This is a genomic window from Oricola cellulosilytica (genome assembly GCF_019966575.1).
Taxonomy (GTDB): Bacteria; Pseudomonadota; Alphaproteobacteria; order Rhizobiales; family Rhizobiaceae; genus Oricola; species Oricola cellulosilytica.
This window is the reverse complement of the sequence record NZ_JAINFK010000009.1, coordinates 1-54,045: the sequence shown is the minus strand read 5'-3', so window position 1 is coordinate 54,045 and position 54,045 is coordinate 1. Positions and strand designations below refer to the sequence as shown.

At 60.9% G+C, this 54,045-nt stretch carries 66 protein-coding genes and 3 tRNA genes; 35 read left to right on the top strand and 34 right to left on the bottom strand.

Annotated elements, in window-relative coordinates:
- Positions 1-80: 80 nt before the first annotated feature.
- The 8 genes from LC298_RS17630 to LC298_RS17595 all read right to left on the bottom strand — a co-directional run bounded on the left by LC298_RS17630 (position 81) and on the right by LC298_RS17595 (position 8,782).
- Positions 81-1,322, bottom strand: a complete 1,242-nt coding sequence (locus LC298_RS17630) for a multidrug effflux MFS transporter (protein WP_131568652.1) — start codon at positions 1,320-1,322, stop codon at positions 81-83.
- Between the two features lie 73 nt (positions 1,323-1,395).
- On the bottom strand, positions 1,396-2,583 hold the full coding sequence (locus tag LC298_RS17625) for a PrnB family protein (protein ID WP_131568654.1): 1,188 nt from the start codon (positions 2,581-2,583) through the stop codon (positions 1,396-1,398).
- A gap of 130 nt (positions 2,584-2,713) precedes the next feature.
- Complete coding sequence (locus tag LC298_RS17620) at positions 2,714-3,178, bottom strand: YtoQ family protein (protein ID WP_131568656.1); 465 nt, start codon at positions 3,176-3,178, stop codon at positions 2,714-2,716.
- A 68-nt stretch (positions 3,179-3,246) separates the two neighbouring features.
- Positions 3,247-4,347 carry a DUF2332 domain-containing protein gene (locus LC298_RS17615; RefSeq protein ID WP_131568658.1) on the bottom strand — a complete coding sequence of 367 codons (1,101 nt, stop codon included), beginning with the start codon at positions 4,345-4,347 and terminating at the stop codon, positions 3,247-3,249.
- 3 nt (positions 4,348-4,350) lie between these two features.
- Positions 4,351-4,686 (bottom strand): Grx4 family monothiol glutaredoxin, encoded by a 336-nt coding sequence (gene grxD, locus LC298_RS17610; RefSeq protein WP_131568660.1) that lies wholly within the window; start codon positions 4,684-4,686, stop codon positions 4,351-4,353.
- Positions 4,687-4,747: 61 nt separating this feature from the next.
- Positions 4,748-4,981 carry a BolA family protein gene (locus tag LC298_RS17605; RefSeq protein WP_131568662.1) on the bottom strand — a complete coding sequence of 78 codons (234 nt, stop codon included), beginning with the start codon at positions 4,979-4,981 and terminating at the stop codon, positions 4,748-4,750.
- Between the two features lie 13 nt (positions 4,982-4,994).
- Complete coding sequence (gene purL / locus LC298_RS17600; RefSeq protein ID WP_131568664.1) at positions 4,995-7,232, bottom strand: phosphoribosylformylglycinamidine synthase subunit PurL; 2,238 nt, start codon at positions 7,230-7,232, stop codon at positions 4,995-4,997.
- A gap of 119 nt (positions 7,233-7,351) precedes the next feature.
- Positions 7,352-8,782, bottom strand: coding sequence for an aminotransferase-like domain-containing protein (locus LC298_RS17595; RefSeq protein WP_131568666.1), 1,431 nt, complete (start codon positions 8,780-8,782; stop codon positions 7,352-7,354).
- Positions 8,783-8,864: 82 nt separating this feature from the next.
- On the opposite strand from LC298_RS17595, the gene LC298_RS17590 reads away from it, so the two are divergent.
- Positions 8,865-9,119 (top strand): DUF1127 domain-containing protein, encoded by a 255-nt coding sequence (locus LC298_RS17590; protein WP_131568669.1) that lies wholly within the window; start codon positions 8,865-8,867, stop codon positions 9,117-9,119.
- A 2-nt stretch (positions 9,120-9,121) separates the two neighbouring features.
- Here LC298_RS17590 and LC298_RS17585 read toward each other — a convergent pair whose 3' ends face one another.
- Genes LC298_RS17585 through purC form a run of 4 tightly spaced genes read right to left on the bottom strand, consistent with a single transcriptional unit; the run spans position 9,122 to position 11,217 of the window.
- Entirely contained in the window at positions 9,122-9,523 is a 402-nt protein-coding gene (locus LC298_RS17585) for a hypothetical protein (RefSeq protein ID WP_131568671.1), read from the bottom strand.
- The gene (purQ, locus tag LC298_RS17580) at positions 9,520-10,203 is read right to left on the bottom strand and encodes a phosphoribosylformylglycinamidine synthase subunit PurQ (protein WP_131568673.1); all 684 of its coding nucleotides are present in this window, start codon (positions 10,201-10,203) and stop codon (positions 9,520-9,522) included. Before purQ ends, LC298_RS17585 begins: the two co-directional genes overlap by 4 nt.
- Complete coding sequence (gene purS, locus LC298_RS17575; protein ID WP_131568675.1) at positions 10,200-10,448, bottom strand: phosphoribosylformylglycinamidine synthase subunit PurS; 249 nt, start codon at positions 10,446-10,448, stop codon at positions 10,200-10,202. Before purS ends, purQ begins: the two co-directional genes overlap by 4 nt.
- A gap of 4 nt (positions 10,449-10,452) precedes the next feature.
- Positions 10,453-11,217, bottom strand: a complete 765-nt coding sequence (gene purC, locus LC298_RS17570) for a phosphoribosylaminoimidazolesuccinocarboxamide synthase (protein ID WP_131568677.1) — start codon at positions 11,215-11,217, stop codon at positions 10,453-10,455.
- Between the two features lie 243 nt (positions 11,218-11,460).
- Here purC and LC298_RS17565 point away from each other — a divergent pair, with 243 nt between their 5' ends.
- Together LC298_RS17565 and LC298_RS17560 are read left to right on the top strand one after the other, a co-directional pair.
- Entirely contained in the window at positions 11,461-11,778 is a 318-nt protein-coding gene (locus tag LC298_RS17565; RefSeq protein WP_131568679.1) for a DUF1476 domain-containing protein, read from the top strand.
- Positions 11,779-11,809: 31 nt separating this feature from the next.
- Positions 11,810-12,613, top strand: coding sequence for an HpcH/HpaI aldolase family protein (locus tag LC298_RS17560; protein ID WP_131568681.1), 804 nt, complete (start codon positions 11,810-11,812; stop codon positions 12,611-12,613).
- Positions 12,614-12,627: 14 nt separating this feature from the next.
- Here LC298_RS17560 and LC298_RS17555 read toward each other — a convergent pair whose 3' ends face one another.
- From LC298_RS17555 to LC298_RS17515, 9 genes are all read right to left on the bottom strand, one after another.
- Complete coding sequence (locus tag LC298_RS17555; RefSeq protein ID WP_131568683.1) at positions 12,628-13,176, bottom strand: RBBP9/YdeN family alpha/beta hydrolase; 549 nt, start codon at positions 13,174-13,176, stop codon at positions 12,628-12,630.
- An 85-nt stretch (positions 13,177-13,261) separates the two neighbouring features.
- A complete protein-coding gene (locus tag LC298_RS17550; RefSeq protein ID WP_223385728.1) occupies positions 13,262-13,534 on the bottom strand; it encodes a hypothetical protein in 273 nt (90 codons plus the stop codon).
- Between the two features lie 230 nt (positions 13,535-13,764).
- On the bottom strand, positions 13,765-14,643 hold the full coding sequence (locus LC298_RS17545; protein WP_131568685.1) for an EamA family transporter: 879 nt from the start codon (positions 14,641-14,643) through the stop codon (positions 13,765-13,767).
- Positions 14,644-14,697: 54 nt separating this feature from the next.
- Positions 14,698-16,005: an adenylosuccinate lyase gene (gene purB / locus LC298_RS17540; protein WP_131568687.1), complete on the bottom strand. Its 1,308-nt coding sequence runs from the start codon at positions 16,003-16,005 to the stop codon at positions 14,698-14,700.
- A 65-nt stretch (positions 16,006-16,070) separates the two neighbouring features.
- On the bottom strand, positions 16,071-16,580 hold the full coding sequence (locus tag LC298_RS17535) for a hypothetical protein (RefSeq protein WP_223385727.1): 510 nt from the start codon (positions 16,578-16,580) through the stop codon (positions 16,071-16,073).
- Positions 16,580-17,314 (bottom strand): DUF2259 domain-containing protein, encoded by a 735-nt coding sequence (locus LC298_RS17530; protein ID WP_131568691.1) that lies wholly within the window; start codon positions 17,312-17,314, stop codon positions 16,580-16,582. The genes LC298_RS17535 and LC298_RS17530 overlap by 1 nt, the downstream gene beginning before the upstream one ends.
- Before the next feature lie 11 nt (positions 17,315-17,325).
- Positions 17,326-18,006 carry a ribulose-phosphate 3-epimerase gene (gene rpe / locus LC298_RS17525; protein WP_131568693.1) on the bottom strand — a complete coding sequence of 227 codons (681 nt, stop codon included), beginning with the start codon at positions 18,004-18,006 and terminating at the stop codon, positions 17,326-17,328.
- Between the two features lie 48 nt (positions 18,007-18,054).
- Complete coding sequence (locus LC298_RS17520; RefSeq protein ID WP_131568861.1) at positions 18,055-19,068, bottom strand: P1 family peptidase; 1,014 nt, start codon at positions 19,066-19,068, stop codon at positions 18,055-18,057.
- Between the two features lie 2 nt (positions 19,069-19,070).
- Positions 19,071-20,207, bottom strand: a complete 1,137-nt coding sequence (locus tag LC298_RS17515) for an ABC transporter substrate-binding protein (protein ID WP_158284761.1) — start codon at positions 20,205-20,207, stop codon at positions 19,071-19,073.
- Between the two features lie 200 nt (positions 20,208-20,407).
- Between LC298_RS17515 and LC298_RS17510 the strand changes: the two genes are divergently transcribed.
- From LC298_RS17510 to LC298_RS17460, 11 genes are all read left to right on the top strand, one after another.
- Entirely contained in the window at positions 20,408-20,680 is a 273-nt protein-coding gene (locus LC298_RS17510; RefSeq protein WP_223385730.1) for a hypothetical protein, read from the top strand.
- Entirely contained in the window at positions 20,677-21,198 is a 522-nt protein-coding gene (locus tag LC298_RS17505; protein ID WP_131568698.1) for an ATP-dependent zinc protease family protein, read from the top strand. Before LC298_RS17510 ends, LC298_RS17505 begins: the two co-directional genes overlap by 4 nt.
- Positions 21,195-22,100 (top strand): 30S ribosomal protein S6--L-glutamate ligase, encoded by a 906-nt coding sequence (gene rimK, locus LC298_RS17500; RefSeq protein WP_131568700.1) that lies wholly within the window; start codon positions 21,195-21,197, stop codon positions 22,098-22,100. Before LC298_RS17505 ends, rimK begins: the two co-directional genes overlap by 4 nt.
- Positions 22,101-22,108: 8 nt before the next feature.
- On the top strand, positions 22,109-23,164 hold the full coding sequence (locus LC298_RS17495; RefSeq protein ID WP_131568702.1) for a succinylglutamate desuccinylase/aspartoacylase family protein: 1,056 nt from the start codon (positions 22,109-22,111) through the stop codon (positions 23,162-23,164).
- 117 nt (positions 23,165-23,281) lie between these two features.
- Positions 23,282-24,211: an AAA family ATPase gene (locus LC298_RS17490; protein ID WP_428977553.1), complete on the top strand. Its 930-nt coding sequence runs from the start codon at positions 23,282-23,284 to the stop codon at positions 24,209-24,211.
- 2 nt (positions 24,212-24,213) lie between these two features.
- The gene (locus LC298_RS17485) at positions 24,214-25,473 is read left to right on the top strand and encodes a vWA domain-containing protein (RefSeq protein WP_131568706.1); all 1,260 of its coding nucleotides are present in this window, start codon (positions 24,214-24,216) and stop codon (positions 25,471-25,473) included.
- Between the two features lie 27 nt (positions 25,474-25,500).
- Positions 25,501-25,833 (top strand): XdhC family protein, encoded by a 333-nt coding sequence (locus LC298_RS17480; protein WP_131568866.1) that lies wholly within the window; start codon positions 25,501-25,503, stop codon positions 25,831-25,833.
- A gap of 3 nt (positions 25,834-25,836) precedes the next feature.
- Complete coding sequence (locus LC298_RS17475) at positions 25,837-26,541, top strand: XdhC family protein (protein ID WP_131568708.1); 705 nt, start codon at positions 25,837-25,839, stop codon at positions 26,539-26,541.
- Positions 26,542-26,544: 3 nt separating this feature from the next.
- A complete protein-coding gene (locus tag LC298_RS17470; RefSeq protein ID WP_131568710.1) occupies positions 26,545-27,579 on the top strand; it encodes a molybdopterin-binding protein in 1,035 nt (344 codons plus the stop codon).
- On the top strand, positions 27,576-28,196 hold the full coding sequence (locus LC298_RS17465; RefSeq protein WP_131568711.1) for a nucleotidyltransferase family protein: 621 nt from the start codon (positions 27,576-27,578) through the stop codon (positions 28,194-28,196). The genes LC298_RS17470 and LC298_RS17465 overlap by 4 nt, the downstream gene beginning before the upstream one ends.
- Positions 28,197-28,386: 190 nt before the next feature.
- Positions 28,387-29,214 (top strand): alpha/beta hydrolase, encoded by an 828-nt coding sequence (locus LC298_RS17460; protein WP_131568712.1) that lies wholly within the window; start codon positions 28,387-28,389, stop codon positions 29,212-29,214.
- A 25-nt stretch (positions 29,215-29,239) separates the two neighbouring features.
- Here the strand turns inward: LC298_RS17460 and LC298_RS17455 are convergent.
- The 3 genes from LC298_RS17455 to gloA all read right to left on the bottom strand — a co-directional run bounded on the left by LC298_RS17455 (position 29,240) and on the right by gloA (position 31,323).
- Positions 29,240-29,314 (bottom strand) — tRNA-Glu (locus tag LC298_RS17455).
- Between the two features lie 171 nt (positions 29,315-29,485).
- Positions 29,486-30,673 (bottom strand): D-Ala-D-Ala carboxypeptidase family metallohydrolase, encoded by a 1,188-nt coding sequence (locus LC298_RS17450; RefSeq protein WP_223385726.1) that lies wholly within the window; start codon positions 30,671-30,673, stop codon positions 29,486-29,488.
- Positions 30,674-30,882: 209 nt separating this feature from the next.
- Positions 30,883-31,323 carry a lactoylglutathione lyase gene (gene gloA / locus LC298_RS17445; RefSeq protein ID WP_131568713.1) on the bottom strand — a complete coding sequence of 147 codons (441 nt, stop codon included), beginning with the start codon at positions 31,321-31,323 and terminating at the stop codon, positions 30,883-30,885.
- Positions 31,324-31,529: 206 nt separating this feature from the next.
- On the opposite strand from gloA, the gene LC298_RS17440 reads away from it, so the two are divergent.
- The 5 genes from LC298_RS17440 to LC298_RS17420 all read left to right on the top strand — a co-directional run bounded on the left by LC298_RS17440 (position 31,530) and on the right by LC298_RS17420 (position 33,256).
- Positions 31,530-32,108 carry a cold-shock protein gene (locus LC298_RS17440; RefSeq protein WP_131568714.1) on the top strand — a complete coding sequence of 193 codons (579 nt, stop codon included), beginning with the start codon at positions 31,530-31,532 and terminating at the stop codon, positions 32,106-32,108.
- 33 nt (positions 32,109-32,141) lie between these two features.
- Complete coding sequence (locus tag LC298_RS17435; protein ID WP_131568716.1) at positions 32,142-32,648, top strand: DUF192 domain-containing protein; 507 nt, start codon at positions 32,142-32,144, stop codon at positions 32,646-32,648.
- A 67-nt stretch (positions 32,649-32,715) separates the two neighbouring features.
- Positions 32,716-32,792: transfer RNA gene (locus LC298_RS17430), tRNA-Pro, on the top strand.
- A gap of 34 nt (positions 32,793-32,826) precedes the next feature.
- Complete coding sequence (locus LC298_RS17425; RefSeq protein WP_131568718.1) at positions 32,827-33,132, top strand: ETC complex I subunit; 306 nt, start codon at positions 32,827-32,829, stop codon at positions 33,130-33,132.
- 47 nt (positions 33,133-33,179) lie between these two features.
- Positions 33,180-33,256, top strand: a tRNA-Arg gene (locus LC298_RS17420).
- A 10-nt stretch (positions 33,257-33,266) separates the two neighbouring features.
- On the opposite strand, the gene LC298_RS17415 is transcribed toward LC298_RS17420, so the two are convergent.
- Positions 33,267-34,442, bottom strand: a complete 1,176-nt coding sequence (locus LC298_RS17415; RefSeq protein WP_131568720.1) for a cystathionine beta-lyase — start codon at positions 34,440-34,442, stop codon at positions 33,267-33,269.
- A 271-nt stretch (positions 34,443-34,713) separates the two neighbouring features.
- Between LC298_RS17415 and LC298_RS17410 the strand changes: the two genes are divergently transcribed.
- The 6 genes from LC298_RS17410 (at position 34,714) to LC298_RS17385 (ending at position 40,844) form a co-directional block, all read left to right on the top strand.
- Positions 34,714-35,370 (top strand): phosphatase PAP2 family protein, encoded by a 657-nt coding sequence (locus LC298_RS17410; protein ID WP_158284763.1) that lies wholly within the window; start codon positions 34,714-34,716, stop codon positions 35,368-35,370.
- A gap of 231 nt (positions 35,371-35,601) precedes the next feature.
- Complete coding sequence (locus tag LC298_RS17405; protein ID WP_131568724.1) at positions 35,602-36,621, top strand: amino acid ABC transporter substrate-binding protein; 1,020 nt, start codon at positions 35,602-35,604, stop codon at positions 36,619-36,621.
- 149 nt (positions 36,622-36,770) lie between these two features.
- On the top strand, positions 36,771-37,985 hold the full coding sequence (locus LC298_RS17400) for an amino acid ABC transporter permease (RefSeq protein WP_131568726.1): 1,215 nt from the start codon (positions 36,771-36,773) through the stop codon (positions 37,983-37,985).
- Between the two features lie 3 nt (positions 37,986-37,988).
- Complete coding sequence (locus LC298_RS17395) at positions 37,989-39,326, top strand: amino acid ABC transporter permease (RefSeq protein WP_131568728.1); 1,338 nt, start codon at positions 37,989-37,991, stop codon at positions 39,324-39,326.
- Positions 39,327-39,337: 11 nt separating this feature from the next.
- Positions 39,338-40,138 carry an amino acid ABC transporter ATP-binding protein gene (locus LC298_RS17390; RefSeq protein ID WP_280176620.1) on the top strand — a complete coding sequence of 267 codons (801 nt, stop codon included), beginning with the start codon at positions 39,338-39,340 and terminating at the stop codon, positions 40,136-40,138.
- A gap of 22 nt (positions 40,139-40,160) precedes the next feature.
- Positions 40,161-40,844, top strand: coding sequence for a DUF2459 domain-containing protein (locus LC298_RS17385; RefSeq protein WP_131568732.1), 684 nt, complete (start codon positions 40,161-40,163; stop codon positions 40,842-40,844).
- Here LC298_RS17385 and LC298_RS17380 read toward each other — a convergent pair.
- Positions 40,823-42,004 carry an FAD-dependent oxidoreductase gene (locus tag LC298_RS17380; RefSeq protein ID WP_131568734.1) on the bottom strand — a complete coding sequence of 394 codons (1,182 nt, stop codon included), beginning with the start codon at positions 42,002-42,004 and terminating at the stop codon, positions 40,823-40,825. The genes LC298_RS17385 and LC298_RS17380 overlap by 22 nt on opposite strands.
- 12 nt (positions 42,005-42,016) lie before the next feature.
- Entirely contained in the window at positions 42,017-42,268 is a 252-nt protein-coding gene (locus tag LC298_RS17375) for a zinc-finger domain-containing protein (RefSeq protein WP_131568736.1), read from the bottom strand.
- A 132-nt stretch (positions 42,269-42,400) separates the two neighbouring features.
- Between LC298_RS17375 and LC298_RS17370 the strand changes: the two genes are divergently transcribed.
- The 3 genes from LC298_RS17370 (at position 42,401) to LC298_RS17360 (ending at position 44,406) form a co-directional block, all read left to right on the top strand.
- Entirely contained in the window at positions 42,401-43,150 is a 750-nt protein-coding gene (locus LC298_RS17370; protein ID WP_131568738.1) for an alpha/beta fold hydrolase, read from the top strand.
- A gap of 102 nt (positions 43,151-43,252) precedes the next feature.
- The gene (cysE, locus tag LC298_RS17365) at positions 43,253-44,089 is read left to right on the top strand and encodes a serine O-acetyltransferase (protein ID WP_131568740.1); all 837 of its coding nucleotides are present in this window, start codon (positions 43,253-43,255) and stop codon (positions 44,087-44,089) included.
- A gap of 104 nt (positions 44,090-44,193) precedes the next feature.
- Complete coding sequence (locus LC298_RS17360; RefSeq protein WP_131568743.1) at positions 44,194-44,406, top strand: DUF3126 family protein; 213 nt, start codon at positions 44,194-44,196, stop codon at positions 44,404-44,406.
- On the opposite strand, the gene LC298_RS17355 is transcribed toward LC298_RS17360, so the two are convergent.
- A complete protein-coding gene (locus LC298_RS17355; protein WP_131568745.1) occupies positions 44,361-45,155 on the bottom strand; it encodes a hypothetical protein in 795 nt (264 codons plus the stop codon). The two genes, LC298_RS17360 and LC298_RS17355, sit on opposite strands and share 46 nt — an antisense overlap.
- Positions 45,156-45,267: 112 nt before the next feature.
- Here LC298_RS17355 and LC298_RS17350 point away from each other — a divergent pair, with 112 nt between their 5' ends.
- A complete protein-coding gene (locus tag LC298_RS17350) occupies positions 45,268-45,564 on the top strand; it encodes a hypothetical protein (RefSeq protein ID WP_131568747.1) in 297 nt (98 codons plus the stop codon).
- A 57-nt stretch (positions 45,565-45,621) separates the two neighbouring features.
- Positions 45,622-46,137: a gamma carbonic anhydrase family protein gene (locus tag LC298_RS17345; RefSeq protein ID WP_428977556.1), complete on the top strand. Its 516-nt coding sequence runs from the start codon at positions 45,622-45,624 to the stop codon at positions 46,135-46,137.
- Between the two features lie 113 nt (positions 46,138-46,250).
- Here the strand turns inward: LC298_RS17345 and LC298_RS17340 are convergent, their stop codons facing one another.
- From LC298_RS17340 to LC298_RS17330, 3 genes are all read right to left on the bottom strand, one after another.
- On the bottom strand, positions 46,251-46,850 hold the full coding sequence (locus LC298_RS17340) for a transglutaminase-like cysteine peptidase (protein ID WP_131568751.1): 600 nt from the start codon (positions 46,848-46,850) through the stop codon (positions 46,251-46,253).
- Positions 46,851-47,175: 325 nt separating this feature from the next.
- Entirely contained in the window at positions 47,176-47,775 is a 600-nt protein-coding gene (locus tag LC298_RS17335) for a PilZ domain-containing protein (RefSeq protein WP_131568753.1), read from the bottom strand.
- Between the two features lie 109 nt (positions 47,776-47,884).
- On the bottom strand, positions 47,885-48,532 hold the full coding sequence (locus tag LC298_RS17330; RefSeq protein ID WP_131568755.1) for a PAS domain-containing protein: 648 nt from the start codon (positions 48,530-48,532) through the stop codon (positions 47,885-47,887).
- Between the two features lie 326 nt (positions 48,533-48,858).
- Here LC298_RS17330 and LC298_RS17325 point away from each other — a divergent pair, with 326 nt between their 5' ends.
- Together LC298_RS17325 and LC298_RS17320 are read left to right on the top strand one after the other, a co-directional pair.
- Positions 48,859-49,620, top strand: a complete 762-nt coding sequence (locus tag LC298_RS17325) for a rhomboid family intramembrane serine protease (protein WP_131568757.1) — start codon at positions 48,859-48,861, stop codon at positions 49,618-49,620.
- A 53-nt stretch (positions 49,621-49,673) separates the two neighbouring features.
- Positions 49,674-50,105, top strand: coding sequence for a CBS domain-containing protein (locus tag LC298_RS17320; protein WP_131568759.1), 432 nt, complete (start codon positions 49,674-49,676; stop codon positions 50,103-50,105).
- Positions 50,106-50,120: 15 nt separating this feature from the next.
- Here LC298_RS17320 and LC298_RS17315 read toward each other — a convergent pair whose 3' ends face one another.
- From LC298_RS17315 to folE, 3 genes are all read right to left on the bottom strand, one after another.
- Positions 50,121-51,101: a patatin-like phospholipase family protein gene (locus tag LC298_RS17315; protein ID WP_131568761.1), complete on the bottom strand. Its 981-nt coding sequence runs from the start codon at positions 51,099-51,101 to the stop codon at positions 50,121-50,123.
- Positions 51,102-51,180: 79 nt separating this feature from the next.
- On the bottom strand, positions 51,181-51,651 hold the full coding sequence (hisI, locus tag LC298_RS17310; protein WP_131568763.1) for a phosphoribosyl-AMP cyclohydrolase: 471 nt from the start codon (positions 51,649-51,651) through the stop codon (positions 51,181-51,183).
- Between the two features lie 31 nt (positions 51,652-51,682).
- Positions 51,683-52,321: a GTP cyclohydrolase I FolE gene (gene folE, locus LC298_RS17305; RefSeq protein WP_131568765.1), complete on the bottom strand. Its 639-nt coding sequence runs from the start codon at positions 52,319-52,321 to the stop codon at positions 51,683-51,685.
- Positions 52,322-52,521: 200 nt separating this feature from the next.
- Between folE and LC298_RS17300 the strand changes: the two genes are divergently transcribed.
- From LC298_RS17300 to LC298_RS17290, 3 genes are all read left to right on the top strand, one after another.
- A complete protein-coding gene (locus tag LC298_RS17300) occupies positions 52,522-52,965 on the top strand; it encodes an iron-sulfur cluster assembly scaffold protein (RefSeq protein ID WP_131568767.1) in 444 nt (147 codons plus the stop codon).
- Between the two features lie 4 nt (positions 52,966-52,969).
- Positions 52,970-53,290 carry a membrane protein insertion efficiency factor YidD gene (gene yidD, locus LC298_RS17295; RefSeq protein WP_131568868.1) on the top strand — a complete coding sequence of 107 codons (321 nt, stop codon included), beginning with the start codon at positions 52,970-52,972 and terminating at the stop codon, positions 53,288-53,290.
- 121 nt (positions 53,291-53,411) lie between these two features.
- Complete coding sequence (locus tag LC298_RS17290) at positions 53,412-53,867, top strand: MaoC family dehydratase (protein ID WP_131568769.1); 456 nt, start codon at positions 53,412-53,414, stop codon at positions 53,865-53,867.
- Positions 53,868-54,045: the final 178 nt, after the last annotated feature.

The window sequence follows — 54,045 nt, the reverse complement described above, 5'->3', positions numbered from 1 at the left end:
TAGGCGAACTCTCGCCGGGTGACTTTAAGCGATCGTAAATCGGTCCTGCGAGATTTCGCAGTTTAAGCGGATCGGGCGCTTTATTCAGCCGCTTTCGTGGCCGCACCGTCCTGGGCGACGCCGAACAATCGACCATTTTCGGCGACGAACACCAGAGCGAGAGAGATGAAAGACACGGCAGTAATCCCGGCCATCAAGGGAAAGACCGTGCCGTTATACGCCTGTCCGATCACTGCGCCGATGATTCCGCCGCCGACGGTCTGCGTGAAACCGAGAACGGAGGATGCCGTTCCGGCGACTCGGCCGAGCGGCTCCATTGCGATGGAGTTAAAGTTCGCGCCCACCAGCCCGAATAGCGGCATGATCAGGGCGATCGTGGTGAGAAACAGCCATAGCGGAACGGGTCCGGTCGAAAAGATCAGCGTCGCCGCTACGCTCAGGACGAAATGCGCGACGAGCGCTGCGTGCGAGAGGCGGCGCATGCCGAATCGTCCGACAAAACGGGCATTGGAAAAGGATGTGATAGCCATCAGGACCGCGACCACCGCGAAGACGAACGGAAACCTCGCTCCGAGGTTGTAGATCTCGACGTAGATTGGCTGCGCGGTGTTGAGAAATGCGAACAGCGATCCGAAGAAGAAGGCGGTTGCGAGCGTGTAGAAAAGCGAAATGCGGTTCGACACGACGAGCATGAACCCCTGTAGCACGGTGCTGACTGTTAACTCCCGCCGGTTAGACGGGTTCAGCGTCTCTCTCAGGCGCATGGCGCACCACAGCGACATGAAAGTCGCAAGAGCCGCCATGAAGGTGAAGATGTAGGGCCAGGGAGCGAGGAGGATGATGCCTTGTCCGGTCATTGGCGCGATGATCGGAACGATCATAAACACCATCATAACCAGGGACATCGTCGCTGCCATGTCTCGGCCTGCATGGGTGTCGCGCACAACGGCCAACGCAATCACGCGCGTTCCGGCCGCGCCAATACCTTGGATAAAACGCAACAGCAAAAGCGCTCCGAATGTCGGAGCGAACGCTCCGGCGAACGAGCATGCGATGTAGATGGCAAGTCCTGCGAACAAGGGAAGTCGCCGTCCAAAGCGGTCCGCAATCGGTCCGAAGAACAGCTGCGCCGCTCCGAAACCGAGGATATAGGAAAGCAGGGTGTATTGGATGGAGTTTCCCTCGATGGCGTAGTCGGCCGTGATGTTGGGAAAAGCGGGTAGAATGATGTCGATTGCCAGCGCGTTCAACGCCATGAGGCCAGCCATCATTGCGATGAACTCGGCGCGCGGTATCGTTATCGGCGTCACCGTCTCTTTCATCGCGCTCTCTCATTGTTGACCGGGGCCGCGCCGGAAAGGGTAACTCCGGCCAACCCCTGGGTAACCGCCGGGACTATTGCGTGCCAGTGGCAAGCAGATGCTTTTCCGACTCGTCGCGGTGTTTCTTCAGATACTTCATGAACGGCGTTCCGCCGGTGCCGACTTCCGTGTCGTTCCCCGAGCCCGTACGCGATTGCTTGTGAATGTAGGAGGCGGCATATTCGAGGTGCCGGGTTCGGAACCGCACAACTTGCCGTACAATCTGATTGTAGCCTTCTGTAAGGGGCGCAGATCGCGCGGTCATCACTGCTTCGCGAACCGTGCTGACAGCTCGCGCTGTTTCTATGAACCGGCGGTGTTCCGGCGGCCTGTATGCGTGAAGGTCGTCGAGAAATGCTTTGAGGGGATCGTCCTCGTGTCCGATCTGCAACAATGCGTCCATCGCAGGTACGATCGAGGATTGCGAGCCCGTTTGGCCGCGAAAGGCCATCGGCCTTCCACCGGACTCATGGACACCCTCATAGACGATACCACCGGGCAGAGCCGGATTGTCTTTCCACCCATGAATGTAGGGGCGCACGCGGTTGAAATAGATGTAAGGGTCGCAAGCTTCCGGCATCCGATCGAAGATCGAGTTGATCTCGGTCCAGATCCTGTCCATGTCGGCAAACAGGGTTTCCAGGCGCGTGGCGTCGCCGTCGCGCGCCGCTTCCACAATCGGATCGAACAACCCCAATGCGCGTCCGGCCTCGGCTTCGATCGCGACGTGAACGAGAACGAACCACGCTTCATCCTTGCCGGCGAGGAATTTCTGCACCATGCGAATGTTGCCGAGTTCCGAGGGTCCCGCTTCATCAATCATTGCCCAATTGTCCAGAACGTAGCCGGCATAGAGCAGGAGCGGCTTGCGTCCCAGCCGGCCCGCCAGCCGCCAGATGGGCACGGCTAGACTGGCCGGAAGTGCGTGTGCCGGATCTTCCGCGTCGGCCCAGACGTAGGCTTGCACAAGGAAGGAATAGCGCACCATTAGTGCCCGGAGTTTGTCCTCCGGTGCTTCGCGCAGCAGGGAGTCGGAGACAGGATCGGGCAGCGCGGCCAGTCTCGCCCGCAATTGGTCCGAAACCAGGAGATCCGGCAACACCTGTCCCGCCTCGACGACCGCTTCGCAGACCTCTGGCAGCGGAGTCTCGGCTAAGCCCGGCGCTCCCAGAAAGCCCCGCGCTGGGTCCATCCCGAAAAGACGTATATCAAGGGTACCCATTTATCCTCCCGTTCGTTTCTTCACGGCAAGGACGATAGCGAAATTGCAGCCAGAGGGTAGAACAACGGCGACACGGGACATGACGCCATCGACATAACGTTGAAACGACGCGATCGCCTGGTGCCCGCGATTAATCGGTGTAACCCGCCAATTTGCCGTTTGTGACATAGCGCAGGATTTCAACCACCTGATCCGGTGTCTTGGTGACGGCCAGTGCGGCCGCGTCGACCTCCTTCAGCGCGTGCGCGTGCTCGTCTTGATGCATGACGATCAACGGCTTGCCGAGAGCGCTGGCATAGCCGGCATCGAATGCTGCGTTCCACTGTTTGTACTTCTCGCCGAAGCGCACGACGACGATGTCTGCTTCCGCGAGAAGCGAACGCGTGCGAATTGCGTTGATCTGCGCTCCCTTGTGATCGTGCCAGAATTTGTCGGCCTCCGCACCCAGAATTGCGACCCCGCAGTCGTCGGAGGCTTCATGGTGGGTGACGGGACCGGTAAGTGTGACCGTCAACCCGGCCTTCCTGACGCCGGATTCTATCTGATCGCGCCAGTCAGTGTGAATCTCCCCGGAAAGATAGACGGTCCAGTTCATCGCGCTAACTCCTCTTCTGCTGGCCGCAGATAAGGCTCTGCAGATGGTGATGTCTACCGGCGCGAGTTCTATTCGGCAGCAAGACCGATCGCCGGTTTGATCCATCGGCCATGAAAATCGGCGCGCGCCAGAAGCCGGGTCTTCCCGTCATCTGGGAGGCCTGACCATGTGGTGACGTGCAGCGCTGCTCCGTCCGGATCGCCATCGGTTTCGAGCCGCAGCCATGCCAATGGCGCGTCGCGACTAGCCCGTGCGCCGGCTTCCCTGATCAGGTCCTCAACCCACAGTTGCTCCTCGGCCGGCATGTATTGCCACATGATTGTGTGAAAGATGACGTGCAGCCGCCCCTGCTTTCGCTCTGCCAGCCGCTTTCCTATCCAATCGCACGCCCTCGCCCGATCGACTTTCGGTGGGTGGTCGGCCGCTATCCGAAGCGCGCCGTTGAGGCGTTGGTGACGTGCCGGCTGGTCTGGCCACACGTACGATCTGAGTTTCATGCGGTCGGCGCCACGATCGATGGGAAAGGTGGCAATGTCGCAGCCCCGGCTCGCCCGCACGTCCACCTTTTGAAGATAGTTTCCCGGCGGTCCGGGCCAGTCGCACCTTATCCTCACGGGAGATGACGGATCACCCCAGGCCCAGGAGCCATAGTCGTATCGGAAGCGGTGCCAGTTCTGGTTGAGGCCCGCGCTGGAACCGAGTTCCGACAGCACGAGTGGCATGGGATGGTCCTGCGCCAACCGCAGAAAACCCGGCAGCAGCACAGCCGAGCGCGCCGCTTCATTGGTCTGCGGCGGGCTTCGGAGAAACCTGGCGACCGGAACATCTTGTCGGGTGATGGCGGCCGCGACCGCGTCGAAGAGGTCTTCCTGTGATGCGTTCGTAGGCGGGTAAACGGCTGCGAGTTCCGGGTCGGCGTCGCAGAGCACGAGAAAATGAAGTGCGCCGCAAAGACGCAGAGGTAGGGCATCGAAGCGCGAATCCGCGCGTTCCGGTGGCCATCCGGCAATGCAGTCTCTTGTGGCACAGTCGGGAAGTCCGCGAGAGGCGATTAGACTGCAGAGGGCCGCCGTGAAGGGCGACCCAAGATCGGTGCAGGATTTTGCTTGCCGCTGGAAGGCGACGGCAATTGGAGCGGGGAGGGGTCTCAGGTGTGAGACCGCTCTCAAAAGTCAGGCCGCGCCTTTGACCGAGACGCCCTTTTCCTCGAAATGCCCTTGCAACTCACCTGCCTGGAACATTTCGCGGACGATATCGCAGCCGCCTACGAACTCCCCCTTTACATAGAGCTGAGGTACGGTGGGCCAGTTCGAGTATTCCTTGATACCCTGACGGATTTCATCGTCAGCGAGCACGTTCACGCCCTTGTAGTCCACCCCGAGATAGTCGAGGATCTGGACCACTTGGCCTGAAAAGCCGCACTGCGGAAAGCCTGGCGTGCCTTTCATGAAGAGAACGACGTCGTTCGCCTTAACTTCCTGATCTATGAAATCTTTGATTCCGCTCATCTTTTCTTCCTTTTCGCATCCGGATCAATGGCCCGGCATTTCGTCTCGTGGGTGTTGGCTGTCATTTGGGGGCGGATGTTTGCAGGGCAAGCGCGTGCAACACACCACCCATGTTGCCCTGCAACGCCTGGTAGACCATCTGGTGCTGCTGAACCCGCGATTTTCCCTCGAAGCTCGCCGAAACCACCTCCGCGGCATAGTGGTCTCCGTCTCCCGCCAGATCGCGGATCGTCACCGTAGCGTCAGGGATCGCTTCCTTGATCATGCGTTCGATGTCGGCGGCGTTCATGGGCATCGGAATGGTTCTCCTATTCGGCCGCTTCGGCATGGACGGCGGGGTCCATGTAGGCCGGAAACCAGGATTCGTGCGCGGCGGCCAGTTCTGTGACAGATATGGCGATGGCGACCGGCGCCGTCAATGACAGGCTCTCGCCGCCGACCGTTCCGAGTTGCCGAAAACGGACGCCGGCGCCTTCGGCATTCAGCGCGAAAAACCCGGCGTTTTCCGCCTTCACCGTGACAAGATAGCGGGCCTGATCTTCCCCGAAAAGGAGAGCATGCGGCGGCGCCGTCTCTCCGGCGTCGATGACGGCTCCCTTGCCGGAAGCGATGCACATCTCGGCCAAGGCGATAACCATGCCGCCGTCTGAAATGTCATGGCAGGCAGTGACTTGTCCGTTACGGATCGCCGAACGAACGAAGTCGCCGTTATGTCTCTCGGCGAAAAGATCGACCGGCGGGGGCGGGCCGTCGGCACGACCGTTGACGATGCGGTTGTAAATCGACTGGCCGAGATGGCTGCCGGCGCCGCCGAGCAGGAAGATCGCGTCGCCCTCCTGCATCGCCGATATGCGCGCCATTACCGAATAATCCGGCAGAAGTCCGACGCCGGCAATGGTGGGCGTCGGCAAGATCGCTTCGCCATTGGTCTCGTTGTAGAGCGACACGTTCCCGGACACGATCGGAAAACCAAGCGCTTCACATGCTTCGCCGATCCCCGCGATCGCGCGGACCAGTTGCCCCATGATTTCCGGGCGTTCGGGATTGCCGAAATTGAGATTGTCGGTCGAAGCGAGAGGTTCGGCACCGACCGCCGTCAGGTTTCGCCAGCATTCCGCCACTGCCTGCTTGCCGCCCTCAAAGGGGTCGGCCTCGCAGTAGCGGGGCGTGACGTCGGAAGAGAAAGCCAGAGCTTTCGTCTCGTGTCCGTCAACCCGCACCACACCGGCATCGCCTCCGGGCAGTTGCAGCGAGTTCCCTTGGATCAGGGTATCGTACTGCTCCCAGACCCAGCGCTTCGAACACATATTGGCCGATCCGAGAACTTGCAGGATAGCATCTGCATAATCGTCGGGTTCGGGGAACTGGGAGGCGTCGATCGCCTGCCACGCGCCGGGCTCGATCCAGGGACGGTCATATTCGGGTGCTTCGTCGCCCAGTTCCTTGATCGGCAGGTTGGCGACCTCCTCGCCCTGATGCAGTATCCGGAACCGGAGGTCGTCCGTTGTTCTTCCGACAATGGCGAAATCGAGGCCCCATTTCGCGAAGATCGCTTTCGCCTCGTTTTCCTTTTCCGGGCGCAGCACCATGAGCATACGCTCCTGGCTTTCGGACAGCATCATCTCGTAGGCGCTCATCCGTTCTTCGCGCACCGGCACCTTGTCGAGATCAAGTTCGATGCCAAGATCGCCCTTTGCGCCCATCTCGACCGCCGAGCAGGTCAGGCCGGCGGCGCCCATGTCCTGGATGGCGATGACCGCGCCGGACGTCATCAGTTCTAGGCAGGCTTCGAGCAGGCATTTCTCCGTGAACGGATCGCCGACCTGTACGGTAGGCCGCTTCTGATCGATGTCGTCGCCGAATTCCGCTGATGCCATGGTGGCGCCACCAACCCCGTCGCGGCCGGTCTTGGCGCCGAGGTAGACCACCGGCAGGCCCACGCCCTTGGCTTCCGATAGGAAGATCGCATCCGTTCGGGCGATGCCTGCCGCAAACGCATTGACGAGGCAGTTGCCGTTGTAGCGGGCGTCGAACTCGACCTCGCCGCCAACGGTCGGTACGCCAAACGAGTTGCCATATCCGCCCACGCCTGAAACGACGCCGGATACGAGATGGCGGGTCTTGGGATGTTCCGGCTCGCCGAACCGCAGTGCGTTCATTGCCGCCACCGGACGTGCGCCCATGGTGAACACGTCGCGCAGGATACCGCCGACGCCGGTCGCCGCTCCCTGATAGGGCTCGATATAGGAGGGGTGGTTATGGCTCTCCATCTTGAAGACAACACATTCGCCGTCGCCGATATCGACGACACCAGCATTCTCTCCGGGGCCCTGGATGACTTGGGGCCCGGTCGTCGGTAGCGTCTTCAGCCATTTCTTTGACGATTTGTACGAACAGTGCTCGTTCCACATCGCCGACCAGATACCCAGTTCGGTGAACGTCGGCTCGCGACCGGTCAGGTCTCTAATGCGTTCGTACTCTTCCGGGGTGATGCCATGGGCTTCAACGAGTTCCGGCGTAATGGGAATCGAATTTCGAATTGTCATGATGACTGGGCGTCTCGGGTTTTTCGGAGAAATTTCCTGCTACCATCCGGTCCGTGCGGTGCACAAGCGCCGCAGTGGACTCGCCGGAGGATAGGTGGGGATTCCTCCCTTGCGCGGTGCTATTCGATCGAATCGAAATTCAGTGCCGGCGAGGAGAGCAGGTCCGCCAGTACCGACAGGCCGCGCTCGAATTTGATGTCGGTCAGCGGACCGGTCAGGGAAACACGCACGTTCGGGCATGGATAGTCGAGCGAGGCCACCTTGTATTCGTCGGCACCCTCGACAATAACTCCGGCTTCCTGCGCCGCTTTGCAGAATGTGCCGGGCAGCCACGGTTCCGGCACGGTGAGCCAGACGAACGGGCAGTCAGGGTCGCTCCGCACTCCGGCTTCCGGATGCGCATTCGACAGCGTTTCGGTGGCGAGTTTGGCGCGTGTCGCTATCACCCGACGCACATTGTCGCGAATCTTGTGCGCCTCCCGTGAAAGGACGAGCCGGGTGGAGGTCTCCTTGAGAAGGAAGGGTCCGCCCCCCGTCAGCAACCGGTGCGCATTCACCACGCGCGTGACATAGCCAGGAGGGCAGGAGACCCAGCCGGATCGTAAACCCGCCGATACCGATTTCGAAAGGCCATCGAGCGTGAATGTGCGTTCCGGTGCCAGCGAGGCGAGCGGTGTCGGGGAATCGTTCTTTAGCCCGCCGAAAATGTTGTCCTCGATAATCCAGACATTGTATCTGCGGGAGATCTCGATGATCCGGCGACGGTTCTCGTCAGGGATCGTGCCCAGCGTCGGGTTGTTCAACGTCGCGACAAGGACGACGGCCTTGGGGTGCTGCTGCGCACAGACATGCTCGAAGTTCTCTGGGTCGATGCCGTCGGGCGTCGACTTGAGCCGGGCGATGCGGCGTCCGGTCATCGCTACGGCACGTGGCGTGGCGGGATAACACAGTTCCTCGAACGCGATTCGGTCACCGATGGCGGAAACCGCGGAAACGACGGCCATGATTCCGGCATGTACGCCCAGGACCGGGACTACGAGCGACGGGTCGGGCGTCCATCCGCCATGGGCCAGCCAGACGCTTCCCGCTGTTTGCCATGACGGCGGGACCGACCGGATGTAATCGATGCCCGCGTAGCCGGTATCGACGCTCGCGGCGCTGAACATTTCGGTAATCAGCCGGCCTTGGCCCACATCGGCAGCTGCCGTCGATGTCATTGGGATTGCGGCTTGGGGTGTGGCCGGTCTTTCGCTGCCCGGCATCGCGGGAAGGTATTTCGTCGTCGAGTGGCGAATATCGCCCGAATCGCGCTCCGAAACGTAGGTGCCGCGCCCGACTTCGCCTGAAACCAGGCCGCGCTCTCGCACAATCGAATATGCGCGGCTCACTGTGCCGACGGTGACGCCGAGATCGAAGGCGAGATTGCGCTGTGGGGGCAGCTTGGATCCGGAGGGCAGGGTGCCTGTTTCGATCGCATCTTCAATGCGCCCGGCCAACCGCAAGTACAGGGGGCCGTCTCCGTTTTTCAGATCGGGTAGCCAATTTGTCATGGTGACAATGTTAATATTGAGAGGCAATCCGAGTCAATGTAGGGAGGCAATGTATCAATCTCCAACAGGAAGGGTCAGTACGATGGTGTCAATCGATACAATTGTGCCGCACAATGGCCCTGTACGCATCGGCTACAGGACATTTGCCGGCATTGGCGCAGTGCCACTGCATGTTTGGTTCAAGGTGTTCGTGGTCATTATTCGTGCGCGTCTCGTCAAGCAACGCAGCCGAAAACGACTGCTGGAACTGACCGACGACCAGCTTCGCGATATCGGGGTCACGCGCCAGCAAGCGCGATTCGAGGCGGATAAGCCCTTCTGGTGGTACCGGACCTGATCCTAGCAGTCCTTCCGGCCCGTGGACCATGCGATAACATCGTCGTTGATACGGGCCGAAACGCTCTGATCACTGAGTGGTCCATAGGTCGTGATCTTCACAGGCTCGCCAGAAGCTTCGATCACCAGTTTGGGCAGCCCGCTTGCCTTGCCTCTCTCCACAACGAGCAGGCGCGGGTTGCCCACCCTTGTGTCGAGTTCGGGCACAAGGGCCAGGCGCGCAAAATCCTTTGACTTTGCGCGAAACCAGCAGCGCTGTCCGTTTTCGTTGATCGCCGACAGCACCGCGACCGGGCTCGCTGCGTCCACTTCCAGAGAGAGCGGCCCTCCGATGCGTTCGCCTCCGGCACAGCCGGCGACAAATACGGCCAGCGCGGCTGACGCCCAAAGTCTGTTGCGAGTCACGCGGCGCCGGCGAGGTCGGACAAGCCGAGCGCGTTCTCGAATATTCCGCGCCCGTCAGTGCCGCCATGGGCGGTTTCGATCAGGTTTTCCGGATGGGGCATCAGTCCGAGCACATTGCCTGCTTCGCTGACGATCCCGGCGATATCCTCGATGGAGCCGTTGGGATTGCTCCCCTCGGCATAGCGGAAGACAACCTGCCCGTTTCCGTTCAGACGGGCGAGCGTCTCGCCGTCAGCGAAATAGTTGCCATCATGATGGGCAACGGGACACCGAATGATTTCACCTTGGCGATATGACGCGGTGAAAGGCGTACCGGCGTTCGTGACTTCCAGTTTCACCTCCCGGCACACGAACTTTAGTGAGGCGTTGCGCATCAACGCACCCGGCAGCAAGCCCGTTTCAAGCAGGATCTGAAATCCGTTGCAAACGCCGATGACCCGCACGCCCGCCTCGGCTTTTTTGCGCAGCGCTTCCATCACCGGCATCCGCGCGCCGATTGCACCGCAACGCAGGTAATCGCCATAGGAAAACCCGCCGGGAATCACGATCAGGTCGACATTCGGGATCTCGGTTTCAGTCTGCCAGACCGTCACCGGAGGCTTGCCGGAAATCTTGGTGATTGCCGCGATCATGTCACGATCGCGGTTGAGGCCGGGAAGAAGGATTACGGCAGTCCTCATTCTTCGACTATCTCCACCGCGTAATCCTCGATTACCGTGTTGGCCAGAAGCTTTTCGCACATCGCGTTGAGATCGCTCTCGGCCTTGGCGCGGTCCTTGGTGTCCAGTTCGACATCGAAAACCTTTCCCTGGCGCACCTTGCCGACGCCCTGGAAATTCAGTGTGCCGAGCGCTCCCTCGATCGCCTTCCCTTGCGGGTCCAGTACGCCGTTCTTCAGCGTCACCACTATGCGTGCGGTTGTCATCGGCTCACTTCACCAATACCGGGCCTTTCGGGCGCGGTGCGTCGTTCTCGTTCATGATTCCCAGTCGGCGCGCGACTTCCTGATAGGCTTCGACAAGTCCACCGATATCCCGGCGAAAGCGGTCTTTGTCCAGCTTCTCGTTGGTCTTGATATCCCAAAGGCGGCAACTATCCGGCGAGATCTCGTCGGCGATTACCACACGCATGGTTTCGCCCTCGAAGAGCCGACCGCATTCGATCTTGAAATCGACCAGTTGTATTCCAATCCCCAGGAAAAGGCCGGTGAGAAAATCATTGACGCGAATGGCGAGCGCCATGATGTCATCGATTTCCTGCGGGCTGGCCCAGCCGAACGCTGTGACGTGCTCTTCCGACACCATCGGATCATCCAGCGCATCGGCCTTGTAATAAAACTCGATGATCGAGCGCGGCAGAACGGTGCCTTCCTCGATGCCGAGGCGCTGCGACATTGATCCTGCGGCGACATTGCGCACTACCACTTCCAGCGGAATGATCTCTACTTCGCGGATCAACTGCTCGCGCATATTCAAACGCTTGATGAAATGGGTCGGAATGCCCACTCGATTTAGATGCGTGAATATGTGCTCGGAGATCCGGTTGTTCAGGACACCCTTGCCCTCGACCACATCGTGCTTTTTCTTGTTGAACGCGGTCGCGTCGTCCTTAAAGAATTGCACCAGAGTGCCTGGTTCGGGACCTTCATAGAGAATTTTCCCTTTGCCTTCATAAATTCGGCGGCGCTGTTTCATGAATATCTGCTCTGCCCGGATGAATGATGCCGTGAATTCGGCACCCTGCGTTTCGCGCCGTTTACTCCAATCGGCGGTCAAGCACAAACGTTGCAGTGCAATATCCCGCCATTTTGGGTTAGTGCCCTTCCGTTCGCTGGAAGCGAGTTGATCTTTCGACGGCCATTTGATTTAGACAGGATAAATTCACAATTGTTTTTCGGAGCGTTAGGCCGCTGACGAAACCTGCGAATGGAGACTGGCATGTCGATGAAGGACCGTGAGGACGCTTACGAGAACAAGTTCGTCCATGACGAGCAGCTTCGCTTTAAGGCGGAAGCCCGCCGTAACAAGCTGCTTGGCCTCTGGGCCGCGGAGAAACTCGGAAAATCGGGCGACGATGCCGAGGCGTATGCGAAGGAGGTGATTATCGCCGATATCGAGGAAGCCGGCGAGGAAGACGTTTTCCGCAAGGTGCGCCGCGACTTTGACGCCGCGGGCGTCGATCAATCCGATCATCAGATTCGCCGTACCATGCAAGAACTGATGGCCGAAGCCATCGAGCAGGTTAAGAACAGTTGACGCAATCAGGGCCGCGGCGGGTCAACGATTGATGTTCGACTACACGCTTCAGGCGCGGCTGATCGCTGGCGAGACTGTATATACCGTATGGTCCTCGGTACCCGAGAATGGCCTTGTTGAACTGTTCGCTCAGGGGCCGTTCGGCGCCGTCACGCTCGACATGCAGCATGGCGGTCATCACGAGCATAGCGTCCTGAGCGGGCTGAGCACGGTCATTCATTCAGGCAAGGCGGCTGTCGTCCGGGTTCCGCTTGGTCGCATGGATATGGCGTCCCGCGCACTCGACATGGGCGCCGACGCCATCATCGCCCCGATGATCAATTCGGTACAGGACGCGGTCGCATTCCGCGACGCGGTGAAGTTTCCGCCCCTTGGTGGACGCTCTTGGGGGGCTTCGCGGGCGGTCGCCGTTCGCGGCATTGCCGGTGGAAACGAATACCTTGCGACCTCAAATGTTCGTACCGTTTCATTCGCGATGATCGAAACGCGGGAAGCGTTCGACCGGGTAAGCGAAATCGCCGCAATTGACGGAATTGACGGTTTGTTCGTCGGACCGGCGGATTTTTCGATTGCGTGGACCGGCGGAAAATCGGTGGATCCCGGATTGCCGGAAATGGATGAGGCTGTCGCCAGCATCGCTGCAGCGGCGCGAGATGCCGGCAAGCATGCCGGAATCTTCGTCGCCAATCCGGCCATGGCGCGGAAATACCACCAGATGGGCTTCCGTTTCATGGCGCTCGGCTTCGACGTGGCAATCGTCGCGGAGGGTCAAAAGGCCATTCTTGCGATGGCCGAGGAAGCGTCCGGCGATAACGGCAGCTCGGCTGGATATTGAGCTGCCCGACTCGCTCAGAGCCGCTTCATGAATTCCGCGAAAACCATTAGGCCTTCGGGCCAGGGGCCGTGGCCGGATTCGGCGTTGATGTGGCCTGACTCGCCCGCATCGACGAAGAACGAACCCCAACTCGCAGCGATTTCTTCGGCCGGTTCGAATGCCGAAAAGGGATCGTTGCGGCTTGCAATGACAAAAGACGGAAAGGGGAGCGGGTCACGCGGATAGGGGCCGAATGTCTTAAAGTGTTTCGGGCGGATGTTTCCGTTCTCTAGGTCCGGAGGCGCGACGAAAAACCCGCCCACGACGTTCGGCGTCGAATCCTGCGTGGCGTGAACCGCGGAGGCCACGCCAAGGGAATGGGCGACGAGCACGATCGGCTTTTGGGCGCGTGCAATTTCATCGCGAACCCGTTCCACCCAATCCTCCCGAACAGGCTTTGACCAGTGCTCCTGCTCGACCCGGCGGGCGGTCGGCATTTTTTGCAGCCATCGCGATTGCCAATGGTCGAGATGCGGCTTCGTGTATCCGGGTACAATTAGAATTTCGGCGTCTTTGATTTTCATGCGCCGGGAAGTCGGGTCTCGGACCCGCGATGTCAATCCGGCGCATGAATTCTTTTGGCTCGATCGCGCGTTGGAAGCCGAGTTTTTACTGAGCGGTTGCCGGCGCGGGGGTTTGCGGCTCTTCGATGGGCGCCACGGGAGCGGCCGGTTCGGCGGTCGGCGCGGTCTCCGTTGCGGCGGGAACGCTTGCAGTCGAGTTGATGTCGACGTTGCTAGGGCCATTCGACATGAAGAAGACGCCACCGATCAACAGCGCGATGACGGCCAACGCGATTGTCGGGCCCGTGTAACCCCTGTTTCCCGTGTCCCCGTAAGGCCTGTTCGGGTTGGTATCGTACTGATCCTTGTAGTCGGTCATGATCGTGCTCCTTATCCGTCTGCGGATCAAAGGAATCTGGGCACGAAAAGCGGCGGTTGCAGACCGTTTTCAATCACATCGCTTTTCCGTTCGTTACCATCTTCTAGAACGGCGTGAACGGGTCGTTTTCCCACATTAAAACAACACGTTGTCTACATGTTTCTGCCGTTCAATCCCGTTATTCGAGCGAAACGATACGTGATCGCCAAGCTCCATGCTGACGCCTTTTGCTAAACACTCCGGGATCTGCGTTTCAGGAATCGCACGGCGAAAACGTGAACCGCCAATCCGGCGAAAACCAACAGGGACCCGGTCATGGACAGGGGCGTTAGCCGTTCCCCGAAAACCAAGGCCGTGGACGTCATCCCGAACACCGGAATGAGCAGGGCATAGGGCGTCACGGCGGCGGCCGAGTGCCGCCGCAGGAGAAAGACCCACGCGGCGAACGCGAACACCGTTGTCGGATACGCGAGATAGGCGACCGACAAAACGGTTGCGCCGGAAGGTGCGCTTGGCGGCAAACCGAAGGCGGTCCCCTCGACCAGCATCGAAAGAAGGAACAAGGGAACCGGTGCCACGAGGCTTGACCAGCCTATGAAACCGAGCATGGAGTCCGGTTTTGCCGCCTTGGCGATGATGTTCGCGACGCCCCACGCTGCCCCCGAGGCGATTACGAGCAGGAACGGGATCACCGGCGATACCGATGCATTGGACCATCCGATCAGCACGATACCGCACAGCGCAATGGTCGCGCCGGCGACTTCCGCGCGCGTCGGCTTTTCGCCGAATGCCAGAAAGGCGAAGAACACCGTGAAGAACACCTGCAACTGGACAACCAGCGAGGCGAGGCCGGGCGGCATGCCGAGTCCTATGGCAGTGAAGATCAACCCGAACATGACGCCCCCCTGGACGAGGCCGTAAGCGATAAGATAGGCCGCCGGTATCGCCGGGCGCCTGACGAAGAACACCAGCGGTATCGCGGCAAACAGGAACCGGTACCCCGTGGCCAGCAACGGCGGAATGTCCGTGACGGCCACCTTGATCGCGACAAAGGCCGTTCCGTAGACAGCGCTCACGAGAATCGCGAGCAGGATATGGCCTGGTGGCATGAATATGGTCCCGGCCGGCGGAATGGCCGGCCTGTGGCGCTGGAGAGATGTATCTTACGACTCTCCGAACACCCGTTTGAACGTCGTGTCCACGTGTTTGGTGTGATAACCAAGATCGAATTTTTCGCGTAGCGTGTCTTCCGAAAGTGCGGCGCACACCTCCGCGTCACCCAGAAGTTCCTCGAGGAAATCCTTGCCCTCGTTCCAGACCTTCATCGCATTGCGCTGAACGAGCCGATAGGCATCCTCGCGGCTGACACCGGCTTGTGTCAGGGCAAGAAGGACCCGCTGCGAATGGACCAGGCCCCGGAACTTGTTGAGGTTCGTCATCATGTTGTCCGGATAGACGACGAGTTTCTCGATCACGCCGGTCAGCCGCGCCAACGCAAAATCGAGTGTGATCGTCGCGTCCGGCCCGATCATCCGTTCGACCGAGGAATGGGAAATGTCGCGCTCATGCCACAGCGCCACGTTTTCCATCGCCGGCATGGCGAACGACCGGACCATGCGCGCCAGACCCGTCAGATTCTCCGTGAGCACCGGATTGCGCTTGTGGGGCATCGCCGACGATCCCTTCTGGCCCGGCGAGAAATATTCCTCGACCTCCAGCACTTCGGTCCGCTGCAGATGCCGGATCTCGGTCGCCAGACGCTCGACCGAAGACGCGATTACGCCGAGGGTCGCGAAGTACATTGCATGCCGGTCACGCGGAATCACCTGCGTTGAAACGGGTTCGGGCTTCAGGCCGAGCGCATCGGCCACATGCTCCTCTACGGTGGGGTCGATATTCGCGAAGGTGCCGACGGCGCCGGAGATCGCGCAGGTAGCGATCTCCTCGCGCGCGTTGACCAGCCGGTCACGGCAGCGCGAGAACTCGGCATATGCCTGCGCCAGCTTTACGCCGAATGTCGTCGGCTCTGCATGGATGCCGTGGCTGCGGCCGATCGTGATCGTTTCCTTGTGCTCGAACGCCCGCTTTTTCAACGCGTCAAGAAGCGCGTCCATGTCAGCCAGGAGGATATCGGACGCCCGTGCAAGCTGGACGCTGAAGCAGGTGTCCAGAACGTCGGAAGAGGTCATTCCCTGATGCACGAAACGGGCGTCCGGCCCGACGATCTCGGCGAGATGCGTCAGAAATGCGATAACGTCGTGCTTTGTTTCGCGCTCGATTTCGTCGATCCGCTCGACATCAAATGTAGCCGCGCCGCCCTTTGCCCAGATGGTCTTTGCCGCGCTTTCCGGAATGACGCCGAGCTTTGCCAGCGCATCGCATGCATGTGCCTCGATTTCAAACCAGATGCGGAACTTGGTTTCCGGCGACCAGATGGCGACCATATCCGGCCGTGAATAGCGGGGTACCATGTGAAAACACCTTTGCGGGGATCAAGGAGAGGATGTCGGGCAGATATCAGACCGTTCCGTCGGTCTCAACGTCTCTGGCGACTCAACCACCAGCTTGTTGCCAAAAGGAACAGCGCACCGAGGGGCCAGTAGAGACGCGTGCCGATAACCGCATACTGATATGTGGAGCCGAGCGCCGTGTAGAATTGCTGCCAGAACCAGATCCTGCTTAAGGCCGGACCGTGCCATTGCGCGTAGTAGGTCCGATACTGGAGAAGCAGGATGAGCGCGGTCGCACCGAGCGTGAAGATTCCCAGCAATAAAATAACCAGAAGCGTCCGCAGGAGCGGGCGCGATATCCGGTGCGCAAACCACAGGAACGGGTAGGCGAGCGCGAATCCGCACGCGCCGCCGAGAAAATAGATCGCCAGTATGACGCCGATGCTCGGTCCACCGGAACGCCCGAGACCGAAACGCAGCGCAACGTAGGCGCTCACCGCCATCATCGAGCCCCAGACGAAAGCGCCCGCCACCGGCTTTCCCAAGCCGGTAACGAGCGATCCCGCAGAAATGGGCTTGCCCTCCGACCGGCACATCACGGTCGATCGGCAAAGTTTTTCGTTACCGCCATCCAGCGAAAATCCGGTCCTTCGAAGCCAAAGCTCTCAATCGCAATCAGGACCGCGATGACTGATGGTCCCCGGTGGGATATATAGGTCTGCACCCCGCCGAAACGGTAGCCGATAGGACAACCGCGGCTCGCCGGAACGGAGTGGTCTTCGTGAAGGATGGTGGTACGTCCACCGGCGCTTGCGTCTACCGAGAGAAGTCGGAAGCCGACGTCGCGCTCGCTGATGTCTTGGCAATTTTCCAAGACCGGAAAGAAAACCTCTTCGAGCCTGATCTCCAGGGGCGCATCGACAGGTGGAAAGACGGGCCGCGGATTGACGACCATTCGCGCCGGATCTGCGGACAGCTCCGTAATTGGGTTCCACCCGGCCTGAGATCCGGGCACGAGGCTGCCGTCGGGAACGATGGCTTCGCCGCTTAGTTTCGCCTGGACCCGGGCATCCTCCAGTGTGGCGTTCTCGTCGTCCAGCCGGACACGGATAGGCGATCCGGGCATAAAGCTGTCCGATGCCGTGTCGATGTAGAAACGGTTCGCATAGGGAAAGCCCGAACCGTCCTGAACGCCGTATTCCTCGAACGCGAACGTCGCCCCATCGTCGCTGAATCCAAGCACGTTGAGCGCGGCTATGTCGCCGGCCACGGAAGGGGCCGTGAGCACCATGCTTCCGAATAGGGCGATCAGCGACTGCCGTGCTCCCATGGCGATACTCCTCAGGGGCGGTGTTCCTCTGCGGCCTGGCGGATAGCCTGAATGTTCGCGCGGTAGCTTTCAACCGTACCGCCCCTGAAAACAGCGGAACCCGCAACGAAGGCATTGGCCCCGGCTGCGGCGCACGGACCCGCTGTATCCGCCGTCACGCCGCCATCGACCTCGATCTCGATCTGACGTTCGCCGATCATGGCGTTCAGGCGGCGAATCTTTTCAAGTGCGCCGGGAATGAATTTCTGGCCGCCAAACCCCGGATTGACGCTCATGACGAGGATCAGGTCGACATCGTCGAGCACATATTCGATTGCGCTTTCAGGTGTGCCCGGGTTGAGCGATACCCCAGCCTTCTTTCCGAGCCCACGGATCGCCTGCAGCGATCTGTGCAGATGCGGCCCCGCTTCCGTATGAACGGTAATAATGTCGCACCCGGCCTTGGCGAAGGCTTCCAGGTACGGATCGCATGGTGCGATCATCAGGTGGCAGTCGAAGGTCGCTTCGGTGTGCGGCCGCAATTTCGCGATTATGTCAGGCCCGTAGGAGATGTTGGGCACGAAATGCCCATCCATTACGTCCAGATGAATCCAGTTGGCGCCTGCTTCGACGACATCCCGAACCTCTTGGCCGAGTTTGGAGAAATCGGATGCCAGAATCGAGGGCGCAATCTTGATCGGACGGTCAGCCATGTTTTCCTGCATGTTTTTGGTGTTCGGTGACCGTTCGGCGGGCCAGTGTCAATGTTTCTGGCTCCATGTCGGCATGATATCCCCATCGGCGGATATCGCCGCATATACCCCTCGCGCGATTGCCCGCGCCATCGTACTCGCCGCAGCGGCGCACAGCTGAATGAACGAATCCGGGTCCTCGCTGAGCTTGCGCCGCCCGGTCGCAAGCGCGAAAACCAGGTCGCCGTCGTGCGGCGTGTGGCACGGCCAGATCGCCCGCGCGAAACCGTCATGGGCCGCTATCGCAAGACGTTTGCATTCCGCCTTTGTCAGCGTGGCGTCCGTCGCGATGACCCCGATGGTGGTATTGGCGATCGCCGGTCCGTCCGTCTCGCGGTGTTTCAGACGAACGCATGAGGCGTCGTCGGGGAAGGGCGAGGCGACCCCAATGCCGCCGAACTCGCCGTTCTGCTCGAAAGGCGCCGCCCAGAAATGGCGGCTCGTGCCGACCGTTGTGGCGCCGAGGGGATTGACCGCGACGAGCGCACCGACCGTGGCGTTGCCGGCCTCCATGACGGAGGAAGCCGATCCGAGCCCCCCCTTCAGGTTTGCAGTCAGTGCGCCGGTTCCGGCGCCATGCGTACCGATCTCGAAATCGGCACTCGCGGCCTTGAGCGCTTTGTAGCCGAGTTCCCGGTAGGGCGGGAAACGCCCCCAGTTCTTTTCGCCCCCGTTGATCATATCAAACAGGATCGCCGCAGGAACGATCGGAATGCGGTGTCCCCCGACATCGAATCCGCGCCCAATCTCCACGAGCGCCGCCTGCGCGCCCGATGCCGCATCCAGCCCAAACGCCGATCCACCGGACAGAATGAGCGCATCGACCGTCTCGACGGCGTTGTGCGGCTCCAGAAGATCGGTTTCCCGCGTGCCCGGCGCACCGCCCAGAACCTGCACCGCTGCTGTCGCCGGACTCTCGCAAAGCACCGCCGTGACGCCCGTCTTTACGGTCGTGTCACTCGCATTGCCGACCCGAATACCGGTGACATCGGTTATGAGGTTCCGGTTGCCGCTCGGCCACATCGTCATTGAATCCGTTCTTGGCTGCCGCCGTTCTGGTCCGGAACCAGCCGACCGTCATCGACGACGAAAACCTCGAACAGGTTGCTTTCCGGGTCGCCATTCGCGTCGAAACTGAGCGGCCCTAGGGCGGTACGGAATGTCCTGGAAAGCATCGGCCCGAAGGAGGCAGGGCTCTCGAACGCGCCTATATCCAGCCCGAACAGCGCCACCTCTGTGGCCGCATAGGCGGGCGCTATGTAGCCGATCTGGGGAATTCCCGACCCTTCGGTTCTTCGGCGCAGTTCCGCTGCTGGTTCGCGGACTGCATAATCCGGTTGCGCCGCGACAATCGTTCCATCCACCAGCCTGCCGTTCTCGGGAGCGGCGACGAGCGCGCTTCCGCCGGCAAGTGTCAGCGGCACATCGATGGTAGCCGCATTGTCCGCGATCACGGCGGCATCGTAGGCGTCGCCGCCGATCAGCACATGCGTTGCGCCCGACCGCTGCAGACGCCGCACCAGCCCCATCTGGTTTTCGAGCTGTGGACGATAGTTGTCGGTGAAGACCGGTTGTAGATTGTCTTCTTCCAGCAGAAAGCGCACCGCCTCCGCGAATTGCCGCCCATACAAGGTCCCGTCATCAATTATGGCGAAGTTCACCGCTCGCCAACGCTCCTTCAGATAGTCGGCAAGCGCCTCCGCCTCGTCTGAGGATTTCGGCCCGAAGCGGAGAATGCGCGCTGCGTCGGGAGCGCTATCCTGCGTGATGCCTTCCGCCTGAATACCGACGGCCATGACTGGGATGCCTGCCTCGGCAAGGATCGGCATGGCAGCATCAAACGCCTCTATGCAGGGATAACCAACTACCACCGCAACACGGGCGTCGGCGAGATCGCGCGCCGAGCGTTCTCCGCCTTCTGCGCTACAGCCGTCGTCGGAGGTCCGGGTCTTGATGTCATCGCGCTTGGCCACTGCGGCCTTCACGCCGGCCTCGATCTGTTCGCCGAGAACCGTGAAATAGCCGCTCAACGGACCGGCGATCCCGATCACCGGTGTTGCGCTCTCTTGCGCCGGGGCGGGTGCAGCCGCGAGAAGGAGGGCACATACGGACAAGCGACCCGCGATCCGCGCGGTCATTGCCGTGGCTCCCGTCTCGTCCATCGTTCTCTTCATGTATCCGTGATGCACGGGTGACTGAAAGAGGGCAAGATGAAACCTTACCTTGTCGACAACTCGCTCCGCGTCACATTGGTTTGATATCCCCATTTGGGAAAATAAATTCATCTATAGCCAAAAAAATATTGCAAAAATCCGTCCGATGGATATTCAGGGCGGCGAGCGGGTGGAGAACATCATTGCAAATGCAGGCTGCGGCGTCGCAAATCGTCGAACTCTATGAACAGCCTTTCGGCGGCAAGCCGCGCGGCCGGTTCCGAATATCGATGAAGCACTTGCGCGAGGTCACTGGCCGCAAGCGGCTGTATGAAAGCGATATCAATGACTTGTCGAGAGCATTGAACGAGTTGGGGTTCGCGCTGATCGATATGGAGACGTTCTTTGTCGTCTTAAGTCATCGCACCTTCACGAGTTACCGGCGTGTCAATGACGCGGCCATTGGGGCGGTGAGTGAATGAGAAACGAAAATCAGGCGCGTGGCGAGCAGCCAGAGCGCGCGCGCAAGAAGACGAGCGAACGCAAGAAGACAGTCGTCGGCTGGAAAGAGGTCGTGCGTTTACCGGATTTCGGCGACTTGACGGTTCACGCTAAGATCGATTCCGGCGCCCGCACATGTGCGCTTCACGTCGAGACAATGAAGATCCTGGAGAAAGAGAACAGGCGGTGGGTTGAGTTCTCGATTCTTCCGGCCCGCGATCCGGCTGCTCGGCTCTTCCAGGCGCCGGTCGTAGACAAGCGCACAGTTAAGTCGTCGTCCGGTCATGCGGAAGAACGTGTCGTCGTGAAGACGCCGATCAGGCTTGCCGGACACCGGAACACAGTCGAGATAACGCTGACCAACCGGGACAGCATGGAATTCCCGATGTTGATCGGGCGCAATCTGCTTCGACGGGGTTTCCTGGTCGACAGCAGCCACGCTTACCTTTCGGCTGCGGACAAGCGCGGCGAAAACGTTTCCACTGGAGAAAAACAATGAAGCTTGTGATGATGGCCCGTAATGCCGGATTGTATTCCCATAAGCGAATTGTGGAAGCGGCGGAAAGCCGTGGGCACGAGATCGACATCGTGAATCACACGCACTGCTACATGGACATTACATCGCATCGGCCGGCGCTCTATCACAATGGCCAGAAACTGCCCCGTTACGACGCCGTCATCCCGCGTATCGGCGCGTCGGTTACCTATTATGGCACGGCGGTGCTTCGCCAGTTTGAGATGATGGGCGTATGGCCGCTGAATGAATCGGTGGCCATCGGTCGTTCGCGCGACAAGTTGCGCTCGATGCAGATCCTTGCCCGGGACGGTATCGGGCTGCCGGTGACCGCGTTTTCGCATGACGCCAAGCAGACCGATGCGCTGCTGGATCTCGTTGGGGGCGAGCCGGTCATCATCAAGCTTATCGAGGGAACACAGGGTATCGGCGTGGTACTGGGTGACACCCGCCGATCGGCGAAATCAGTCATTGAGGCTTTTCGCGGTGCCAATGTAAATATCCTGGTTCAGGAATTTATCAAGGAAGCAGGAAGTACCGATATCCGCGCATTCGTCGTCGGCGGAAAGGTCGTTGCATCCATGATGCGCACGGGCGCGGAGGGCGAGTTCCGTTCCAATCTGCACCGGGGAGGCAGCGCAAAGACCCTGAAACTCACGCCGGAGGAGCGCTCGACCGCAGTTCGCGCCGCAAAAGCCATGGGATTGAACGTTTGCGGCGTCGATATGCTGCGGTCCAATCACGGCCCTGTGGTGATGGAAGTGAATTCGTCGCCGGGCCTCGAAGGTGTCGAGAAGGCCACGGGCGTCGACGTCGCGGGCAAGATCATCAACCTGATCGAATCCAACGCCGCCAAGGGCAACACCCGAACCAAGGGGAAAGGTTGACCGCCGGCATGCTGCAGAAAAACCAGCGTGAACCTTTCGAGATCGCAGATACAGTAATCGGGCCGGGGCAGCGCGCCACGATCGGAATCTCGCTTGGGATGTTGTCCAACCATGTCCCGATGGAATTGCCGATCCGGGTCATTCACGGCAAGCGCCCCGGTCCGACCTTTTTTGTCTCGGCGGCTGTTCACGGGGACGAAATTCTCGGCATCGAGATCATCAGGCGGGTGCTGCAATCGCCGCTGATGGAAAAGCTGCGCGGTACACTCATCGCCGTGCCGATTGTCAACGGTCCGGGCTTCATTGCCCATTCTCGCTATCTGCCGGATCGGCGTGATCTGAACCGCTCGTTTCCCGGATCGGAACGCGGGTCCATGGCTGCGCGCCTTGCGGACACCTTCCTGCGCGAGATTGTGCTGCGCTGCGAGACGGGCATCGACCTCCACACGGCAGCTCTACATCGAACCAACTTTCCGCAATTGCGGTTCGACAATTCCGCGACGGAGCGCCTTCGCGCGCTTGCAGACGCCTTTGGAGCTCCGGTCACCATTGAATCGTCCCTGCGCACCGGTTCTCTGCGCGAGACGGCGAAGAGAAACGGGGTAGAGATGCTGCTTTACGAGGCAGGTGAGGCGCTGCGTTTCGATGAATTCTCTATCCGAATCGGGGTTCGGGGCGTGATGTCGGTGATGCAGCAACTTGGCATGTTCCCCGCAAAGAGCGTCTCCCCTCCCAGACGAAAGCCGGTCCGATCCAAATCTAGCTACTGGGTCCGTGCGCCCGAGGGCGGCATCCTCCGAATGAACAGGACGACCGGTGATCTGGTGGAGACGGGCGAGGCGATCGCCGTGCTGAGCGACCCCTTTGGCGAATACGAGGTTACGATCACCGCGGAAGCTGCAGGTGTGATTATCGGCCGGACCAATCTGCCGACGGTCAACATGGGAGATGCCCTTTTTCATATCGCCCGCACTGGTCGTCTTGCGCAGGCCGGCGGCAAGATCGAGGCCATAACCGATGAAATGGACAGCCACCCGCTGTTCGACGAGGATGAGGTGATCTGAGCTGCGTGGCTTGGCGGGCACGAGCGAGCTTTTCTTCTCCTAAATATCAGCTTGGCCTCGTCCGGGTGCCTGCCTATGTTCGTGGTCTGGCGCTGCCGCCGCAAAAAGATGATGACCATGCCCGATCCAACGCCCGACACGTCCTTGCCGGAGTCGATCGACGAGACCCTGTCGCTCCTGAACAGTCAGGACTACGTCGCCGATCGGCCGCTCGCGACGGTGCTCTACCTCAGCCTCAAGATGGGACGTCCGCTGTTCCTCGAGGGCGAAGCCGGTGTCGGGAAGACGGAGATCGCGAAGGTGCTGGCGAAGGCCCTCGACCGTCCGCTCATTCGGTTGCAGTGTTACGAGGGTCTCGACGTCTCGTCGGCGGTGTACGAATGGAACTACGCCGCCCAGATGATCGACATTCGCATTGCCGAGGCGAGCGGCGAGACGAGCCGCGAGAAATTGCACCGCGACATCTTTTCCGATGAATATCTGATCCGCCGGCCGGTGCTTGAAGCGCTTTCGGGCAAGCCGGGGAAGGCGGCGGTCTTCTTGATCGACGAACTGGATCGGACGGATGAAGCCTTCGAGGCGTTTCTGCTCGAGGTACTGTCGGATTTTCAGGTCACGATTCCCGAATACGGCACCATTACCGCCGCGGAGCGCCCGGCCGTCATCATCACGACGAACCGGACGCGCGAGATCCACGACGCGCTGAAGCGGCGCTGCCTCTATCACTGGGTGGACTATCCGACCGCCGAGCGGGAGTTGGAGATCGTCAGCCGCAAGGCGCCCCAAGCCAATGAGAGGCTGTCGGAGGAGGTGGTTCGCTACGTGCAGAGATTACGCGAGATGGAACTGTTCAAGGTTCCCGGTATCGCCGAGACGATCGATTGGGCAACGGCGCTGACCGAGCTCGACAAGGTTGCGCTCGATCCGGCGACAGTTTCGGACACGATCGGGGTGTTGCTGAAATACCAGGACGACATCGCCCGGCTTCAGGGCAGCGACGGCAAGCGTATTCTCGATGACGTCAAAGCCGAACTCGACGCGGCCTGACCATGAAAACCGTCTCTTCGACTTCCCGAAGCGACCCGCATCCGGAGGGCCGGCTGGCGGATAACATCGTCTATTTCGCCCGCACCTTGCGCAAGGCCGGCCTCAAGATCGGACCCGCTGCGGTCAACGACGCGATCGAGGCAGTGATGTCGGCGGGGATCGGTACACGCGACGATTTCTACTGGACATTGCACTCCGTGCTCGTGACGCGGCACGAGGATACGGTCGTGTTCGATGAGGCTTTCCGGCTGTTCTGGCGTTCGCGCGAACTGATCGAAAAGATGCTGGCGATGTTTTCTCCGATGGCGCCGGACACTCGCGAACGCGAAAAGAAGCGGGCCGGCGAGTCTCGGGTCGCCGATGCGATGTTCGAGGGCCATAAGAAGCGGAAACAACAGGAACAGGCACCCGAAATCGAGGTCGACGCGAGAATGACCTTTTCGGAGCGCGAAATCCTTCGTGACAAGGACTTCTCGCAGATGTCGGCCGCCGAGATCGCTGAGGCTAAACGAGCGATCTCGGAGCTGCGCTTGCCCGCCGACCAGGTGCGGACCCGCCGCCAGAAGCCGTCGAACCGCAAGCGCACGGTCGATCCGCGGCGGACGATGCGCAGCGCCATGCGCACCGGTGGCGATCTTGTCATTCCGCAGTTTCGCGAACCCCGGATGGTGCAGCCGCCGCTTGTCATTCTGGCCGATATCTCCGGTTCGATGAGCCAGTACTCGCGCGTTTTTCTGCATTTCCTGCATGCGGTGACCGAAAAACGCAGGCGCGTGCATACCTTCCTGTTCGGGACCCGGCTCACCAACGTGACGCGGCAGATGCGCGGCCGCGACATCGACGCCGCCATCGACGGCGCAGCCAGGGCTGTCGAGGATTGGTCGGGCGGCACCCGGATCGGCGAGACGCTGGCGACATTCAACCGCCAATGGTCGCGCCGGGTGCTATCCCAGGGCGCCGTCTTGCTGCTGATCACCGACGGGCTGGAGCGGGACGCGGTAGAGGGTCTTGATCACGAGATGGAGCGGCTGCACAAGTCTTGCCGCCGGCTGATCTGGCTCAATCCACTACTGCGCTATGAAGGGTTCCGGGCGAAAGCCAAGGGCGTCAGAGCCATGCTGCCGCATGTCGACGAGTTCCGTCCGGTTCATTCGTTAAACAGCATCGCGGATTTGTGCCTTGCGCTGGGCGAGGGCGGAGCGCCATATCATCGCCCGAGACCGCCGATGGATTGGTTGCGTGAACTCGATAGCGCGGCGTGATCGCAGGGAGCGACTGACATGGAGACGATGCCTCAGAAAACGATGCCCGACAACGATCCGCTTACTGTAGCGGAAGAATGGATGGGGGAGGGCCGGGACGTGGCGATCGCCACCGTAGTGGAAACCTGGGGCTCGGCGCCGCGCCCCGTCGGCAGTCATCTTGTAATTGACGGTGACAGCAATTTCGAAGGCTCCGTGTCCGGCGGTTGCGTCGAAGGTGCGGTCATCTCCGACGCGCTCGACGTGATCGAGACCGGCGAGCCGAAGATGTTGGAATTCGGCGTCGCGGACGAAACCGCCTGGCAGGTCGGATTGAGTTGCGGCGGCAAGATCCGCGTCTACGTGGAAAGGCTTGGCTGAGCCGTGGACCCCGCATCCCTTAAGAAACTCAACGCCGCTCGCGCCGGCCGACGCGCTGTCGCTCTCGTCACCGATCTGGGCGACGGACGCGATCGGGTGGTGGTCGAAGGCGATGAGGTGGCCGCGGCGCTCGGCGATTCGGTGGCCAAGGCGTTCAGGTCCGGCAAGTCGGGTGTGCTGGAACTCGAAAACCGCAGCTATTTCATCAATGTGCATATTCCGCCGCCTCGCCTTGTCGTTATCGGCGCTGTTCATATTAGCCAGGCGCTCGCGCCGATGGCGAAACTGGCGGGATTTGACATTGAAGTGATCGATCCCCGCACGGCCTTCGCCACGCCGGAGCGGTTCTCCGGAGTCAGGCTGGATGCCGAATGGCCGGAGGCCGTGCTGTCCGGGCGTCCGCTCGACCCCTATTGCGCGCTTGCCGCGGTTACGCATGACCCCAAGATCGACGATATTCCGCTCAAGGCGGCGCTGGTGGCGGGCTGCTTCTACGTCGGCGCGCTCGGAAGCCGGAAAACCCACGCAAAGCGCGTTGAACGCCTGACATCCATGGGAGTTTCGGCTGACCGGATCGAGCGGATCGCTTCACCGATCGGGTTGGATATCGGTGCATCGAGCCCCGCCGAGATCGCCGTCGCAATTCTCGCCGAAATCATCAAGGCATTACGTACCCGCTCAGCCGTCAGCGCGGAAAGGGCCGCCTGAAACGTGTGGTTTGGAGAACGGAAACTTGACGATTCGACGGAGCTTGCCGGCGCGATCCTCGCCCACTCCCTGAGACTTGCCGACGGCCGCCGCATGAAAAAAGGACACGTGCTGACCGATGGAGATCTCGATGCGTTGCGCCAGGCCGGAATCGTCGAGATCACCGTTGCCATTACCGGTGATGACGATCTTTCCGAGGATGTGGGCGCTGCCCTGATTGCGACCGCGCTGCAGCATTACAGCCTCCGCCGCGACGATGTGGGCACGGGACGGGTCAATTTCCACGCAGTTGCCGATGGTGTGATGGTTGTCAATCAGGCGGCCATTGACGCGCTCAACGGAGTCGACCCAGCGGTAACAGTCGCCACGCTTCCCAATCAAGCGCTCGTCAAGGCCGGACAGATGGTTGCCACGGTCAAGATCATTCCATTCGCGATTTCGCGCTTTGTGGCCGAGGGCGCTGCGGCGAAGGTGGCTGCGCCGAATTTGATGGTTGTCCATCCCCTTCGCGATGGGCTGCGTGTGTCGCTTGTCCAGACCCGCGTGGCGGGAACGAGGGAAAGTGTACTCGACAAGACGGTTCGCGTCACCGGCGGTCGGCTCTCCGAGCTGCACGCGGTGCTCGCCTCAGAGACGCGCGTCGACCACACTGTTGGTGCTGTAGCGGAAGTCCTGAAGCGGGACGTGCACGGATCCGACCTTGTCCTCGTGTTCGGTGCATCGGCGGTCACGGACCGCGGCGACGTCGTCCCGCGAGCCATTGAACTTGCCGGCGGGACGGTTCGTCACCTCGGAATGCCGGTCGACCCGGGCAATCTCCTCGTTCTCGCCGAGATCGGCGGCAAGCCGGTGATCGGCGCTCCGGGATGCGCCCGCAGCCCGAAGGAGAACGGCTTCGACTGGGTGTTGCAGCGGCTGTGCGCCGGGCTTGATGTCGACAGCAGCGATATTGTGGCAATGGGCGTCGGAGGGCTGTTGACCGAGATTCCCTTGCGACCCCATCCACGCGAGACCCGTAAACGGCCGGTCGTTGAATGACCGCGCCTTCGCCATCGAGGGCCGCCCTTTCTGCGATTATCCTCGCAGCAGGCCAATCGAATCGGATGGGCGCGATGAACAAACTTCTGCTCGAATGGGGGCAGGGGGGGACGATTGTCCGCGAGGTTGCGGAAAACGCCAGGGCCGCCGGCGTTGACGATCTGATCGTCGTGACCGGCCATGAGGCCGAACGCGTGAAGCGGGCGCTCGAGTGCATGGAATGCACATTTGTCGACAATCCGAGCTATCGTGATGGGCTCGCTTCATCCCTGAAGGCGGGTTTCAACGCGGCCATCGGTTCGGGTGCCCCCGGAGCGTTGATCCTGCTCGGCGACATGCCGCTGGTCACCGCTGCGGTGATCGGACGCGTGATCGAAGCCGCTGCCGCAAATCCCGAATGCCTGGTCCAGCCCGTAGCGGAGGGAATGCCCGCCCACCCGGTATGGCTTCCGAAGCGGATCAAGCTAGCGATTGACCGGCTTGAGGGAGACAGCGGTGCCCGCGCCTTGATCGCGGGCGAAGGGGACAACGTCGTTAACGTCGAGGTCCCCGCCTCCGCCTCCGTCGATCTTGATACGGTGGATGACTACAGAGACGCTATCGGCACCCTGACGTGAGGACGATTCCAGCGGGGATTTCAGATCCTGTTTTCGATTCTCCGCCGGCAGGTTGGGATATTGATCGACCCTGTGTCAGAAATGGTGCATGGCGAATCATGATCGAAGAACTCGGCGAGGAAATGGACGTCCGCAGAAGCGTTCTTTCCCATACGCGCGAAGCATAGCCGCTGCGGTTGGGGTTCTGTGTTTGGCATCACCGGCCTGGGCTTTTGAACTCGCACCGTTCAAGGATCATCTGTTCGCCTATCCGGGGATCATTGACAGCCGTGATGGTGGCGACCGTCTGGTCGTCGATTATCGGGAAATGCGGGACATCAACGGCCGGGATCAAGTGCCAGAGCGGCGGGTCAAGCGGCATTACGTGGATTTCGCTCCCCGCCGCCAGGAGAACCCTAACAGCATCGATACACCCCATGGAGAAATCAGCTTTGTGTCCGTCGGTCGGGCGACCGGTGCAAGGCTGGTGACGTTCTATATCCATGGACGCGGAGGTGATCAGAAGCAGGGCGTCAACGATTACACGTTTGGCGGCAATTTCAATCGGATCAAGAATCTGATGGTCCGCAATTCGTCGTTGTACGTGTCGCCGGACGCCGGCGCTCTGGACGAGGCGGCGGTAGAGCGCGTGCGCTATCTCATAGCCGCTGTGTTGCGCCAGGCGGGCGAGGCGCGCTTGGTGCTGGCTTGTGCATCCGCCGGTGGAGCGGTCTGCCACGCGCTCGCCGACGACGCGTCGCTTGTAGGCCGCATGGAGGGAATCGCCTTTCTTGGCTCCTACGGTCTCGACAGCTATTTCGACTCTGCCGCCTACCGCCGTGAGGTCCCGCTGTTTCTCGCCCACGGCAGCGCCGATTCTGTCATTTCGTTCGAGGGAATCGCCGCATTCTACGAGCGGGTGCAGAAGACCCCCGGATATCCGGTGCGCCTCGTCCGCTTCGAGACTGGCGGGCACGGTACGCCCATTCGCATGACGGATTGGCGCGACATGATCAACTGGATGCTTCGCGCGGGCTGAAGCCCAAAATCGATAATGGGGGAAGTGGCACGCCCTAGGGGAATCGAACCCCTCTTTCCAGAATGAAAATCTGGCGTCCTAACCGATAGACGAAGGGCGCGTAGCCGAGTGAACGGGTCTATAGAAATATTCCCTGCCGACCGCAAGACGTGAAGACGGACTTTTCTCGCTTTTTTTCAACAGGCTGAAATGCGTTGGCGCACGTTTCCAACACGCTCTGTACCACTCCCTGCGAAGGCAACGGCAGGTAAAAGAAATCAAAAGCTTGTAGTCACTTTCTGCGGCGGCAACGCCAGTTCCAGTCGCGCTGGGGGCCGACATCCACATGCACTGACTCGGTATGGCAGTAGGTTCCGACGCCGCCGCGGCCGGGCATCGACCGGACAAACTCGGCAAGCTCCCACTTCGACACGTCTTCGACCTGAATGTCGGCCGCCGAACAGTACATATGGAGCGAGTTCTTCGCCCCCCGCGCGCGCTTGTTGCGTGACGGGCTGCGGAACCCGGAGGTCACGACGACCCTACGGCCATAATGGCCCTCGATCTGCTTGAGCACACGCACCAAAGCGGGCTTCAGGCATTTGACGTCCACGCCTTCGTTCTGAACTCCGAGGCCGTTGGGGGCAAGGCGGGCAAGTCCCGCGGCGGACGCGACACGAAAGGGCGTCCCGGCATCGATCAAGGACGCGCTAGGTGCGGGACTGCCATTGAGCCCGAATCCAAGTGCGCGTTCGCGATCGACTCCCGGGAGGGCGTCTTTTGTTCCACCCGCCGATGCGACCGCCACGACAGGACGTGGGGATGCGGTCTCGGTCCGTGGCGCAGTGACCCCGGCACGGCGGGGTTCGCTGTCCGTGACGGCTGCCTTCGGGCGCGGGGCAGCGCGCGCGGCGCCCGATCGGTTGTTGCCAAAAAGAGAAAGTAGGCCGCCAGGGCGTTTCTCGTCCGTGACAGTCGTAATTTTAGATGCAACCGGCGGCTGCCTCGCGGGGAGGACGCCTGACGCTGCGTCGATGCGCGCAGTGGCCGGGTCGGGGGGGGCATCGGTGGCCGAATCGCTTACTCCGATCGAAGCGGTTTCAAGATTCTCCTCGAGATCGGTGATGGGATGCTCGTCGCTTTCTTGCACGGACCCGATGGCTGCCATGGTCATTTCGGCTTGTGCCGAGGACGTGCCCTCGATCGCGATCAGCGCATTGGCTGTAGCATCGCTGTCGACCAGCGGCTCCGTCGATCCCGCTGAGGGTGTCGCCACGAGAGCTGACGGCGTGGACGGATCGCTTCCGTTATAGTCACTCTCCGCGATTTCCTCCGCCTCGGCGACAAGGTCGTTTGCCGGACGGGGAACCGCTGATGTCTCATTTGACGCCAGCGCGAAACCTCCGCTGTCGGCCTCATCGAAAGTTGCGGCGGAATCGAGGGCGGAAGCGACACATCCTGATAGAGCCGTGGCCGCCAATAGCAAAATCGCAATGCGCGGTGCGCTGCGTGTAAATTGGTCCCGGCTGACTTTAATCAATGCCCCGCCTCGATCCCCTGGCTGTATGCGAAAAGTCCGCTGCTAGCCCTTCATCGTAAAGAAACGATTACGCACAAATGCTAAACCCCTGACCGCGGCTAACCGTCAAATAGGGCCAAAACATGATTCTTGCCCGATTTTCAATCGGTTCACCAGGTGCCGGTGTTCTCCATTGACGCCCAGGGTTCCGTTTTCTCCAGCGGTTCGCCCTTCTGAAGAAGTTCGATCGAAATACCGTCCGGAGACCGCACGAACGCCATCCGGCCATCGCGCGGAGGCCTGTTGATCGTGACTCCGCTCTTTTGGAGGCGCGCACATGTCTCGTAGATATCGTCGACGGCATAGGCCAGGTGACCGAAGTTCCGGCCGCCCGAATAATCCTCCGGGTCCCAATTATAAGTGAGCTCAACCATCGGTGCCTGATCGGCCAGCGCGCGCTCCTTGTCATCCGGCGCGGCGAGGAAGATCAGCGTGAAGCGGCCGCCCTCGTTTTCGTGACGGCGTATCTCCTCGAGTCCGAGCTTCTTGCAATAGAAGTCGAGTGACTCGTCGACGTCCTTGACCCTTACCATGGTATGCAAATAGCGCATTTCGGTCATACTCCCTGCGTTGGCATGCTTCTAACGCGGTACGCCGCTATGGCAACCGTCTCGCAAAGATGCCGCGCGGCAGGGTCTTGCCCGTCGGGCGAGAACGATGTGTGCAAAACCGGATAAGTGCCTTGTGGTTTTCGGGACAGCCAGTGTTATCCTTCGGAACAGAATCAGTGTCCTGTCCATTGGAAAAAGCGTGCGTCATGGGGGAAAGAGAGTTGCCTGAGAAGAGGCTGGAAAGCGCCGAGGCGCAGTCCCAGGCGACCGATGTCCTCGAGATTTCCGGCACGATCAAATGGTTCGACGTTTCCAAGGGGTTCGGCTTCATCGTTCCGGATCAGGAGGGCACGGGCGACGTGATGCTGCATGTGACCTGTTTGCGCCGCGACGGCTTCCAGACGGCACTTGAAGGTGCACGAATCGTTTGCCAGGCTAAGCAGGGCGAGCGCGGGCTTCAGGCCTTTCACGTTGTTTCAATGGACAACACGACTGCCGTTCACCCGGGGGAGGTTGAACAGAAAACCCACGTTCAGGTCACGCCGACCAGCGGCCTCGAACGGGTGATTGTCAAATGGTTCAATCGCACAAAGGGCTTCGGCTTCCTGACGCGCGGCGAGGGGACCGAAGACATCTTCATCCACATGGAGACGCTGCGGCGGTTCGGATTGACCGAGTTGCGCGCTGGCCAGATCGTCATCATCCGTTTTGGCGACGGCGACAAAGGGCTGATGGCCGCGGAGATATATCCCGACCTCGGCACACAAATGCCATCATCCCATTGATCCTGCGGTCCGTTGAACCCGAACAGCGTGACCATGCCGCATCTCCTCCGCAAATTCGTCGCCCCGCTTGTCGTGGTCATTCTCGGCGTGGTTGCTGCCGCGCCCGTGATCTCGCAGGAGCGATCCGGCTCCCCGATGCTGCTCGGCGTCGATCCCGCGGCGTTGCAAATAGTGCGCGACTCCGAACCTGTGACGTCATTCGATGTTGAGGTCGCCGACAGCCCGGACGAGCGGGCGAGGGGCCTAATGTTCCGCGACGACTTTCCCGACGACCGTGCCATGCTGTTCGTTTTCGAGAACGAGCGGCCGCTCTATTTCTGGATGCGCAATACGCCCCGTCCGCTCGATATACTTTATGCCACATCGGATGGAACGGTGAAGACGATCGCCAGGGACACGACACCCTTCTCCGACAGGCCGATCCCTTCCGGGGCGCCGGTACGCTTTGCGCTTGAAATCAACGCCGGCGCGGCCGACCGCCTCGGTCTTCGGGTCGGCGATGTCCTTCTTCATCCGGTTATTTCAGCTATTGCCGATTGATTAGGTTGCCGTTCGCAAAGAGCCGTTGTATGCGGTCGGCGTTCGCCTCGTGTCGGGGGTCGAAGAACGGAGCGTAGCGCAGCCTGGTAGCGCATCTGGTTTGGGACCAGAGGGTCGCAGGTTCGAATCCTGCCGCTCCGACCACATTCGGTTCTTGGCCAATGCAGAGGAGGCCGCGTTGTCAGCCCGTATCTACAGCCCCTCGAAAACGCCGATGCAGTCGGGAAAGGCGAAGACCGACTACTGGGTCCTCGAGTTCGACCGCGCAACGGCCCGCACGATCGATCCGCTGATGGGGTACACCTCCTCCAGCGATCCGCTGGCCCAGGTATCTTTGAGATTCGATACGCAGGAAGCCGCCGTCGCCTATGCCCGCAAGAACGGCATCGCCTTCCGCATCGAGGAAAAAACCGATCCGAAACGTCGCGCCATGGCCTATTCGGACAATTTCAAGTTCAACCGCAAGACGCCCTGGACTCATTGACCGTCTCTTGACGGCAACAGCCCATGTCAGCAGAAGGGGTGGGCCGTGGTCCCGTAGCTCAACTGGATAGAGCACCTGACTTCTAATCAGGATGTTGCAGGTTCGAGTCCTGCCGGGATCGCCATTACCCGGGCCTACGCGTCTTTCGCCGCCGCCAGCCCCCGTTCGATGTCGGCCATGAGGTCGGCGACGTCTTCGAGACCGATCTGCAGCCTGATCACCGGTCCTGCATAGTCTCGCGCCGAGACGGTCCGGTCGGAAAGATCGACGTGGACAGCGAGGCTTTCGAAACCGCCCCAGGAATAACCGAGGCCGAAAATCGACAGCGCGTCGAGGAAGGCATGTGCTTCGCGTTCACCGCCGCCTTGCAGCACGATGGAGAAGATGCCGCTCGCGCCCCGGAAGTCGCGCTTCCAGATCGCATGGCCGGGATGGCTTTCCAGCGCAGGGTGAAGGACCTCCGCGACCTGCGGATGATTTTCCAGCGCACCCGCAATCTCAAGCGCCGACGCCTGGTGCCGGTCGAGGCGGACGCCCATGGTGCGAAGGCCCCGGAGCACCTGGTACGCGTCGTCGGGCGCCGCGCATGCGCCAAGCGTAAGATAGCCGTCCCACAACTTCTTCCAGCAGCCCGCATTGGCCGAAACGGTGCCGAGGAGCACGTCTGAATGGCCGGCAGGGTATTTGGTCGAGGCATGGATCGAGATATCGACGCCGTGCTCCAATGGCTTGTAGAACACCGGCGTCGCCCATGTGTTGTCGAGCATCGTGATGATACCCGAATCACGCGCGACCTTTACGATTGCCGGAATGTCCTGCATCTCGAACGTGTTCGACCCGGGCGTCTCGGTGAAGATGACCTTCGTGTTCGGCCTAACCAGATCGGCGATCTGCGCTCCGGCGTCAGGCCGGTAATATTCGACCTCGACGCCAAGGCGCGCCAGCATCGAGTCGGCGAAACGGCGGGTCGGATTGTAGATCGTGTCGACGAACAACGCGTGATCGCCCGCCGAAAGAAACGAGAGCAGCGGCACGGTTACTGCCGCCAGCCCGGACGGCACCGCAATCGTCCCGGCGCTGCCTTCCAGCGCGTCGACCGCTGCGCAAAGCGCGTCAGAGGTCGGCGTCCCGCGCGTTCCATAGGTGTATTTCTGCGCGCGGTCCTTCATCGTCTGCGCGTCTGGAAACAGAACCGTGGAGGCATGCACGACCGGCGGGTTGACGAAGCCGTGGAAATCCCGCGGGTTGTTTCCTGAATGGGTCAGTCGCGTGTTGATACCCGTCGTTGCGGGGTCGTGCCCGGCGGCCATTCGCTACTCCTGCAATCGTTTGTTCCTGCGATTTGAGCCGCATGGGTGGCCGAATTCTTGCGCAAAAACAAGGAAGGCGCTAGTCGCCGACATCATGGCGCGGGCGAGCATCTTGCCTGCTGAGTACGATGACGGACCGGGAAGTATGAATGACTCGGAAAAAACGCGGCGTCACGGTCTTTACAGCCGGGGCTCAGCGACGACGCAACGGCTGATCTTTCGGCTTCGCCGGCCCGTCGGTCCGGCCGCGCCCCCGGTATGGTCGTCGCAGATGAGCGCGCTTTTTGCTGTCGCAGTGTTGCTCACGATCGCGGCAGGCGTATTCGACCCGCTGGTCCAGCCGTTCGCCCTTCAATCACAAAATGCGTTTTTGCGTTTTCTCGGCAACGTTACCGATGCCGCGCAGTCGGGATGGTACATCGTTCCGGCTATCGTCATCATCGCCATCATCGGATTGATGGACTGGACGGCGATTCAGCGCGGTTCCCGCAGAACCCTGATGCTCGCTTACGGACGAGCCGCCTACATTCTGGCGGCCATCGTGATTCCCGGCATCGTCACGAACATCATCAAGCAATTCGTTGGCCGCGCGCGCCCGCGCGCCATGGACGAAGCCGGAGTGTACGGTTTTTCGCCGTTCGAGTTTGACTCCCTGTTCCAGGGGTTCCCATCCGGTCACGCGACCACGGCAGGCTCGCTTGCGGTCATCCTCATGCTTTGGCACCCGCGACATTGGTGGCTCTCCTTGATCGTCATGGGTGTGCTGGCTTTCGCCCGCGTTCCCGCAGGCGCCCACTATCCGTCGGATGTCGTCGCGGGATTTTCGGTGGGTGCCATCGGAGCATTGCTGATCGCGCGTTGGCTGGCGCGTCGCCGAGCGGTCTTCGTCTTCCGGAAGTCGGGTTTGCTCCCGCTCATGATAGGATGAGGCGGTTTCCCTAACGTTCATTTACGTTAACTTTTCCGATTCATCCTGCTCGCGACAAATCTTTCATTTGGCCTTGACGCTGCAGGCGTTTTGGCCTTGTCTGGCCCGCGTGGAGGGAGGCGTCGGTGACATCCTGCAATGGGATGCCGCCTTGTGGAGGTTTACCTGTATCTCCGTGAGCCGATGCTCATGCCCATCTGACGAAACGTGAGCAACAAAGAGGTTTACTCAATGAAGAAACTTATCCTTACGAGCGCGCTTGGCGCGGCTGCAGTGGCATTCGCCGGCAGCGCGGCATTTGCGGCAACGCTCGACGATGTGAAGGCGAAGGGATTCGTGCAGTGCGGCGTGAGCCAGGGGCTCCCGGGCTTCTCGAATCCTGATGCCGATGGCAACTGGAGTGGTCTCGACGTTGACCTTTGCCGCGGTGTCGCCGCGGCGATTTTCGGCGACGGCGAAGCAGTCAAGTTCACCCCGCTGTCCGCCAAGGAGCGCTTCACGGCCCTTCAGTCGGGCGAAATTGATGTGCTCTCGCGCAACACCACCTGGACGATGAGCCGCGACACGCAACTCGGCCTGAACTTTGCTGGCGTGAACTACTATGACGGTCAGGGCTTCATGGTCCGCACGTCCATGAACATCAACTCTGCGCTCGAACTGTCCGGCGCATCGGTCTGCACCAACACCGGTACGACGACCGAACTCAACGTTGCCGACTACTTCCGTGCCAACAACATGGAGTATGAGCTTGTCGCCTTTGAAAAGGCCGACGAGGTGGTTGCCGCGTATGATGCAGGCCGTTGCGACGTCTACACGACCGACCAGTCGGGTCTGTATGCCCAGCGCCTCAAGCTCACCGATCCCGGCGAGCACAAGGTCCTTCCGGAGATCATTTCCAAGGAGCCGCTTGGCCCGGTCGTTCGCCAGGGCGACGACCAGTGGTTCAACCTCGTGAAGTGGGTGCACATCGCCACCGTGAACGCTGAAGAACTCGGCGTCACCCAGGCCAATGTCGACGAGATGATGGCTGGGGACAATCCGTCCGTGAAGCGTCTGCTCGGTTCCGAGGGTGAATTCGGATCTGCCATTGGTCTCGAAAATGACTGGGGTGCCAACGTTATCAAGGCTGTCGGCAACTACGGCGAGATCTTTGATCGCAACGTCGGTCCCGACACCCCGCTTGGCATTGCGCGCGGCGTGAACGCCCTCTGGTCGAAGGGCGGTCTGATGTACGGTCCGCCGATCCGCTAACGGAAACTTCCTCTGCCCGGCCGCATGTATGCGGCCGGGCGGTTTTTGATCTTCGTGTGAAAATCGCGGGTGGGCTCTTGCCGTTGACGGCCTCTTGGCCGGATACTTGGGCGCGCGCGGCAATCATGCGCATCAGGTGAATGGGCGATATGGCTGTTACTGACGTGACACCGAATGGCGCCGGGGGGGACGACGACCAGGCCCCTCGAGTAGCGCTTCTTAACAACCCCGAAATTCGTGGCTGGATATTTCAGATCGTTCTGGCGATCCTGATTGTCTATCTGGTGTATGCCGGGTGGTCGAACATGAACGCGAACCTGCAAGCTGCGGGAATCGCGTCCGGTTGGGCGTTTCTCGGCAATAATGCGGGCTTCGCGATCAGCCAGTCGCTGATCGAATACAGCCAGGCATCGTCGTCCTATGGCCGGGTCTACGTGATCGGGTTGCTTAATACGCTGATCATTGCGTTTTTCGGCATTATCTTCGCGACGATTATCGGGTTTCTCATGGGCGTTGCGCGCCTTTCCAAGAACTGGCTGGTGAGCCGGTTGGCGACCGTCTATGTCGAAGCACTGCGAAACATCCCGCTGCTTTTGCAGATATTCATCTGGTATTTTGGTGTCCTGCGCCTGCTGCCGCAGCCGCGCCAAGGGTTCGATTTCGGCTTTCTGGGCCTCCTGAACAATCGTGGCTATTTTGCGCCGAAACCCGTCTGGGGGGATGGGGCGGAATTTACGCTCTACGCATTTATCATTGCTTGTATCGCCGCATGGGCGCTGGGGCGCTGGGCACGCGCTCGTCAGATGGCGACCGGCCAGACATTCCCGGCATTCTGGACGGGGTTCGGAATGATTGTTTTCCTGCCGCTCGCCGTCTTCGTCATTACCGGTTCGCCGTTGAGCTGGGATATTCCGGTTATGGGCGGTTTCCGGCCTTCCGGCGGCATGACGGTCATTCCGGAATTCATCGCAATGCTGGTGGCGTTGGCGATGTATACCGCCGCTTTTATCGCTGAAATCGTGCGAGCCGGCATTCTCGCCGTCAGCCGGGGCCAGACAGAAGCGGCGAATGCCCTCGGGCTTCGCAGCGGACCGACCCTGCGGCTCGTGGTCATTCCGCAGGCCCTCAGAATCATCATTCCGCCCTTGACGAGCCAGTATCTTAATCTGACCAAGAACTCGTCGCTGGCGGTCGCCATCGCCTATCCCGAACTAACGTCCGTGTTTGCCGGAACGGCCCTTAACCAGACCGGTCAGGCTGTCGAGATCATTTCTCTGACTATGCTGACCTACCTGACGATCTCGCTTCTCACGTCGCTGTTCATGAACTGGTACAACAGCCGCGTCGCGCTGGTGGAGAGATAATCGATGAGTGACCAGCCGAACACCCTGCAGGTGGCCTATGTCCGCCGCGAACTGCTGAATGAGGAGCCGGCCCCGGCGTCGTCCCGGGGCCCGGTGGCCTGGCTCCGTGAGAGTCTGTTTTCGTCGATTCCCTATACGATCCTGACACTGCTCTGCATCTATATTCTTTACGTGATTATCCCGCCGGTCGTGGACTTCATGGTCACAAATGCGGTCTGGACCGGGAGCGATCGGGCGGTCTGCGCCACGGAGGCTCAGGGCGGCATCCAGCCCAACGGCTGGTTTGGCGCGTGCTGGGCCTATGTCGACGCTTACGCGAACCAGTTCATTTACGGTCGCTATCCCGACGCCGAACAGTGGCGCGTCAATATTGTAGCCCTGCTGTTCTTTGGTGGCCTTGCACCCCTGTTGATACCGGCCGCTCCGTTCAAGCGTGAGAACATGCTCTTCATGGTGTTCGTCTTCCCGCTGGTTGCCGTGGTGCTCCTCACGGGCGGCGACATCGCTGTCAGCCACCTCTACATCCCGCTCGCCGTTCTGGCGGTGATCGCTCTTGGTGTGGTCTATGCGTTCGCGAAAGGCTCGGAGTCCGATCCGCTTCCGGGCTTGAAGACCACCGCGGCCATCTTCGCCGGCTTGTTTGTCATGCTTTTCGTTCTCGGCTTTGATTTCGGCCTCCGACACGTGGAAACCGAAGTGTGGGGCGGTCTGCTCGTGACGCTTGTCATTGCGGTGACGGGCATTGCGGCATCGCTGCCGCTCGGCATCGCGCTTGCGCTCGGACGCCGCTCGGCGCTTCCCATCGTGCGCTTCTTTTCGATCGTTTTCATCGAGTTCTGGCGCGGTGTGCCGCTGATCACGGTCCTGTTCATGTCCTCGGTGATGCTGCCGTTGTTCCTTCCCGAAGGTGTCACCTTCGACAAGCTTTTGCGGGCATTGATCGGCGTTGCGCTTTTCTCGTCGGCCTACATGGCCGAGGTCGTGCGCGGCGGGTTGCAGGCACTGCCCAAGGGGCAATACGAGGGCGCGATGGCGCTCGGCCTGAACTGGACGCAGATGATGCGCATGATCATCCTGCCGCAGGCGCTGAAGCTCGTGATCCCGGGCATCGTCAATACCTTCATCGGTCTGTTCAAGGACACCACGCTCGTCCTCATCATTGGTCTGTTCGACTTCCTCGGCCAGATCCAGTCATCCTTTTCGGATCCGGCCTGGTCTTCGCCTGTGCAGTCGCTGACCGGCTACTTCTTCGCCGCCATCGTCTATTTCATCTTCTGCTTCGGCATGTCGCGCTATTCGATGTACATGGAGCGCCGCCTTGACACCGGGCACAAACGGTAAGGAATAAAATCATGACAGAAAACGCCGTCACCGCGGAGGATATCCACGCCGACCGCAGCAAGATGAAGGTCTCGGAAACCGAGGTCGCCGTCGAGATCATCGGCATGCACAAATGGTACGGTGATTTTCACGTGCTGCGCGACATCAATCTCAAGGTGATGCGTGGCGAGCGGATCGTGGTCTGCGGGCCGTCGGGCTCGGGCAAGTCGACGCTGATCCGCTGCGTCAACCGCCTGGAGGAGCACCAGAAGGGCAAGATAATCGTCGACGGGATCGAATTGACTAACGATCTCAAGAAGATCGACGAAATTCGTCGCGAAGTCGGCATGGTCTTCCAACACTTCAATCTGTTTCCGCACCTGACCATCCTGGAAAACTGCACGCTGGCGCCGATCTGGGTCCGCAAGATGCCCAAGAAGGAGGCGGAGGAGCGGGCGATGCACTTCCTCACGCGCGTCAAGATTCCCGAACAGGCGCACAAATATCCGGGGCAGCTCTCTGGCGGCCAGCAGCAGCGCGTCGCGATCGCGCGGTCGCTGTGCATGAACCCGCGCATCATGCTGTTCGACGAGCCGACCTCCGCGCTCGACCCGGAGATGATCAAGGAAGTGCTCGACACCATGGTGAGCCTGGCCGAGGAAGGCATGACGATGGTCTGCGTGACCCACGAGATGGGGTTTGCGCGCCAGGTCGCCAATCGCGTTATCTTCATGGATCAGGGCCAGATCGTCGAGCAGAACGAACCGGACCAGTTCTTTGACAATCCGCAGCACGAGCGCACCAAGCTGTTCCTCAGCCAGATTCTTCACTGACGCCTTCGGATCAGCCCGGTTGATGCTTCGGCGTACGTTTGGCGTGCTTGTTGCGGTGCTTGCCCTGTTCGTCGCGGTCGTGATCGCCGGCGCCATCCCGGTTCCCGCCGCCTCATCATCGGTAGACGGGCGACCCGGCGGGGAGGTGGTGCGCATTTATGTCTTGTCCAACGGGTTTCATTCCGACATCGCACTGCCTGCGGACGGCGGCGAGACGCTCGGGAGCCTTGGCTTGAACGGATCCGATTATCCGGTCGAGATCGAACGCGTGCGATATTGGGCGTTCGGATGGGGTTCTCGCACCGCCTACACCAGCCTGCGTGAACTAAGCGACCTGTCTATCGGAATCGCGCTGCGCGCCTTGGCCTTCGACGAAACGGTGATGCATGTTCTGCCGCTCAAGGACCTTGAGGTCGGCCCCGGCGTCTACGCTTACGATCTGACGGGCGACGCCTATGCAGCCTTGCTGGAGCGCATCCGCGAGGCGTTCGGCGAGAACGCGCAAATCATCCCCGATATCACCCAGGGGTTCGGAGACCGGTTCTATCTTGGCAGTGGCAGGTTCTCGCCGTGGCGGGCGTGCAATGTCTGGACCGGCGAGCAACTCCGCGCGACTGGAATCGGCGTGGGTCTTTGGACGCCGTTTGCCCAGTCACTCGAATTCGGGCTTGAGAGGACCGCAACTCAGACCCCGTCCATGCAGTAGCCATACAGCCAGTCCAGATCCCTGAGGAATGCTTCGCCGGAGCGCAGGCGCATCAGCCGGTCGCGCGCCCAGCGTCCGGGGCCGGACTGGTGGTAGGTCCAGCGGTTAAGGGAAGTGCGGCGCGCAACACGCCGGATTCGGTCGATGCGCATCGCCATGAAGCGCTCGAACGCCTGGCCAGGGTCACTGGTATGTTCCGCAAGGCAAGCCGCCGCGGCGTATCCATCCTCGATCGCCATGGCCGCGCCCTGGGCGGCAAACGGCTCCATTCCGTGCGCCGCGTCACCGATCAGCAGCACCCGCTCACTATGCCAGGCCGCCGATGGGTCCATTCGGTAGAGCGGCCACATCGTCCAGTCCGCCCTCTTCAGCGCGATTGGATCGATAACCGTGCTTTCGCCTTCGATGAGCCGCTGCAGTGCCTTTGCATCCGCCTGTTGGTCCCAGCTTTGCGGACCCGCATTGCCCGATGTGATGGCGACGATGTTCACCGTCGACATGTTGCGGACCGGGTAGGTGATGATGTGGCTGTTCGGCGCCATCCATGCGGTGACACGCGCGGCCGCGCCGCCGGTGGCGGGCCCCGTGGCGCGCCAGGCGATGCGTCCGGTCGGGCGAGGGCGGGCGGAACCGCGGACCAGTTCGCGGGCCCGCGACCATATTCCATCAGCGCCGATGAGAATTCCGGTAGTGATCGCCCTTTCACCGTCACCGGTTTCGAGCGCAAGCTCGATCCGTCCGCCGTTCTCCTTGCCGCCGGTCAGCCGATGTCCGGTCTTCAGCGTGATCGCCGGATCTGCAATGGCCGCATCGTAGAGAACGCCGTGCAGTGCGGCGCGCTGCGCGGTCAGATAGGGCGCGCCCATCCGTTCCAGCCACGCGGTCGTGATCGGCATGTCGAGGAGTATCTCGCCGCTTGCCGCATTGCCGAGCCGGATCGCTTCAGGCGCGATAGCGCGTCCGGCAAGGGCGTCGAGCACGCCGAGCTTCGCGAGCAGCCGCGACGCGTTGGGCGCGAGCTGCAAACCGGCGCCCACCTCGGACGGCTTCTCGAAGGAGTCGACAACGGTCACCGCGAGACCGCGCTGCGCTAGCGCCAATGCGGTTGTGAGGCCGGCGATCCCCGCGCCGGCGATCAGGATGTCTTGGTGTTCGCCCAAAAGAAGGCCGCGTCAGGCCCAGGTCGTGGTGGCATGGTAAGCACAGCCCTCGGGTTTTGTTTCGAACGCGCCGAGTGCGGCGTTGTACACGTACAGCGTGGAGCAATACGGGCAGACCTTCTCGCTGTCGTCGCCCATGTCGAGAAAGACATGTGGGTGATCGAAGGGTGGATTCGCGCCGACGCACATGAACTCCTTTACGCCGATCTCGATCTTCGCGTGCCCGGCATCGTTGTGGAAGTGGGGTGTCGGATGGCCTGCCATTGTAATTCCCGTGAAGACAACTGAGATACGGCGCGGTCCGCCGCGAGATCGGTCTAGCGCCTCGCGGCCGGAATTGGTAGCCAGCGCTGACCAAAAATGCCGTTCGCGGCGCAGCACGTCCGGGTATCCGCCATGCCCTCATTTGAGAACGAGAACCTGACCCTCTCCTATCTGGACGAGGGCGACCCGGCCGGCGCGCCTGTGCTTCTCATTCACGGCTTTGCCTCCAGCAAGACGGTCAACTGGATCGGGCCGGGTTGGGTCAAGACGCTTGGCGAAGCCGGCTACCGGGTAATTGCGTTCGACAATCGCGGACACGGGGAGAGCGACAAGCCGCACGACGGGGCAGCCTATGTGCCGGAGAAAATGGCCGGCGACGCGGCCGCGCTGCTGCGCCATCTGGAGATCGCCAGCGCTCACGTGATGGGCTATTCGATGGGCGCCCGGATTTCCGCGTTTCTGGCATTGCAGTCGCCGGAAATGGTGCGCTCGGTGGTCTTGGGCGGGCTTGGCATCGGAATGGTCGAGGGTCTGGGCGGATGGGAAGGCATCGCGGATGCGTTGCTCGCCGAGTCCATCGACGACGTCACCCATCCACGCGGTCGCATGTTTCGCGCGTTCGCCGACCAGACCGGCAGCGATCGCGTCGCGCTTGCCGCCTGCATCCGCACGTCCCGCAAGAAATTAACGGAAGAGCAGGTCGGCAGCATCGACGCGCCGGCACTGATCGCGATCGGCACGCGCGACGATATTGCCGGCTCGGCGGGGGAACTCGCCCGGCTCATGCGCGATGCCCGTGTGCTCGATATTCCGAATCGCGATCACATGCTTGCCGTTGGCGACCGGGTCTTCAAGAAGGGTGTCCTGGAGTTTCTGGGCTGAGCGCCCGGCGCGCAAATTGCGGCCGTTGGCGGGGATTCATTTAAATCGAACCCCTAATGCCCTATGTTAGGCCGATGACCGAACCGGCAGACGGAGAATATCATGCCGCAACACTTGGGAACACCGACTCCCGCACCGCTGGAGACAGTTGATCCGATCTGGCGGGAAGTGCGGCGCGAGGCGGAGGCGGCCATCGGCAACGACAGGGCGCTCGGAGCGTTCATGTTGTCGACGATTCTCAACCAGTCGACGCTCGAGGATGCCATAATTCACCGTATTTCGGAGCGTCTCGATCATCCGGACCTGCGATCCGATCTCATCCGCCAGGCCTTCAGGGCGATGCTGGACGATGATCCGTCCTGGGGCGCGGTCGTCCGTGTCGATCTCCAGGCCGTCTTTGACCGCGACCCTGCATGCACGCGTTTTCTCGAGCCCCTGCTTTACTTCAAGGGTTTTCACGCCATCCAGACTCATCGTCTCGCGCACTGGCTCTACACCGCCGGAAGACGCGACTTCGCGTTCTACCTTCAGAGCCGGTCATCCTCGGTTTTCCAGACGGACATCAATCCGGCGGCCCGGATAGGGAAGGGGATTTTCCTCGATCACGCAACGGGTCTGGTTGTGGGCGAGACCGCCGTCATCGGCGACAATGTCTCGATCCTTCACTCGGTGACCCTTGGCGGAACCGGAAAGGAGGGCAGCGACCGGCATCCGAAAATCGCCGACGGAGTATTGATCGGCGCCGGAGCCAAGATTCTCGGCAACATTGTCGTCGGCAAGTGCAGCAAGGTCGCCGCAGGTTCGGTCGTATTGGACGCGGTCCCGCAAATGAAGACGGTTGCCGGCGTCCCGGCGAGGGTGGTCGGCGATTCCGGCTGCAGTGAGCCCTCGCGCGCGATGGATCAGCTGATCGGCGCCCGCCCTGCCGGGGATGAGTGATTTTTCTGATTGCGCTGGCGACACGCGCCTTGCGCGTATCGGGCAATCATGATTTGGCTCGGCGCATGCGATCCGAAAGACAGATACGAACAGAGGGGCTCTAGGTGACATCCGAAGAACTGTCGCAACTCACGCGATTTTTTCGCAAAACCTTTGAAAATCAGACGCTTGCAGTAAAGGCGCGTCCACGCATTGCCGACTCCGCCGAACTTTACGCCGGCGATGAATTCCTCGGCATTGTGACCAAGATCGAGGACGAAGGTGAGGTTTCCTACGATCTCTCGATGTCGATCCTGGATTTTGACCTCGAGGACTGATCCTCACTTTTCACCAGCATTCCCGAAAGAACTCTCGGAAGCGCGCGATTCAGGTCCTTCCATTCTGCGAGCAGCCGCCCGGGAAACCGTATCCGTGCGGTCAGGGTTTCGCCGAGGTGAATATCCGTTTCGCATGGCGCGAGCAGGGTCTTTTCCAGCGTGGTTGCGTCCTGGCACCTCGCCACGAACCGGCCTTCCGTCCCCGTGTCGGAGGGACCATAGACGAGATGTTCGCCGATATAGCCGTGGTCGCGTGACAACAATTTGCCCTCGAGACCCGCGCCGAAGCTGGTTGCGGGGCCAGTCATGATCTTGCGGTAGACGGCATCGAACCGCCCGGTCATGTCGTGCAGGGTAGTTCTCGGGACTAATGTTACGAAAATGATGGCATTCGTCTCGGGTGCGATGTCGTTAAAGGCAGGCGCAAGGTCGCGCTCGAAACCCGAACGTGTCGGCCAATACATGTAGAGATCCAGCGAGGCGGCGGGGCCGTTGGCGCGCTGCTCCTTTTTGCGGATCATGTTTGCTGGCACCGAAACGGTGTCATTTCCGATGATGATTTCGAAAGGTTCCCGTGACGCCGTGTGACCGGCCAGGATCAGTGTTGAGCCGTAATATTTGCCGGCAACGACAATGGCGATCGACAAGAACGTCAGAACGGCGAGGCCCGCGAGGATCCGGTAGGCAAAAATCGGCAGCCCGCGCTCGAAATTGAACTCTTGGTCGGCCGCTGCCGCAGCATTTGCCATTTTCATCCGCTCCATCGACCCATAACGGCACACCAGATCTGGCATCCATTATGCATCACTGGATATCGTTAGGGTGAATAATCCGTTAAGCAGGTGAGTTATGGCGTGGTTCTTGGTTATCTTGACGGGCGCAGCCGTTGCGCTCTCTTCCTGGTTTTTGGCATCGGAAATCGCTGGTCTGGCTCTGGATTTCGACCGGCGCACGGTGGAAGCACTTGGGGTTACAGGTGCTTTCCTCGCCTATTGCTGTGCCGGGCCTGTCCTTGTCGTTCGGGTTTTCGATCGGGCCGTGCGCGAAAAGTCGGGCATCGGGCCAGCAATGGCGGCTGGCACGGCAGTAATCTTGTCCGTGTGGACGGTTGCTCTCGGCATTGTCGCGGTGGAAAGCGGAAGCGCCCTCTTGCTGTAGGGAACCTCCGCATGACAGCGTGAATATCATGCTGGACGGAGGGACCGGATAATGGCGATGATGAAACTCGACGGGGTGGCGCCGGAACGGCTTGGCGCGGGTCCGGCTTTCGTTGCCGACGACGCCAAGGTCATCGGCAAGGTCACGCTCGGCGAGGATTCGGGAATCTGGTTCGGGTGCGTCCTGCGCGGCGACGGCGAACGCATTACCATCGGTGCGCGGAGCAATGTGCAGGAACACTGCGTTTTCCATACCGATCCCGGATTTCCGCTGGAGGTCGGGGAAGGGTGCACGATCGGCCACAGGGCGATGCTTCATGGCTGCACGATCGGCGACAACACCTTGATCGGAATTGGCGCCATTGTCATGAATGGCGCCCGAATAGGCAGAAATTCCCTCGTCGGAGCGGGTGCGCTCGTCACCGAAGGCAAGGAATTTCCTGATGGAAGCCTGATTGTCGGCTCGCCGGCGCGCGCGGTCCGGGAACTGGACGATGCGGCGATCGCGGGTTTGCGAATGTCGGCGGAGCATTATGTCGCCAACGCGAAGCGTTTCGCTGCTGGACTGGAGTGACACGCTGCATCCCCTGAGGAAAAAAAGAAGCCGGCCATCTGGGATGGCCGGCTCCGGACCCGGTCGTTGGGGATGGGATGGTTTGGGGACCCGACCGGGAACCCGTGAAACGGTTAGAAATTGTGGGCGACGGTTGTCCTTTCGTCGATAATGGAAACCCAGCGGCCCGCATGTTCTGATGCCTGGCGCTTGAGATAGCGGTATCGCGTGTCGCGCCAGTCGAGCACCTCGCCTACGAGATTGTCGAGGATGAAGTCGCCCTTGTCGGTTCGGACGGTCAGTACCGCATGGCCCTCTCCATTCGGTTGCAGAACGACTGTGATGAGCAGATTTGAAGGGCTGAAGCCTGCCTTTATCAGTTCATATCGCTTGAGAAGAACATAGTCCTCACAGTCGCCATACTTGAGCGGGTAGGACCAGAGCTCCTCGATGCCCCACATCTCCTTATCGGTGCGCGGCGCGATCGCCCGATTGATCGTTGCGTTGACCTGCACCATCTTGCGCCAGGTGTCCTGGGTCAGGCGACCCGGCGCCGACTTCCCGGTTATTGGATTGCATTCGAGCGGAACCTGTTGACAGAATTCGTAGTGACCGACCGGCTGGCTGGTCAGGTTCCCGATTTGCATCGGTGAGGCCTGTGCTGAACCGGCAACCAGAAGAAGCCCGGCGGTTGCAGCGGATATAAGACTGAATTTTTTCTTGAAGGTGGTCATGCCATCGTCTCCCCAATGGGAGAACAGTGGCATACAATACTTGAGTCATCGCGAAGTAATGAACTTGTATTTGGCTCAAAGAAAGATCAAATATAGATCAATACTTATAAAAGATTGAGTAAAATGTACCGAAAATTTGATCCAATTCGGCGGTTTGCGAGAGTCGCCGATCGCGGTGGTTGTCCGCCGGTGCGCCTGAAGATCTTGGAATTTCATTCTCGCGCCTGTGGCCGCCACTGCCGGTTGGCTCTCCCGCCCATCAGGCGAGCAAAAAAAGCCCCGCGGGATGCGGGGCGTCTGGAGCACGTGGCTTTTTTGTGTGGTGCTAACCGAGATACTCTTTGAGCGACTCGCGCCGCTGAACGACGGCGAACTCGATCGCGATGCCCTCTTCGAAATGACGGACCACCTGGCCCCGCATGTTTCCGAGCGTGATCTGCGCACCGATCGCGGGACGCACGTTGATCTCAACGGCTGCGCCCGAGAGCGACAGGTCGATGATCCTGCAGCGATATTGCCGTCCGTCGTCGAGCGTAACCACGCCCGCGGAGTTGCGCGGGGCGATGCGCTCGTGCCGGCGGTCTTCCGGCAGGTCGAGTTCGCGTTTGTTGGCGAACCAGGTCAGTTGCGCCGCCAGCTTCGCCTTCTTGCGAGGCGTCGTGTTCAGTTCGAGGGCGAATCCCTCGGGCATGAGTCGTGAGACAGTGCCTTCGATCCGGCCGATGTGATCGATATAGGCGATCACTCGTTCGCCCACCTCCGCCGCGCCTTCAGTGGCGACCCAGGCGCTGCCGGGCGACATGTTGTTAACCTGGCACCGGTGCTCAGAGCGATCAGCGAGCATCAGACGGCCATGCAGGATGACCTTCACCCGCTGGAATTGTCGGCGGTCGTGATCGAGGTGCGGGTCTTGTGCGCCAAGCATGGAGTCGTCCGGTTAAGGGGCCATATCTGCGCAGCATACGGATTGGCTGGTTAATGCCCGGTTATTCCCCGGCGGTTCCGGATCGCGATCACGCGCACGTTTCGGGAAGCTATTTTTTTCCGCCATCATAGACGCGAAACCCGTGCAGGGGCCGGTTGTGTCGACGTTCGCCTTCGCCTGCAATTACCGACAATGACGGTGCCGGAGCTGCACCCACCGCCAGTCTGCTGCGCTTGACGGGGATCGACGGGCGATTCTGCAGGAAGACGAGGTCCGCCTCAGGGTCGATGGTTCGCACCCCACGCAAGGCGAGAGAAATTCGCTCGGCGCCGAGCCAGATCGGCAGTGAAAGCGGGTTGCATATCCCGATGAGGTTGGTGTCGCTGCCGGCGAGCGGAAAGAAGGCCAGTTCGAACGTCACCGTCCGTCCGCTGGCTCCCGCGCCCAGTGCGTCGAGCAGGGCGACCGAATGATCCCGCTCCACCGACCGGATAAAGGAACGGACCGTCTTGCGGTCGGCTTCGTCGAACATGCCGCTAAGCGGGTCGCCACGCAGTTCGCGGCCGGGGATCGCACAAACGCGTGTGCCTGCCACCCGGAAGACCGCATCTCCGTCCGTGGTGGATTCCAGCAGCATCACCGCGGGCAGAATGTTGGCGAGCGCGGCCGGGGCGACCTGCGAACGCAGGGGCGCGCTCTTCCCGGCGCGAAGCCCGTTCCAGTAACGGTACAATTCCAGTGTATTCTTGTGACGCATTTCTTAACGCCTCGGCCCCGAATGCAATCCCAGCGTCCCGAAACGGGACGAAGGGTCGCCAATTTCCCTTTCATGGGAGGACGATGCAGACGGCGGGCCAGTTCGGGCCGGGGTGCCGTTAAGGTTAATGAGTGGTTTAGATTGTCAGGCCGGGGCCGATCTGCCATCGTCGCGGCAACGGAGTGAACTCCGGTCCAGCAGCGCAGAAATTTCGGGGATGGGATTTGGGACCCGGCAGGCCATTCAAGTCAGAACTTGAATGGCCTCTTTTCTGACCGATATCCGGTTCTTCGCCGTTCCTTTCCCTCGCATCAGTGCGGAGTTCGATGAACACCCAGCCCGACCACTCGTCCCCGCAGGGCCCGGCCAAGGGCGGAAATGTTCCGCCGGCACGCGCGCCGGCCTTCAACCTGCACGGTTCTATCGTCCTGTTGTCGGTACTCTGCATCGCGGTCCACCTTGTTCGCACCTCGCTCTTGTCTGAGGCGGCCGACACCAGGCTCCTGGTCGCCACGGCCTTCTTCCCGATCCGCTACATGCCGGGCATGTTCACGCTGGACCTGCCCACGATCTTCTCCCCGTTCACCTACGCATTCCTGCATGGCGACTGGGTGCACCTTGCTATCAACCTGATCTGGCTGGCAATTTTCGGTTCACCGCTCGCCTTCCGGATTGGCTGGGCGCGCAGCGTGCTGTTCTGGCTCGTGACTGCGGCGCTCGCCGCCGCCACCCATCTGGCGATCTATTTCGGTGACGCCGTTCCGGTACTCGGAGCGTCCGGCGCTGTCTCCGGCTTCATGGGGGCCGCCGCCCGGTACGGACTTCGCGCCAACCGCGCCCATCCGCGCCGCGGCTTCGACGGGCCGCTGCTCTCGGTTCGCCAGACCTTCGCGCAGCGCGGCGTCGTGCCGTTTCTCCTCGTCTGGATCTTCATGAATGTCGCCATCGGCGCTGACCTGTTTGGGCTGGCTGGGGGCCGCGGAATTGCCTGGGAGGCCCATATCGGGGGATTGATCGCCGGATTCCTGCTCGTGCCGTTCTTCGATCCGGCCGTCCGCCGGAGCAGGGGAACTCCATTCTTGCATTAGCCGGACGTGCAGAGCATTCTGCGTGGGCGACGAGCAAGCAGGAGTAACCGCCCATGATGGTCAAGCATATTCTCGCCGACAAGGGACAGGACGTCTTCACCCTGCGGCCCGACGCCACGATCATGGATGCCCTTAGTTCCCTCGCGGAGCACAATGTCGGCGCGTTGATTGTTACCGACGCGGATATGGCGGTAAAGGGCATCCTTTCTGAACGCGACATCGTCCGGGCTATCAGCCGTCACGGCCGCGCGGCGCTCGACAGATCCGTTGCGGAACTGATGACAAGCAAGGTGCGCACCTGCACCGAGGAATCGACGGTCCCGGAATTGATGGAAACGATGACGACAGGTCGCTTTCGTCACCTGCCGGTGGAACGCGACGGCCGTTTGATCGGCGTTGTCTCGATCGGCGATATCGTCAAGCGGCGCATTCAGGAAATCGAGCGGGAGGCCGAGGAGATTCGGTCCTACATCGCTTCTGCGTGACCGCGGGAAGGGGCTCTAGGCCAGTTCCGTAATACGTTTCAGGTCGGTCATTCTCGCCATCGCGGCCTCGTATCCGCGGTCGATCGCTTCTGACGCTCTGTGAAATTCGGCCATTCCGATATCCGCGAGACGCGGATGAAGGGCATAGTCCGGCGGGTCGCCGGCAAGCCGGGCGCGCGAGATCCTGTCCTGGATGATGTTGTACGATTCAACCATCACGCTGGTAATTCCGACACGCACCTGCTGCGGTGTCGGAACCTGGTGCGCGGGCGGCCTGCGGGTGTCCAGTTCGGCCTTGTCGTCCGTCGCTTTGACGTTCATCTCGGCGCGCGGCGCGCCGTGCTTGACCACGCCCGAACGCCCGAACAGGTCGTAGTTGAGATTGACTGCGACGACGCGCGGCTGCTCGTAGGCGCGGCACACCGACACCGGAACCGGATTGACCAGCGCGCCATCGACCAGGATCTTGCCGTGGCAGTCCACCGGTTCGAAAATTCCCGGCAGCGAATAGGAGGCGCGCATTGCGGCGATCAATTCGCCATGGGTCAGCCAGATCTCATGTCCCGTGGCAATCTCGGTGGCAACTGCCACGAAAGGTTTCGGCAGCGATTCAATTTGCACGTCCCGCATGTGTTCCTGCATTTCGCGGTTGAGGCGCATGCCGCCGAACAGGCCGCTTCCGGCGAACTGGATGTCGAGGAGGCCGAGCACCCGCCGGCGCGTGAGCGAGCGGGCAAATCGCTCCAGTTCGTCGAGCTTTCCGGCAAGGTAGCATCCGCCGACCAGCGCGCCGATCGAGGTGCCGGCGATCATGTCGATCTTGAGGCCCATTTCGTCCAGCGCCCGCAAGACGCCGATATGCGCCCAGCCGCGGGCCGATCCGCCGCCGAGCGCCACGGCGATTCCCGGCTTCGCGCGCTTGTCGAGCTCATCGGCAAGGTCGATCGGCGGCGCCTTCTTGATGGATTTCCTCCAGGAGAGAGTTGTCATGTTCATGTCGCATCACCCAAGCCGTTTGCGGCTGTCCCATTGGAAGTGTGCGTCGAATTGGTATCCAATCCGTGAACCTGCCCTCTCAGTCCTCTTGCACATCACTTTCGTCAGGATCGAAGCGCGGTTGATCGTTCTTGTCAAACGCCAGCGAGGCCCCGCCGGTTCCGGTTTTCTCGATGATCCGGTAAAAGCAGCTTCGCCGGCCGGTGTGGCAGTTGGCGCCGTTGCCCGCCGTCTCGACTTTCAGCACCACGGCGTCCTGATCGCAGTCGATGCTGATCTCCCGCACAGCCTGACGGTTTCCGGACGTTTCGCCCTTCTTCCAGATTTCTCCGCGCGAGCGCGACCAGTAATGCGCGATCCCCGTGTCGAGTGTCAGCTGCAGCGCCTCGGCGTTCATATGGGCGACCATCAGCACGGCGTTATCGGCGGCGGCCACGGTCACGGCCGTGATCAGCCCGTCGGCGGAAAACCGTGGCGAGAGAACGGAGCCCGTTTCCAGCTCGTATTTGGACCCGGGAGCGGGGAAGGGATTTTTCGGGGATTTTTCCATGCCGCCGCTCTACGCGGCTGCGGGCCGGCGATCAAGCGGCCCCGCTTCCGCGCAGCATCGACATGAAGCGCCCCTGCTCCTGCACGTCATCCAGGAAGGCACCCGTGAAGGTCGTCGTCAGCGTGGTCGAACCCTGTTTCCGAATGCCACGCATCGCCATGCACATGTGCTCGGCCTCGATCATCACCGCCACGCCGCGCGGCTGCAGCGCGTCATCGATGGCACCGGCAATCTGCGCCGTCATCGCTTCCTGCGTCTGCAAGCGTTGCGCGTAGATGTCGACGACCCGGGCGATCTTCGAAAGCCCGAGAACGCGGCCGTCGGGCAGGTAGGCGACATGCGCCTTGCCGATGATCGGCACCATGTGGTGCTCGCAGTGCGAATGGAACGCGATGTCCTTCACCAATACGATGTCGTCATACCCCGCGACTTCCTCGAACGTGCGGCCGAGGACCTCGTCCGGATCCATGCCGTATCCGGCAAACATTTCCTGATAAGCCTTGGCGACGCGCGCGGGTGTTTCCAGAAGACCTTCGCGGTCAGGGTCGTCGCCAGCCCAAAGCAGCAGCGTGCGGACGGCTGCTTCAGCCTCTTCCTGTGTCGGGCGCTCGAGGTCCCGGCGTTTGTTTTCCTCCGAGCGTTTGGCGAAGGAGGTGATGACTGCGTCCATGAAGACGTCTCCCGTAGTTCCGATCTATGCCGGAACGAGTTGAACGGACCATTTGCGTGTCATTCGCGCAAGGCAGCTTATGCCCTGTTTTCGCGTTGCGTTAAAACATATATGTTACCGGACGCCAAAAAACAGTTCGGATGATGAACGCGCCGTTCGGTTGTCATTGCGCGCCGCACGGACAGACGCCGGAGCCACCCTTGATCGACGATATATACAACGCCAAACTGCTGGAATATGCGGGAAATATCGGCCGCACCCAACGGCTGGAAGATCCCGACGCGTCGGCCAAGGCGCATTCCAAGCTATGCGGGTCAACCGTCACCATCGACTTGAAGATGGATGGCGACACGGTCTCCGATTACGGCCAGGAGGTGAAGGCCTGCGCGCTCGGTCAGGCGGCCTCCTCCATCATGGCTGCGAATGTCGTCGGCGCGAGTGCCGGGGAGTTGCGCAGTGTGCGAGATGAGATGTTCGCCATGCTGAAATCGGATGGTCCTGCGCCGGGCGGGCGGTTCTTGGACCTCAAATACCTGATGCCGGTTAAGGACTACAAGGCGCGCCATGCGTCGACCATGCTCGTTTTCGATGCGGTCGTTGATGCGCTCGACCAGATCGCCGCGCGCAGGGCGAGCGCGGCCTGAAGCCATGTGCGCGGACGGCAAGGTGCAGCATGGGCGGGGTGTCCCGAATTCGCCGCCGACGGCGCGAAGCCGCAACTGGCAGGGCGACTGGCCCCGCACGCCCGGCCGTTTGCTCGGTACCGGCCTGATCCGCCTCTATCAGCTCACCTTGTCCGGCTTTATCGGCAATTCCTGCCGGCACATGCCGACCTGCTCCGAATACGGTTATGAGGCCATTGCCCGCCATGGACTGCTGTGGGGAGGGTGGCTCACCTTCCGCCGGGTGCTGCGCTGCGGTCCCGGCGGCACGTCGGGCATCGACAATGTCCCGGAGAACCTGCGTTAGCGCCAGGCGCAGGCGCCCCGGCGGACCGTGTTTTTGCGTATCTTGGCAGGAAATGATAGGCGAGACCGCCGCCATCCATCTGTGATAGGATCCCTCCCGGTGAGGCGCCGGAGACGTGCCGATGACCGGTAAGACATTGGCGGACGGCTGGGCCGGAACGATCCGGGGACGCCCCGAAGTGGGGGCCGCCGCCGAGCGCTCGCGCACCACCAGCTTCGACGACATATCGGCCTTTTCGGCCATGACCGGCGACATGAACCCGCTCCACTACGACCGCTTGGCCGCCGAGAAATCGATTTTCGGCAAGCTCATCGTTCAGGGCGGCGTGACTTCGGGCATTCTCAACGCGCTCGTTGCCGAGGATCTGCCGGGGCCGGGCACTGTCTTTCTCGAGGTCAACTGGAAGTTCAGAAAGGCGGTCGGAGTCGGCGAAACGATCACCGGCCGGGTTCAGGTGCTGAGCGTCCGTCCTGACAAGCCGATCTGCGAACTGGAGACCAGTGTCCGGGACGACAGTGGCGATATCTGCCTTGAAGGCCGTGCCATGGTCTACACCGTCCCGCTCATGGTGCCGTAACCCGCTGTCAGGTGGTGTGGATAAGTTTTTTCTCCGCGACCCGCCAACCTGTTGTTTCCATTCACAATTGGAATTTTTTCGCGCGATTTTTATCCACACCTCCGAAACCTCCCGGATAATCCGTCCCGTGTTTGTTGCCGAAGGAGGCGGGAATGGGTTTCGACTGGGAAGGGTCGGT

Bases quoted from the DNA above. Each gene is read 5' to 3' on its own strand.
- LC298_RS17315 (WP_131568761.1), bottom strand. From the start codon at position 51,101: ATGAACATGACAACTCTCTCCTGGAGGAAATCCATCAAGAAGGCGCCG.
- LC298_RS17625 (WP_131568654.1), bottom strand. From the start codon at position 2,583: ATGGGTACCCTTGATATACGTCTTTTCGGGATGGACCCAGCGCGGGGC.
- purL (WP_131568664.1), bottom strand. From the start codon at position 7,232: ATGACAATTCGAAATTCGATTCCCATTACGCCGGAACTCGTTGAAGCC.
- LC298_RS17465 (WP_131568711.1), top strand. From the start codon at position 27,576: ATGACCGCGCCTTCGCCATCGAGGGCCGCCCTTTCTGCGATTATCCTC.
- LC298_RS17330 (WP_131568755.1), bottom strand. From the start codon at position 48,532: ATGCGTCACAAGAATACACTGGAATTGTACCGTTACTGGAACGGGCTT.
- LC298_RS17510 (WP_223385730.1), top strand. From the start codon at position 20,408: ATGCAGGCTGCGGCGTCGCAAATCGTCGAACTCTATGAACAGCCTTTC.
- LC298_RS17375 (WP_131568736.1), bottom strand. From the start codon at position 42,268: ATGGCAGGCCATCCGACACCCCACTTCCACAACGATGCCGGGCACGCG.
- LC298_RS17390 (WP_280176620.1), top strand. From the start codon at position 39,338: ATGACAGAAAACGCCGTCACCGCGGAGGATATCCACGCCGACCGCAGC.
- folE (WP_131568765.1), bottom strand. From the start codon at position 52,321: ATGGACGCAGTCATCACCTCCTTCGCCAAACGCTCGGAGGAAAACAAA.
- LC298_RS17410 (WP_158284763.1), top strand. From the start codon at position 34,714: ATGAGCGCGCTTTTTGCTGTCGCAGTGTTGCTCACGATCGCGGCAGGC.
- purQ (WP_131568673.1), bottom strand. From the start codon at position 10,203: ATGAGGACTGCCGTAATCCTTCTTCCCGGCCTCAACCGCGATCGTGAC.
- yidD (WP_131568868.1), top strand. From the start codon at position 52,970: ATGTGCGCGGACGGCAAGGTGCAGCATGGGCGGGGTGTCCCGAATTCG.
- LC298_RS17440 (WP_131568714.1), top strand. From the start codon at position 31,530: ATGGGGGAAAGAGAGTTGCCTGAGAAGAGGCTGGAAAGCGCCGAGGCG.
- purB (WP_131568687.1), bottom strand. From the start codon at position 16,005: ATGGTACCCCGCTATTCACGGCCGGATATGGTCGCCATCTGGTCGCCG.
- LC298_RS17535 (WP_223385727.1), bottom strand. From the start codon at position 16,580: ATGTGCCGGTCGGAGGGCAAGCCCATTTCTGCGGGATCGCTCGTTACC.
- LC298_RS17325 (WP_131568757.1), top strand. From the start codon at position 48,859: ATGAACACCCAGCCCGACCACTCGTCCCCGCAGGGCCCGGCCAAGGGC.
- LC298_RS17550 (WP_223385728.1), bottom strand. From the start codon at position 13,534: ATGACCGACTACAAGGATCAGTACGATACCAACCCGAACAGGCCTTAC.
- LC298_RS17505 (WP_131568698.1), top strand. From the start codon at position 20,677: ATGAGAAACGAAAATCAGGCGCGTGGCGAGCAGCCAGAGCGCGCGCGC.
- gloA (WP_131568713.1), bottom strand. From the start codon at position 31,323: ATGCGCTATTTGCATACCATGGTAAGGGTCAAGGACGTCGACGAGTCA.
- LC298_RS17400 (WP_131568726.1), top strand. From the start codon at position 36,771: ATGGCTGTTACTGACGTGACACCGAATGGCGCCGGGGGGGACGACGAC.
- LC298_RS17565 (WP_131568679.1), top strand. From the start codon at position 11,461: ATGTCGATGAAGGACCGTGAGGACGCTTACGAGAACAAGTTCGTCCAT.
- grxD (WP_131568660.1), bottom strand. From the start codon at position 4,686: ATGAGCGGAATCAAAGATTTCATAGATCAGGAAGTTAAGGCGAACGAC.
- LC298_RS17335 (WP_131568753.1), bottom strand. From the start codon at position 47,775: ATGCTTGGCGCACAAGACCCGCACCTCGATCACGACCGCCGACAATTC.
- LC298_RS17290 (WP_131568769.1), top strand. From the start codon at position 53,412: ATGACCGGTAAGACATTGGCGGACGGCTGGGCCGGAACGATCCGGGGA.
- LC298_RS17630 (WP_131568652.1), bottom strand. From the start codon at position 1,322: ATGAAAGAGACGGTGACGCCGATAACGATACCGCGCGCCGAGTTCATC.
- rpe (WP_131568693.1), bottom strand. From the start codon at position 18,006: ATGGCTGACCGTCCGATCAAGATTGCGCCCTCGATTCTGGCATCCGAT.
- LC298_RS17370 (WP_131568738.1), top strand. From the start codon at position 42,401: ATGCCCTCATTTGAGAACGAGAACCTGACCCTCTCCTATCTGGACGAG.
- LC298_RS17435 (WP_131568716.1), top strand. From the start codon at position 32,142: ATGCCGCATCTCCTCCGCAAATTCGTCGCCCCGCTTGTCGTGGTCATT.
- LC298_RS17385 (WP_131568732.1), top strand. From the start codon at position 40,161: ATGCTTCGGCGTACGTTTGGCGTGCTTGTTGCGGTGCTTGCCCTGTTC.
- LC298_RS17520 (WP_131568861.1), bottom strand. From the start codon at position 19,068: ATGTGGCCGAGCGGCAACCGGAACCTCATAACCGATGTCACCGGTATT.
- LC298_RS17560 (WP_131568681.1), top strand. From the start codon at position 11,810: ATGTTCGACTACACGCTTCAGGCGCGGCTGATCGCTGGCGAGACTGTA.
- purS (WP_131568675.1), bottom strand. From the start codon at position 10,448: ATGACAACCGCACGCATAGTGGTGACGCTGAAGAACGGCGTACTGGAC.
- LC298_RS17345 (WP_428977556.1), top strand. From the start codon at position 45,622: ATGATGAAACTCGACGGGGTGGCGCCGGAACGGCTTGGCGCGGGTCCG.
- LC298_RS17395 (WP_131568728.1), top strand. From the start codon at position 37,989: ATGAGTGACCAGCCGAACACCCTGCAGGTGGCCTATGTCCGCCGCGAA.
- LC298_RS17320 (WP_131568759.1), top strand. From the start codon at position 49,674: ATGATGGTCAAGCATATTCTCGCCGACAAGGGACAGGACGTCTTCACC.
- LC298_RS17405 (WP_131568724.1), top strand. From the start codon at position 35,602: ATGAAGAAACTTATCCTTACGAGCGCGCTTGGCGCGGCTGCAGTGGCA.
- LC298_RS17545 (WP_131568685.1), bottom strand. From the start codon at position 14,643: ATGCCACCAGGCCATATCCTGCTCGCGATTCTCGTGAGCGCTGTCTAC.
- LC298_RS17480 (WP_131568866.1), top strand. From the start codon at position 25,501: ATGCCTCAGAAAACGATGCCCGACAACGATCCGCTTACTGTAGCGGAA.
- LC298_RS17555 (WP_131568683.1), bottom strand. From the start codon at position 13,176: ATGAAAATCAAAGACGCCGAAATTCTAATTGTACCCGGATACACGAAG.
- LC298_RS17530 (WP_131568691.1), bottom strand. From the start codon at position 17,314: ATGGGAGCACGGCAGTCGCTGATCGCCCTATTCGGAAGCATGGTGCTC.
- LC298_RS17340 (WP_131568751.1), bottom strand. From the start codon at position 46,850: ATGACCACCTTCAAGAAAAAATTCAGTCTTATATCCGCTGCAACCGCC.
- LC298_RS17515 (WP_158284761.1), bottom strand. From the start codon at position 20,207: ATGGACGAGACGGGAGCCACGGCAATGACCGCGCGGATCGCGGGTCGC.
- LC298_RS17490 (WP_428977553.1), top strand. From the start codon at position 23,282: ATGCCCGATCCAACGCCCGACACGTCCTTGCCGGAGTCGATCGACGAG.
- LC298_RS17485 (WP_131568706.1), top strand. From the start codon at position 24,214: ATGAAAACCGTCTCTTCGACTTCCCGAAGCGACCCGCATCCGGAGGGC.
- cysE (WP_131568740.1), top strand. From the start codon at position 43,253: ATGCCGCAACACTTGGGAACACCGACTCCCGCACCGCTGGAGACAGTT.
- LC298_RS17605 (WP_131568662.1), bottom strand. From the start codon at position 4,981: ATGCCCATGAACGCCGCCGACATCGAACGCATGATCAAGGAAGCGATC.
- LC298_RS17495 (WP_131568702.1), top strand. From the start codon at position 22,109: ATGCTGCAGAAAAACCAGCGTGAACCTTTCGAGATCGCAGATACAGTA.
- LC298_RS17590 (WP_131568669.1), top strand. From the start codon at position 8,865: ATGGTGTCAATCGATACAATTGTGCCGCACAATGGCCCTGTACGCATC.
- LC298_RS17415 (WP_131568720.1), bottom strand. From the start codon at position 34,442: ATGGCCGCCGGGCACGACCCCGCAACGACGGGTATCAACACGCGACTG.
- LC298_RS17355 (WP_131568745.1), bottom strand. From the start codon at position 45,155: ATGGCAAATGCTGCGGCAGCGGCCGACCAAGAGTTCAATTTCGAGCGC.
- hisI (WP_131568763.1), bottom strand. From the start codon at position 51,651: ATGGAAAAATCCCCGAAAAATCCCTTCCCCGCTCCCGGGTCCAAATAC.
- rimK (WP_131568700.1), top strand. From the start codon at position 21,195: ATGAAGCTTGTGATGATGGCCCGTAATGCCGGATTGTATTCCCATAAG.
- LC298_RS17595 (WP_131568666.1), bottom strand. From the start codon at position 8,782: ATGACAAATTGGCTACCCGATCTGAAAAACGGAGACGGCCCCCTGTAC.
- LC298_RS17620 (WP_131568656.1), bottom strand. From the start codon at position 3,178: ATGAACTGGACCGTCTATCTTTCCGGGGAGATTCACACTGACTGGCGC.
- purC (WP_131568677.1), bottom strand. From the start codon at position 11,217: ATGAAACAGCGCCGCCGAATTTATGAAGGCAAAGGGAAAATTCTCTAT.